Annotated in this window: 56 protein-coding genes and 1 pseudogene (2 of these 57 running past the window's edge); 15 read left to right on the top strand and 42 right to left on the bottom strand. The window is 65.8% G+C overall.

The features are described 5' to 3' along the window. Positions 1–183, top strand: partial view of an SDR family NAD(P)-dependent oxidoreductase gene (locus CBI38_RS01405; protein WP_109325759.1) — the end only. It extends 609 nt beyond the left edge of the window; 183 of the gene's 792 nt are visible here — the last part of the coding sequence; the start codon falls outside the window, past its left edge; the stop codon is at positions 181–183. A 27-nt stretch (positions 184–210) separates the two neighbouring features. Here the strand turns inward: CBI38_RS01405 and CBI38_RS01400 are convergent, their stop codons facing one another. The 5 genes from CBI38_RS01400 to CBI38_RS01380 form a co-directional block, all read right to left on the bottom strand. After that, positions 211–1,041 carry a mycofactocin-coupled SDR family oxidoreductase gene (locus CBI38_RS01400; RefSeq protein ID WP_109325758.1) on the bottom strand — a complete coding sequence of 277 codons (831 nt, stop codon included), beginning with the start codon at positions 1,039–1,041 and terminating at the stop codon, positions 211–213. After that, positions 1,041–1,850, bottom strand: a complete 810-nt coding sequence (locus CBI38_RS01395; protein WP_109325757.1) for a mycofactocin-coupled SDR family oxidoreductase — start codon at positions 1,848–1,850, stop codon at positions 1,041–1,043. Before CBI38_RS01395 ends, CBI38_RS01400 begins: the two co-directional genes overlap by 1 nt. 14 nt (positions 1,851–1,864) lie before the next feature. After that, positions 1,865–2,119 (bottom strand): hypothetical protein, encoded by a 255-nt coding sequence (locus CBI38_RS01390; RefSeq protein WP_109325756.1) that lies wholly within the window; start codon positions 2,117–2,119, stop codon positions 1,865–1,867. Further along, the gene (locus tag CBI38_RS01385) at positions 2,120–3,787 is read right to left on the bottom strand and encodes an FAD-binding protein (protein WP_109325755.1); all 1,668 of its coding nucleotides are present in this window, start codon (positions 3,785–3,787) and stop codon (positions 2,120–2,122) included. A gap of 93 nt (positions 3,788–3,880) precedes the next feature. Then, on the bottom strand, positions 3,881–4,393 hold the full coding sequence (locus CBI38_RS01380) for a flavin reductase family protein (protein ID WP_109325754.1): 513 nt from the start codon (positions 4,391–4,393) through the stop codon (positions 3,881–3,883). A gap of 133 nt (positions 4,394–4,526) precedes the next feature. On the opposite strand from CBI38_RS01380, the gene CBI38_RS01375 reads away from it, so the two are divergent. Further along, positions 4,527–5,255, top strand: coding sequence for a PadR family transcriptional regulator (locus CBI38_RS01375; RefSeq protein WP_109325753.1), 729 nt, complete (start codon positions 4,527–4,529; stop codon positions 5,253–5,255). A gap of 6 nt (positions 5,256–5,261) precedes the next feature. Here CBI38_RS01375 and CBI38_RS01370 read toward each other — a convergent pair whose 3' ends face one another. The 4 genes from CBI38_RS01370 to CBI38_RS01355 are packed head-to-tail and all read right to left on the bottom strand — an operon-like array spanning position 5,262 to position 8,479. Further along, the gene (locus CBI38_RS01370; protein WP_109325752.1) at positions 5,262–5,990 is read right to left on the bottom strand and encodes a tyrosine-protein phosphatase; all 729 of its coding nucleotides are present in this window, start codon (positions 5,988–5,990) and stop codon (positions 5,262–5,264) included. Beyond that, positions 5,987–6,808, bottom strand: a complete 822-nt coding sequence (gene phnE / locus CBI38_RS01365; RefSeq protein WP_109325744.1) for a phosphonate ABC transporter, permease protein PhnE — start codon at positions 6,806–6,808, stop codon at positions 5,987–5,989. Before phnE ends, CBI38_RS01370 begins: the two co-directional genes overlap by 4 nt. 1 nt (position 6,809) lies before the next feature. Continuing rightward, a complete protein-coding gene (phnC, locus tag CBI38_RS01360) occupies positions 6,810–7,595 on the bottom strand; it encodes a phosphonate ABC transporter ATP-binding protein (RefSeq protein ID WP_109325740.1) in 786 nt (261 codons plus the stop codon). Then, complete coding sequence (locus CBI38_RS01355) at positions 7,592–8,479, bottom strand: phosphate/phosphite/phosphonate ABC transporter substrate-binding protein (RefSeq protein ID WP_109325738.1); 888 nt, start codon at positions 8,477–8,479, stop codon at positions 7,592–7,594. The genes phnC and CBI38_RS01355 overlap by 4 nt, the downstream gene beginning before the upstream one ends. Before the next feature lie 160 nt (positions 8,480–8,639). Here CBI38_RS01355 and CBI38_RS01350 point away from each other — a divergent pair, with 160 nt between their 5' ends. Next, positions 8,640–9,395 carry a GntR family transcriptional regulator gene (locus CBI38_RS01350; protein ID WP_109325737.1) on the top strand — a complete coding sequence of 252 codons (756 nt, stop codon included), beginning with the start codon at positions 8,640–8,642 and terminating at the stop codon, positions 9,393–9,395. 32 nt (positions 9,396–9,427) lie between these two features. Here the strand turns inward: CBI38_RS01350 and CBI38_RS01345 are convergent, their stop codons facing one another. From CBI38_RS01345 to CBI38_RS01330, 4 genes are all read right to left on the bottom strand, one after another. After that, positions 9,428–10,222: an IclR family transcriptional regulator gene (locus CBI38_RS01345; RefSeq protein ID WP_109325736.1), complete on the bottom strand. Its 795-nt coding sequence runs from the start codon at positions 10,220–10,222 to the stop codon at positions 9,428–9,430. 163 nt (positions 10,223–10,385) lie between these two features. Then, the gene (bphC, locus tag CBI38_RS01340) at positions 10,386–11,291 is read right to left on the bottom strand and encodes a biphenyl-2,3-diol 1,2-dioxygenase (RefSeq protein ID WP_109325735.1); all 906 of its coding nucleotides are present in this window, start codon (positions 11,289–11,291) and stop codon (positions 10,386–10,388) included. 35 nt (positions 11,292–11,326) lie between these two features. Beyond that, entirely contained in the window at positions 11,327–12,508 is a 1,182-nt protein-coding gene (locus tag CBI38_RS01335) for an acyl-CoA dehydrogenase family protein (RefSeq protein WP_109325734.1), read from the bottom strand. 28 nt (positions 12,509–12,536) lie between these two features. Next, positions 12,537–13,697, bottom strand: a complete 1,161-nt coding sequence (locus CBI38_RS01330; RefSeq protein WP_109334787.1) for a Rieske 2Fe-2S domain-containing protein — start codon at positions 13,695–13,697, stop codon at positions 12,537–12,539. Positions 13,698–13,914: 217 nt separating this feature from the next. On the opposite strand from CBI38_RS01330, the gene CBI38_RS01325 reads away from it, so the two are divergent. Then, on the top strand, positions 13,915–14,400 hold the full coding sequence (locus CBI38_RS01325) for a hypothetical protein (protein ID WP_109325733.1): 486 nt from the start codon (positions 13,915–13,917) through the stop codon (positions 14,398–14,400). A gap of 73 nt (positions 14,401–14,473) precedes the next feature. Here CBI38_RS01325 and CBI38_RS01320 read toward each other — a convergent pair whose 3' ends face one another. The 3 genes from CBI38_RS01320 to CBI38_RS01310 form a co-directional block, all read right to left on the bottom strand. Beyond that, on the bottom strand, positions 14,474–16,135 hold the full coding sequence (locus tag CBI38_RS01320) for a flavin-containing monooxygenase (protein ID WP_109325732.1): 1,662 nt from the start codon (positions 16,133–16,135) through the stop codon (positions 14,474–14,476). Between the two features lie 132 nt (positions 16,136–16,267). Beyond that, a complete protein-coding gene (locus CBI38_RS01315; RefSeq protein WP_109325731.1) occupies positions 16,268–17,320 on the bottom strand; it encodes a ferredoxin--NADP reductase in 1,053 nt (350 codons plus the stop codon). A gap of 98 nt (positions 17,321–17,418) precedes the next feature. Continuing rightward, positions 17,419–18,180: an SDR family NAD(P)-dependent oxidoreductase gene (locus CBI38_RS01310; protein ID WP_109325730.1), complete on the bottom strand. Its 762-nt coding sequence runs from the start codon at positions 18,178–18,180 to the stop codon at positions 17,419–17,421. 116 nt (positions 18,181–18,296) lie between these two features. Between CBI38_RS01310 and CBI38_RS01305 the strand changes: the two genes are divergently transcribed. Then, on the top strand, positions 18,297–19,079 hold the full coding sequence (locus tag CBI38_RS01305) for an SDR family oxidoreductase (RefSeq protein ID WP_109325729.1): 783 nt from the start codon (positions 18,297–18,299) through the stop codon (positions 19,077–19,079). A gap of 5 nt (positions 19,080–19,084) precedes the next feature. Here the strand turns inward: CBI38_RS01305 and CBI38_RS01300 are convergent, their stop codons facing one another. From CBI38_RS01300 to CBI38_RS01255, 10 genes are all read right to left on the bottom strand, one after another. Further along, complete coding sequence (locus CBI38_RS01300) at positions 19,085–19,897, bottom strand: MaoC/PaaZ C-terminal domain-containing protein (protein WP_109325728.1); 813 nt, start codon at positions 19,895–19,897, stop codon at positions 19,085–19,087. Between the two features lie 2 nt (positions 19,898–19,899). Then, positions 19,900–21,078, bottom strand: coding sequence for a lipid-transfer protein (locus CBI38_RS01295; protein ID WP_109325727.1), 1,179 nt, complete (start codon positions 21,076–21,078; stop codon positions 19,900–19,902). Further along, entirely contained in the window at positions 21,075–21,509 is a 435-nt protein-coding gene (locus tag CBI38_RS01290; RefSeq protein ID WP_109325726.1) for a MaoC family dehydratase, read from the bottom strand. The genes CBI38_RS01295 and CBI38_RS01290 overlap by 4 nt, the downstream gene beginning before the upstream one ends. Beyond that, on the bottom strand, positions 21,506–22,618 hold the full coding sequence (locus CBI38_RS01285) for an acyl-CoA dehydrogenase family protein (RefSeq protein ID WP_109325725.1): 1,113 nt from the start codon (positions 22,616–22,618) through the stop codon (positions 21,506–21,508). The genes CBI38_RS01290 and CBI38_RS01285 overlap by 4 nt, the downstream gene beginning before the upstream one ends. Next, on the bottom strand, positions 22,618–23,556 hold the full coding sequence (locus tag CBI38_RS01280) for an OB-fold domain-containing protein (protein ID WP_109325724.1): 939 nt from the start codon (positions 23,554–23,556) through the stop codon (positions 22,618–22,620). Before CBI38_RS01280 ends, CBI38_RS01285 begins: the two co-directional genes overlap by 1 nt. Continuing rightward, on the bottom strand, positions 23,553–24,719 hold the full coding sequence (locus CBI38_RS01275) for an acyl-CoA dehydrogenase family protein (RefSeq protein WP_109325722.1): 1,167 nt from the start codon (positions 24,717–24,719) through the stop codon (positions 23,553–23,555). The genes CBI38_RS01280 and CBI38_RS01275 overlap by 4 nt, the downstream gene beginning before the upstream one ends. Positions 24,720–24,910: 191 nt before the next feature. After that, on the bottom strand, positions 24,911–25,561 hold the full coding sequence (locus tag CBI38_RS01270) for a GntR family transcriptional regulator (protein WP_109325721.1): 651 nt from the start codon (positions 25,559–25,561) through the stop codon (positions 24,911–24,913). Positions 25,562–25,677: 116 nt separating this feature from the next. After that, the gene (locus CBI38_RS01265; RefSeq protein ID WP_109325720.1) at positions 25,678–26,670 is read right to left on the bottom strand and encodes a transketolase family protein; all 993 of its coding nucleotides are present in this window, start codon (positions 26,668–26,670) and stop codon (positions 25,678–25,680) included. A gap of 1 nt (position 26,671) precedes the next feature. Further along, a complete protein-coding gene (locus CBI38_RS01260; protein ID WP_109325719.1) occupies positions 26,672–27,559 on the bottom strand; it encodes a transketolase in 888 nt (295 codons plus the stop codon). Continuing rightward, positions 27,556–28,956 (bottom strand): MFS transporter, encoded by a 1,401-nt coding sequence (locus CBI38_RS01255; protein WP_109325718.1) that lies wholly within the window; start codon positions 28,954–28,956, stop codon positions 27,556–27,558. Before CBI38_RS01255 ends, CBI38_RS01260 begins: the two co-directional genes overlap by 4 nt. Positions 28,957–29,197: 241 nt before the next feature. Between CBI38_RS01255 and CBI38_RS01250 the strand changes: the two genes are divergently transcribed. Beyond that, positions 29,198–29,971 carry an SDR family NAD(P)-dependent oxidoreductase gene (locus tag CBI38_RS01250; RefSeq protein ID WP_109325717.1) on the top strand — a complete coding sequence of 258 codons (774 nt, stop codon included), beginning with the start codon at positions 29,198–29,200 and terminating at the stop codon, positions 29,969–29,971. Between the two features lie 402 nt (positions 29,972–30,373). Here CBI38_RS01250 and CBI38_RS01240 read toward each other — a convergent pair whose 3' ends face one another. From CBI38_RS01240 to CBI38_RS01185, 12 genes are all read right to left on the bottom strand, one after another. Beyond that, positions 30,374–30,751, bottom strand: coding sequence for a nuclear transport factor 2 family protein (locus tag CBI38_RS01240; protein ID WP_109325716.1), 378 nt, complete (start codon positions 30,749–30,751; stop codon positions 30,374–30,376). 99 nt (positions 30,752–30,850) lie between these two features. Beyond that, positions 30,851–31,462: a malonic semialdehyde reductase gene (locus tag CBI38_RS01235; protein WP_109334786.1), complete on the bottom strand. Its 612-nt coding sequence runs from the start codon at positions 31,460–31,462 to the stop codon at positions 30,851–30,853. Positions 31,463–31,602: 140 nt separating this feature from the next. Then, positions 31,603–32,733: an acyl-CoA dehydrogenase family protein gene (locus CBI38_RS01230; RefSeq protein ID WP_230990296.1), complete on the bottom strand. Its 1,131-nt coding sequence runs from the start codon at positions 32,731–32,733 to the stop codon at positions 31,603–31,605. Then, complete coding sequence (locus tag CBI38_RS01225; protein WP_230990047.1) at positions 32,619–33,506, bottom strand: 3,4-dihydroxy-2-butanone-4-phosphate synthase; 888 nt, start codon at positions 33,504–33,506, stop codon at positions 32,619–32,621. Before CBI38_RS01225 ends, CBI38_RS01230 begins: the two co-directional genes overlap by 115 nt. Before the next feature lie 77 nt (positions 33,507–33,583). Further along, the gene (locus CBI38_RS01220; protein ID WP_109325712.1) at positions 33,584–34,081 is read right to left on the bottom strand and encodes a flavin reductase family protein; all 498 of its coding nucleotides are present in this window, start codon (positions 34,079–34,081) and stop codon (positions 33,584–33,586) included. Positions 34,082–34,382: 301 nt separating this feature from the next. Next, positions 34,383–34,487 (bottom strand): helix-turn-helix domain-containing protein, encoded by a 105-nt coding sequence (locus CBI38_RS38755; protein WP_230990295.1) that lies wholly within the window; start codon positions 34,485–34,487, stop codon positions 34,383–34,385. A 515-nt stretch (positions 34,488–35,002) separates the two neighbouring features. Continuing rightward, entirely contained in the window at positions 35,003–35,758 is a 756-nt protein-coding gene (locus CBI38_RS01210) for an SDR family NAD(P)-dependent oxidoreductase (RefSeq protein ID WP_109325711.1), read from the bottom strand. Between the two features lie 81 nt (positions 35,759–35,839). Further along, positions 35,840–36,808 (bottom strand): zinc-binding dehydrogenase, encoded by a 969-nt coding sequence (locus CBI38_RS01205; protein WP_109325710.1) that lies wholly within the window; start codon positions 36,806–36,808, stop codon positions 35,840–35,842. A 47-nt stretch (positions 36,809–36,855) separates the two neighbouring features. Beyond that, a complete protein-coding gene (locus CBI38_RS01200) occupies positions 36,856–37,695 on the bottom strand; it encodes a mycofactocin-coupled SDR family oxidoreductase (RefSeq protein WP_109325709.1) in 840 nt (279 codons plus the stop codon). Positions 37,696–37,749: 54 nt separating this feature from the next. After that, positions 37,750–38,127, bottom strand: coding sequence for a nuclear transport factor 2 family protein (locus tag CBI38_RS01195; protein WP_162603172.1), 378 nt, complete (start codon positions 38,125–38,127; stop codon positions 37,750–37,752). A 23-nt stretch (positions 38,128–38,150) separates the two neighbouring features. Continuing rightward, positions 38,151–39,743, bottom strand: a complete 1,593-nt coding sequence (locus CBI38_RS01190) for an FAD-dependent oxidoreductase (protein WP_109325707.1) — start codon at positions 39,741–39,743, stop codon at positions 38,151–38,153. A gap of 564 nt (positions 39,744–40,307) precedes the next feature. After that, on the bottom strand, positions 40,308–41,528 hold the full coding sequence (locus tag CBI38_RS01185; RefSeq protein ID WP_335743612.1) for a PucR family transcriptional regulator: 1,221 nt from the start codon (positions 41,526–41,528) through the stop codon (positions 40,308–40,310). A gap of 265 nt (positions 41,529–41,793) precedes the next feature. Here CBI38_RS01185 and CBI38_RS01180 point away from each other — a divergent pair, with 265 nt between their 5' ends. The 4 genes from CBI38_RS01180 to CBI38_RS01165 all read left to right on the top strand — a co-directional run bounded on the left by CBI38_RS01180 (position 41,794) and on the right by CBI38_RS01165 (position 47,163). Next, a complete protein-coding gene (locus tag CBI38_RS01180) occupies positions 41,794–42,366 on the top strand; it encodes a VOC family protein (protein ID WP_109325701.1) in 573 nt (190 codons plus the stop codon). A 58-nt stretch (positions 42,367–42,424) separates the two neighbouring features. Next, complete coding sequence (locus tag CBI38_RS01175) at positions 42,425–43,315, top strand: fumarylacetoacetate hydrolase family protein (protein ID WP_109325698.1); 891 nt, start codon at positions 42,425–42,427, stop codon at positions 43,313–43,315. Continuing rightward, positions 43,308–45,074 (top strand): FAD-dependent oxidoreductase, encoded by a 1,767-nt coding sequence (locus CBI38_RS01170; protein ID WP_109325697.1) that lies wholly within the window; start codon positions 43,308–43,310, stop codon positions 45,072–45,074. Before CBI38_RS01175 ends, CBI38_RS01170 begins: the two co-directional genes overlap by 8 nt. 88 nt (positions 45,075–45,162) lie before the next feature. Continuing rightward, a complete protein-coding gene (locus CBI38_RS01165; protein ID WP_109325696.1) occupies positions 45,163–47,163 on the top strand; it encodes an acetoacetate--CoA ligase in 2,001 nt (666 codons plus the stop codon). 33 nt (positions 47,164–47,196) lie between these two features. Here the strand turns inward: CBI38_RS01165 and CBI38_RS01160 are convergent, their stop codons facing one another. Both CBI38_RS01160 and CBI38_RS01155 read right to left on the bottom strand, forming a co-directional pair. Continuing rightward, a complete protein-coding gene (locus CBI38_RS01160; protein ID WP_109325681.1) occupies positions 47,197–47,901 on the bottom strand; it encodes a GntR family transcriptional regulator in 705 nt (234 codons plus the stop codon). Between the two features lie 84 nt (positions 47,902–47,985). Further along, positions 47,986–48,462: an Lrp/AsnC family transcriptional regulator gene (locus CBI38_RS01155; protein WP_109325680.1), complete on the bottom strand. Its 477-nt coding sequence runs from the start codon at positions 48,460–48,462 to the stop codon at positions 47,986–47,988. Positions 48,463–48,733: 271 nt separating this feature from the next. Between CBI38_RS01155 and CBI38_RS01145 the strand changes: the two genes are divergently transcribed. From CBI38_RS01145 to CBI38_RS01130, 4 genes are all read left to right on the top strand, one after another. Then, positions 48,734–51,085: a transketolase-like TK C-terminal-containing protein gene (locus CBI38_RS01145; protein ID WP_109325676.1), complete on the top strand. Its 2,352-nt coding sequence runs from the start codon at positions 48,734–48,736 to the stop codon at positions 51,083–51,085. A 43-nt stretch (positions 51,086–51,128) separates the two neighbouring features. After that, positions 51,129–52,286, top strand: a complete 1,158-nt coding sequence (locus CBI38_RS01140; protein ID WP_109325675.1) for a 2-oxo acid dehydrogenase subunit E2 — start codon at positions 51,129–51,131, stop codon at positions 52,284–52,286. Positions 52,287–52,323: 37 nt separating this feature from the next. After that, a complete protein-coding gene (locus tag CBI38_RS38750) occupies positions 52,324–52,734 on the top strand; it encodes a hypothetical protein (protein ID WP_230990046.1) in 411 nt (136 codons plus the stop codon). 318 nt (positions 52,735–53,052) lie between these two features. Then, positions 53,053–54,915, top strand: coding sequence for an acetolactate synthase large subunit (locus CBI38_RS01130; RefSeq protein ID WP_109325674.1), 1,863 nt, complete (start codon positions 53,053–53,055; stop codon positions 54,913–54,915). Between the two features lie 188 nt (positions 54,916–55,103). Here the strand turns inward: CBI38_RS01130 and CBI38_RS38745 are convergent, their stop codons facing one another. Both CBI38_RS38745 and CBI38_RS38740 read right to left on the bottom strand, forming a co-directional pair. Further along, positions 55,104–55,364: a hypothetical protein gene (locus CBI38_RS38745; RefSeq protein ID WP_230990045.1), complete on the bottom strand. Its 261-nt coding sequence runs from the start codon at positions 55,362–55,364 to the stop codon at positions 55,104–55,106. 5 nt (positions 55,365–55,369) lie between these two features. After that, positions 55,370–55,540 carry a hypothetical protein gene (locus tag CBI38_RS38740; RefSeq protein WP_230990305.1) on the bottom strand — a complete coding sequence of 57 codons (171 nt, stop codon included), beginning with the start codon at positions 55,538–55,540 and terminating at the stop codon, positions 55,370–55,372. Here CBI38_RS38740 and CBI38_RS01125 point away from each other — a divergent pair. Next, a pseudogene (locus tag CBI38_RS01125) lies at positions 55,496–55,634 on the top strand (SDR family oxidoreductase) (it continues 539 nt past the right edge of the window). The gene CBI38_RS38740 and the pseudogene CBI38_RS01125 sit on opposite strands and share 45 nt — an antisense overlap.

Below are 55,634 nucleotides of genomic sequence, written 5' to 3'. Positions count from 1 at the left end.
GCAGATGCCGATTGGGCTCTGTTCGCCAAGCTCTCCCCCATCCTGCCCACCACCCTCGAATCCGGCGGCGCCGCGATGGGGGGACCAGAACAGGTCGCCGGGGTCGTCGCCATGCTCGCCTCCGACGACGGCGCCTTCATCACCGGCACGGAGATCCGCATCGACGGGGGCACGCACGCCTGAGTGCCGACCTCGGCGCGGGCAGCTCAGTTATCGACTGACGCTTCCCGCGTCGACCGGCAGGGCCACGGACGTGATGTACCGCGCCTCGTCCGAGGCCAGGAACAGAGCGGCGTTGGCGACGTCGACGGGTTCGATCCACGGGATCGGCAGCATGTTCATCGTCGCTGCGGCCGCGGCGAACTCCTCACGAGTGGGGTGCTCGAGGTCGGGCCGGAACGCCCGCCGCACCATGTCGTTCTGGATCATGTCCGTATCGACGTTGGTGGGGTGCACGCTGTTGACCCGAACCCGATGCGGTGCGAGCTCCTTGGCCAGCGAACGCATCAATCCTACGACACCGTGCTTTGCGGCGGTGTAGTGCGCGACTCCGACCAGCCCCCGCAGGCCCGCAATGGAACTGGTGAGAATCATCGCACCACCGCCGCGCTCGATCAGATGCGGCGCCGCAGCCTTGCAGGTTTGCCAGACGCCGGTCAGGTTGACGTCCAGCATGGTCTGCCAGGTTTCTGTGGTGAGGTCCAGCGCGGCACCCGACGACGTGATACCTGCCGTGGCGCAGACGAAGTCAAGCCCGCCCAGCTCGAAGGTGGCCGCAGCGACAGTCTCGGTGAGAGTCGCTCCGTCGCGCACGTCCACCCTCGCGGTCACGATTCTGCGGCCGGTGTCCCGGACCAGCTTTGCGGTGACCTCGAGGTCCTCGGGACTCGCCGGGGGTGTCACCACCGTGTCGACCGGTCCGCACAGGTCGACGGCGATGACGTCGGCGCCCTCCTGGGCGAACCGCAGTGCCTGCGCCCGCCCGATTCCCCGGGCGGCCCCGGTCACCAGAACGACGGTGTCTTCTACACGACCTGTCATCACGACACTTTCTGGGTGAGTCCGGCATCGACCACGAGTTGGGTGCCGGTGATGTATCGGGATTCGTCCGACGCGAGGAACAGCAGCGCATTGCTGACGTCGCGTGAGTCCAGCCACGGCACCGGAAGCAGGTGGTTGCGGGTGAGCACTGGAATCACGTCGTCCTCGGTGGGGTTCTCGAGGTCGGGCCGAAGCCGGGACATCGTCGCCGGGTTCAGTGTCATGCGGGTGCCGACCGCGCCGGGGTGCAGCACGTTCACGCGGATGAACCGGGGGCCCAGTTCGTTGGCGAGGGTCCGCGCCAACCCGACCAGGGCGGTCTTGGACGCCGAGTAGTGTGCGGCGCCGGCGACGGCCTTGATACCGGCCGTGGAACTGACCACGACGACGGAACCGCCGTCCTCGGGCATCGCCGGGACCGCGGCCTTGACGGTGTTCCACACTCCGGTGAGGTTGACGTCGAGGGACCGATTCCAGACGTCGTCCGCGATGGTCCACGCTGGTCCCGGATTGTCGGCGATGCCGGCGTTCGCGACCACGACGTCGATGACACCCAGGTCGGCGACACCGGCGTCGACCGCTTCCTGCAGGGCCGCCGGGTCGCGCACGTCGGCGGGTGCGACAACCACGCGGCGCCCGAGTTCGCCGACCAGTCGGGCAGTCTCCGCCAGACTCGCGGCCGGCTCGTCTCCGGGAAGGTCGACGGCGATGATGTCGGCGCCTTCCTCGGCGAGCCGGACCGCATGACTGCGTCCCATGCCGTTGCCGGCTCCGGTGATGAAGGCGGTCTTTCCTGCCATCCGCGCCATTCGTCCGCTTCCTCCTAGTCCAGGCGTCCGGGCGTCGGATAGCTGCGCAGCGACAGCCCTACCCGCCCGTCGTCCACGGCGTCGTCGATCGAGCCGCGCAGGGCCCCACAAGTGGGGATGAACATCGAGTGCTCCCCTGCCGCAGCGAGTTGCGCGAACTCCGGGCAGGACCGTTCGGCGTCACCGAGCCATTGCACACTGGTGTGCGCTTCGCTGTACTTTTCGACGAGTACCGAATTTCCGCAGCGACGGCATTCGACGGGCAGCATTCAGCTCACCGCCCCGGCGGCGTGACGCGCCCCGATCCAGCCGAACACCATTGCGGGCCCGATCGTCGCACCCGCGCCGGCATAGTCGTTGCCCATCACCGATGCCGACGTGTTGCCGGTGGCATAGAGTCCCGGAATCGGGTCGCCGCCCCGGTTGAGTACCTGGCTGTGCTCGTTGCACGCCAGACCGCCCTTGGTTCCGAGGTCACCCGCCTCCATCCGCACCGCGTAGTACGGGGCCTTCTCCACCTCGTCGAGCGTCGGATTGGGCAGTCGCGGGTCTCCGTAGTAACGGTCGTACGCGCTGTCGCCGCGTCCGAAGTCGGAATCGACTCCCGCGCGGGCGAACCCGTTGAACCTGTCGATCTCGGCCGCGAAGGCGCCGGCCGGAACACCCATCTTCTCCGCGAGCGCCGCGATTGAATCGGCCCGCAGCATCAGCCCCGTGTCGAACCACTCGGCTGAGAACTTCTGGCCGGGCATCACACCGCCGAACTGGTAGCGGCTCTTGGCTTTCGAGTCGAAGACGAACCAGACCGGGTCGTGCCTTCCGGCGATCTGGTCGTGGACGAACGACACGTACGGCGACGCCTCGTTGGTGAAGCGTCGACCGTTCTGATCGACGATCAGGGACGGGGGAATCGAACGCTCCGACACCAGGACGTGCATGATGCCGTCGGGACGCCGGAACGACGGCATCCACCAGGCGTCGTCCATCAGGTCGAGTGCGGCGCCCACCTGCTCACCGGCCATGATCCCGTCACCGGTGTTGTCGGGTGAGCCTGCGCTGTAGTTGTCCTTGCCGCCTTCACGCAGATATTTCTTCCGCAATTGCTCGTTCTGCTCGAATCCTCCGGTCGCCAGCAGCACGCCGCGGCGCGCCCGGATTTTCAGCTCACGCTTCCCGGCGTCGACCACCGCACCGGTGACGGCACCGGAGGCGTCCGTGACGAGGCTCTTCAGTGGGGAGTTGAGCCAGAGCGGAACGCCCGCCTCCTTCAGCGCGAGCCGTAAGCGGCCCACGAGCGCCTGCCCCAGTGTTTCCATTCGCCTGCGCCGCACCATGGCGACGACCGAGCGCCAACCGACACCGAGTGCGGTTCTGCGTCCGGCCCACGTCCGGAAGAACATGTTGAGGTGCCGGAACTCCGTCGACGTCATGTACAGGCCACCGGGCATCGCCAACGCGTTGGGACGTTGCAACTCGCGGTCGGAACCGAGCAGGTTCATGTCGAACGGCAGAGGCTCGACGGTACGACCCTCGGCGCGCCCACCCACGTTCTCGGGGTGGTAGTCGGAATAGTCCTTACACCAGGAGAACCGGAGATGAGAACTCGCCTGTTCCAGGAACCGCATCATCGCCGGGCCCTGTTCGATGTAGGCCTCGAGGCGTTCGGGCGGGACGCTGTCGCCGACGATCGAGTCCAGGTACCGCCGGACCTCGCCCGGATCATCGGTCATACCCTCGCGGAGCAGAACCGGCGAGTTGGGAATCCACAGGGCTCCGCCCGAGAGGGCCGTCGAACCGCCGTACACCGAGGCCTTTTCGACGACGAGAGTGTCGAGTCCCCGCCCGGCACCTGCGAGCGCGGCAGTCATGCCACCCGCGCCGCTGCCGATCACCAGAAGATCGACTTCCCGGTCCCATTCCTGCTCGTCTACGCTCATCGTGCACACCTTCCGAAGTGGTCTCGATCACACTCTGCCGGTGTCGATTCCGCTTTCCCACAACTCTTCCCGCGGAGCGGGAGACGCATCCGACTATCCGGCGAAGAGTCCGAGTCCGCCGCGGTAGACCAGCAGCGGCGGTGCATCACGCAACGCGCGCAGGCCGGTGACACGCGCGACGGCGATCGTGTGATCGCCCGCATCGTGTTCGACTTCGACGGTGGCCTCCACCTGGGCGAGAGCGCCGTCCAGCGCGGGTGCACCGTTGTCGGCATACGACCACCCGACGTCGGCGAACTTGTCTCCCCCGCTGGTCGCGAAGGTTCGGCACACGTCGCGCTGGTCGTGGGCGAGCACATTGATGCAGATGCGTTCACTCGCTCGCAGGTGAGGCCAGCTCGTCGACGTGCGGGCCGGGCAGAACGACACGTACGGCGGTTCGAGCGACAACGAGACGAACGACTGGCACGTGAAACCGTGCGGGCTCGTGCCGTCGTGGGCAGTGACGACGGTGACGCCGGTGCAGAAGTGCCCGAGCACGGACTTGAAATCGGACGGTGCGAAGCCGCGGACGACCGGTGGTGCCGGTTCCTCGGTTCGTGTCATCGTGCCTCCTACCAGTACGAGTCGACAGAGTTCGACGGGTTGCCTCCAGCTTGGACGGCGCCGCCCTCCGCCGGAACGGTCCGTCCCGCCCAGCGGCAGGCTTTCGTAGGTCGGTGGTTGATAGGCTCCGGACATGCCTTCGTCCGACCCGCCACAGAGCTCTGGTTTCGCCGGCCTTCGGTCGACGAGTTGGCCGGTGCTCGGCATCTTGTCGTTCGGCGAGGAGCTGTCCGGATACGACCTCAAGAAGTGGGCGTCGTACAGCGTGCGCTTCTTCTACTGGAGCCCGTCGTTCAGTCAGGTGTACTCGGAACTCAAGAAGCTCGAGGAGCTGGGATACGTCACGTCGCGGACCGTCGTCGACGACGAGTCGCGCGTGAAACCCAAGCGGCTGTACAAGATCACGGACACCGGTATGGCCGTTATCCGCAGCTGGGCGCGCGAGGCCCCCATCGATCCGCCGGTGCTCAAGCACGGTGTGATGCTGCGGATGTGGCTCGGCCATCTCACCGAACCCGATCATCTCAAAGAAGCTCTCCGCGAGCACATCTCGTACGTGGAGGGCATGAGCAGACAGGCCGGGCTCGACGCCCGCGACTCCGAAGTCGAACCGACGTGGGCCTTCGCGCACATGGTCAACAAGTGGTCGGAGCGTTATTACGCAGCCGAGGGCGAACTCGCGAAACAGATGCTCGCCGACATCGACGAGGCCACCCGAAGGATCCGGGGCGAGGACACCCCGGAGCACCCCGGTGTTCCCAAACCCACTGAAACACATGCCATCCGCAGATCCCGCGCCGCCCTGCAGGAGTACCAGGCTGCCATGAAGGCGGCGCGGGACGCAGAAGAGGCGGAGGGCTGACCCGACTCAGCCTCGAGTGTCGCCGTTTTCGGTGAAACGGGCAGTCCAGCGTTCGAGGGCGTCCTCGGTGGCTCCCCGTTGCAGGAGCCAGGTCCGCACTCCACCGGGTTCCGCGTCCCACGTGTCGAGAACACCCTGGATCGCCTCCGGAGGGGCGCCGACCAGGTCCCGGTTGGTGGGATGAACCCGCCCGAGTTCCGGCGCGAATCGGGTGATCCTCGCGAGCACCGCGTCCATGTGGTCGTTGGTCGCCGTGTAGTCGTCCACCACCTCCGCTGCGCCGACACCCGCAACACGCAGAAGCATTGCGACCGCGATGCCGGTCCGGTCCTTCCCGGCGGCACAGTGGAGGAGAATCGGGCCGGGTGCGGTGGCCGCCACGTCGAGGATCTCCGCCAGTTGTGCGCCGGCCCGGTCGAGCACCCTCAGGTAGAGATCGGCCAGACGGAAATTCGGGTCCGGCCGGGCGACCTCCCTGTCCGACATCAGCGCGATTCGGTGGACCACGGTGTCGGCCGAGTCGAACGGATGCGCGCGTGTCGCCTGTTCCCGGGGACTGCGCAAATCGACGACGGTCTGCACGGGCCACTCCGCCACGCCGGTCGGCGTTGCGTCGCCGTCGACCGGAAGTGCGCTGCGGTAGAGCACCCCGCTGCGGGTCTGCAGCCCGTCGTGGAGCGGCAAGCCACCGAGGTCACGCAGATTCGGTAGGGCGTCGGTCTCGGCGACGGTCATGTGAGCTTCTTCCGTAGATGGGAGGCGACGCGATCGAGGGTAACCACCACCACGAGAACGACGAGAACGATGGTGAGGACACTGCCGTATTCGAAGAGGCGGAGCTGCTGCGTCAGTTCCATTCCGATACCGCCCGCACCGACGATACCGAGAAGGGAGGCAGCGCGGACATTCCCGTCGAGCATGAGCAGCGTGTAGCTCGCGACGGTCGGTGTGCTCTGCGGCAGGAGGACCCAGCTGATGCGCTGCGCCCGGCTCGCCCCGGACGCCGCGGCAGCTTCCCACGCGCGCATGTCGGTCGTTTCGAAAATGTCGGCGAACAGACGTGCCATCCCGGCGGCCGAACCGATGATGATCGCCAGCGTGCCCGCGAGTGGGCCGAGCCCGACGGCCGAGACGAACAGCAACGCCCACATCAGCTCGGGAATAGCGCGCGTGAGGTTGATCGAGCTGCGGGCGGCGTGGTGAAGCCAGGCCTGGTCGAACACCGAGCGCGCCGCGAGCAGCGCCCACGGTATGGCGAAGAGCACTCCGACCGCGGTTCCGATGACGGCGATCGCCAGGGTCTCCCCCATCAGGGCAATCGCCGTGGGGAGGATGGCGAGGTCGGGCGGAAACATCCGTCCGACGAAATCGGCGATGTTGGGGATGCCGTCGAGCAGAGCGGCCACCGAGAATTCGGTGGCACCTGCCGCCCAGAGAAGGACGGTCAACACGATGACCACCCCGGCCGCGGTCTGCGAGGACGGTCTCCGCAGAGCCGCCAGGTCGGCCGTGCTTTCGACTGCCTCCGGCTTCGGTTCGGTATCGAGTGTCATCTCACTGCACCCCTACGGGAGAACGGGCCGGATCGGCGTAGAGGAGATCGAGGTCGGACGAGGACACGTCACACACCGGTCGGTCGAACACGAGGCGGCCCGCACGAAGCCCGATCAGGCGGTCGGCGACGTGCCTGGCCAGGTCGACGTCGTGCAGGTTCAGGACCGCGGTGAGCTGTTCGACGCGCGCGAGACGGACGATGTCGTCGACCACCCCGCGCGCGAGCACGGGATCGAGGTTCGCGACCGGTTCGTCCGCCAACAGCATGTCCGGCTGCTGGGCGAGGGCTCGCGCAATGGCGACCCGCTGCCGCTGTCCGCCCGACAGTGCATCGGCGCGTTTACGCAACTGCTCGCCGAGGCCGAGTCGCCGCACGCTCTCGACGGCGATCTCCCGGTCGCTCCGCCGAACGAAGTGCAGGAGGCTGGGCAACACCGGCTGATACGCGAGGCGCCCGATCAACGCGTTGGACAGCACTGTCGCGCGCTCGACGAGCTGAAACTCCTGGAACACCACACCGACCCGGGCATGTGCGCGACGTCTGGCTCGACCGCGCAGCGCGCTGCGGTCCTCGCCGTCGCGCAGAACACGGCCGTCCGTCGGAATCTCGAGCCCCGCCAGGCAACGCATCAGCGTCGACTTCCCGGCGCCGCTGCGGCCGAGGACCGCCACGATCTCACCGGCGTGAACCTGCAGCGACACGGAGTGGAGGGCAGTCGTACCGTCCGGATACCGGTAGCTCACAGCGTCCGCCTCGAGTCGCGGAGGCATAACGACGTCGCTCATTTCCGCGACAACTCCTCGAGATCCACGCCGAGCTCGCTGGCGGCGTCCCGGAAGAGGTCGAAATCGGCGGCGGTCGCTTTTTCGAAGCTGGTGGCCTTCACCACGCCGAGCGCCGCCGCATTGTCGCCGTCGACGAAGGAGTCGACGATGCCCTGTTCGAGGGCCGGATCGAGGTCCTTGCGGGCGATGATGACCAGCGACACCGGGATCGGGTCGGATTCGGCGACCACCCGTTGCGTCGAACCGTCGATGACGCCCTTGTCCACCATCGTCTGATACGACGTTCGAGCGTCGGCGGCGCAGTCGACCGAGCCCTGCTTTACCGCGAGTTGGGCGGTGTCGTGGCCACCCGCATAACTGCCCTCGATATCGGTGTCCGGGTTGATGCCGGCCCGCTTCAGCAGGAGCTTCGGGATGTAGTTGCCGCTGGTCGATCCGGCGTCGACGAACGCGATCTTGCGTCCACGGAGATCGTCGATCGAGTCGATGCCGGTGTCCGTACGACACACGAACACCGAGCTGTACGCGGCGCCCTTGGCGACCACGAGAGGCGTGACACCGGCAACAGCCTCGGCGAGCGGTGTCGGGAACGGGCTGAATGCGGCCACATCGATCAGTCCCGAACGCATCGCCTCCACGATCGACAGGTAGTCACTGGTGGGCTTGACCTCGACGGGCTTACCCGAACCGGTGGCGATCAAGTCGGTGATCGGCGCGAACTTCGCCTGCAGGTCGGCGTTGGCCTCGGAGGGCGGTAGGCCCACCTTCAGAACCGCGTGTGCGCCGCCGTTCGCGGCCGAATCGCCGCACGCGGCGGCGCCACAAACGGTCAGAGCGCAGGTCGCTGCCGCCAGGGCTCGGCGCAGTCTCGGGCTGTTACTCACGGGAGGCCTCTCGAATCTGTCAATGGGGTAATCGAAGATTCATCTAGACAAGTAGACGTTCGCACCCAATGAGGTTTCGAGCAGATGAACCGTTTCACAACAGATAAATCGAGCGTCACACCGATCCCCTCGGCATCCCGAACTCATCTAGACTTCCGGCATGCCGAGCACTCTTCGTCGCAGCAAGGTCCCCCTCTACCGGCAGGTGCAGGAGGTGCTGGAGCGCCGGCTCGACGGCGGATCGCTTCGCCCGGGAGACAAGTTGCCACCTGAAACCGAACTTGCGGCTGAGCTCGGCGTCAACAGACTCACGGTGCGCCAGGCCATCGGTGAACTCACCAGGGCAGGCCGCGTCGTCGCACGGCAGGGCGCCGGAACATTCGTCGCTCAGCCGCCGCAACATTTTCCGATCGAGCTGACGCCCAGCTACATCAATGATCCGGATGGCATGAGCCACGCCTTCGCCGCGGTCGGGCGGCACGTCACCGAGTTCCTCGTCTCGAGTGAGGTGGTCCTCGGCGGCACCGCCCCCGAAGCCGAGGAGAATCTGCCCGGCTGCAGGCTCCGCCGCATCGACACTGTCCTCGCGGTGGACGGTGATCCCTGGTTCGTCAACGCTTACTGGTTGGACGACAAGCGCTTTCGCGGTATCACTCGCCTCCTCGGCGAGGGAACACCGATCTACTCGGTGTGGAACGACGCTTACAGAGTGCGCCTTCGGGCCGCGTGGCGTTCGTTCGGAGCCGGCTCGGCCACGCCGCGGGTCGCGGAGCTGCTCGACATTCCCACCGGCGCCGCCGTCGTCCTACGCGATGGGCTGAATCTCGACGAGGACGGCAAGGCCACCGTCTACATCAACCGGTCGTGCCGCAGCGACCGAGTGCGGTTCGTGGCCAATTACGTCGCGGAGACATAAATCTATTGCCGACAAAGGCCCCCGACTCGAGTTCAGGCGGAATGCCGGTCGGCGCGGCCTGCGCTCGGCGTCGCGGTCGCCATGTAGTTGCGCCAGGTTCCTTTGGCCGCCATGCGGATCGGAGCGGTCAGCCGGTGGTCGAGCTTGATCTGGCTGCTGGGTCCGCAGACGGAAATTGCCGCCACCACGTTGCCCTCGGTGCCCACGGGCACGGCAACACAGCTGACGCCCACGAGGTCCTCTTCCCGGTCGTACGCCGCTCCCCGTTCGCGCGTCTTCTGCAGCTCCGCGCGGAAGGCCGCAGGTGAGTCGATGCTGAACCGCGTGCTACGCGGCAACCCGGCGTCGACGACGCGGTCGACCACGTCCTCGGACGAATGGGCCAGCAGCACTTTGCCCACGCTCGTACAGTGCGCGGGCTGGCGGCCGCCCACCCGCGACGGAAGTCCGACCCCGAAGCGTCCGGCGATCTTCTCGAGATACACGACGTCGATGCCCTCGAGGATGGCGAAATGGACGGCATGGCCGGTGAGGCGGTGCAGTTCGTGCAGGAAGGGAAGCGCGGCACGGTGCAGTCGGTCCTGGTGCACGGCGAGCGAACCGAGCTCGAACAGTCGCATACCGAGTTCGTAGTCGCGACCTTCACGTCTCAGCCACCTCAGCTGCACCAGCCGCTCGAGCATCCTGTGCGCGGAGGAACGCGGCAGTCCCGTGCGGCGCACGATCTGGGCGAGGGTGAGCCGTCCCGGACCGTCGAAGGCGTCGAGGAGAAGAGCGGCTCGATCGAGGCCGGCGGTGGGGGTTGCGGGGCTGAGTGTCGTAGTCATGGGGACCTCCGTTGCGCCGCTGTGCTGGAGAACGACGCGTTGTGTGACTGGCGACACTTACTATAAATAGGCATATACCTATTTGCAATACGTCAGCCTGCCCGAACAGGCAAAAGGCCCGGTACCGCGTCAATCGACGCAGGTACCGGGCCTCGAACAGCCGCTACATGGCGGCCAGCGGTTCGCTTCCGGACCAGTCATGGCCCCAGTAGCTGTCGGCGGTGATCTCTTCGGCCGAGTAGTACTTCTCGTCCACCTTCATGCCCTCGGTGCCGAACTCGATGTCCCAGCCACCGGGGGCACGCACGTAGAACGACACCATCTTGTCGTTGGTGTGCCGGCCCAGCGTGGAAGAGACGGAGAACCCGTCCTTCACGACCCGGTCGAGGGCTTGTCCGACGGCGTCGAGTGTGTCGACCTCCACCATGATGTGCACCAGTCCCGGGGCGCCGCCGTGGGGTGCGGGGCACAGCGCCAGGCTGTGGTGCCGCTCGTTGACACCCATGAAGCGAACCCGCATCGGGCCGAACTCCGGCGGCGCCGGGATCCGGAAGGCGCCGCGGGGCAGGAACCCCAGCACGTCGGTGTAGAAGTCGAAGGCCCCATTGATGTCCATCACCGGCAGCACCACATGTCCGAGTCCCTGCGCGCCGGTCACGAACTTCGCGCCGAACGGGGTGACCACCGGAGAGTGATCGAGGACGGCGCCGTGGAAGATCTCGATCGTCGCCCCGGTCGGGTCCTGGAAGGTGACCACCTCTTCGACGCGGCGGGCGTCCGCTTCTTCCACCGACAGCGGCTTCACCGCGATCCCGGCGCCTTCGACCGCTTCCTGCACGCGCACCAGGCCCGCATGATCGCGGACCTCCCACCCGATGGTGACCACCTCGTCGGTGTCTCCCGGAACGATGACGATGCGGGCGGCACGCTCGTCCATGCGGAGATAGAGGGCATCCGTGTCCGGGCCCTTGCCCTCGGCGAAGCCGAGGACGTCGAACGCGAACGTGCGCCATCGTTCGAGGTCGTTGGTCTGGATCTTGACGTAACCCAGTCCCTTGATATCGGTCATAGTGTCTGTCCTTCTTCGTGTTTCGGTAACGCCGGTCAGATCATCGACTTGAGGTTGTCGGCGGGGTCGAGGCCGAGCGAGCTGAGCGCCGATGCGTGGTACACGGTGCTGGGGACATGAATGGCGTGAGCCAGCCCGGCGTGCGCGTCCCGCCAATACCGCTGCAGCGGCTTGTCCATGCGCAGAGCGTTACCGCCGGACCGCGCGAAGATCTGATCGACGGCGGTGACCGCCCGCCATGCGGCCCGGACCTGCGTTCGGCGACCGGCAGCTCGGTCCTCGAAGCTGACCTCCTTACCGGATTCGACCAGGTCCCAGATCTTGTCGACGTTCGCCAGGAGCTCCTGCCGCGCCGCATTGATGTCGGCCGCGGCCTCGCCGACGGCGAACAGCACGTAAGGGTCGTCCTTGATCGCGGTGCCCTGGGCCCCGACGCGGTCGCGCTGATAGTCGAGGTGCGCGGCGAGGGCGCCCTCCGCTATTCCCACGACGGCCGAGGAGATGCCGAGCGGGAACATCGTCGACCACGGCATGTTGTACAGCGTCTCGGTGCGGCCGAACTTCTGCACCGCCGTGCCGTTCATGACCTCGTCGGCGTCCATGACGCGGTAATCGGGGACGAAGGCGTTCCGGACGATGATGTCCTTGGAACCGGTACCCTTCAGCCCGACGACATTCCACGAATCCTCGACGATCTCGTAGTCACTGCGCGGAAGAATCATGTGCAGCATCTTCGGCGGCAACGCCATCGCGCCGTCCTTGTCGCCCAGCATGGCGCCCAAAAAAATCCAGTCGCAATGATCGGTGCCGGACGAGAACTGCCAGCGCCCGTTGAAGAGGTAGCCACCGTCGACCGGCGTCGCGATGCCGGTGGGCGCGTATGGCGAGGCCATCCACGTGTCGGTGTCCCGACCCCACACCTCCTCCTGCACTCTCGGGTCGGCGAACGCCAGTTGCCACGGGTGGACGCCGACGATGCCGCACACCCAGCCCGTGGCGGGGTCGAGGGCGGCAGCGGCCATCACTGTTTCCGCGAATGCGCGTGGATGTGCCTCGAATCCGCCGTAATTCGCCGGTTGCAGAAGCTTGATCGGCCCGGCTTCGCGGAGCTTCTTCGCGGTGTCGTCGGGCAGCCGGCCGATACGCTCGGCCTCGGGAGCCTGGTCGCGGAGCTCATCCGCGATGGCCATGATGTTGTCGAGAACCTCGTAGGTCATCGTTCGTGTCCTTTGTCTGTGAGCCCGCTCAGGCGTGGGTGTCGAGCGGTACGACGCCGTTGGCGAGGTTGTCGGCAACCTCCGCCTCCCAGCTCTGCACCGCCCGGGTGGTGTCGATCTCGAACTCGAAGCGCTTGGTCATGTCTTCGGTGATGTCCTCGACATCCACGTAGAACTGCTGGTACCAGCGGCGCAGCTGATACACCGGCCCGTCTTCCTCCGACAGCAGCGGGTTGTCGATACGCGACTTGTTGAGCCAGATGTCGACGTCCTGCTTGAACCCGAGCTCGACGCCCTCGGCGAATTGGGCCGCCATGCCGTTGGCCATCTCGTCCGACAGGCCCTCGGGCTTCTTGACCATGGCGCCCCACTGCAGCACGAACGAGTTGGACGTCACCGGATAGTGGCAGTTGATGAGCACCGTCTCGATCATCATGCCGTTCGCCTCACTCCACAGCTTGTCGATCATGTAGGACGGGCCGAAGTACGACGCGTCCGAGCGCAGCGTGGAGTTGGGGTCGTCGTAGCTGGTGCCCACCGAGATGTCGTGGCGTGGCGTCGACCGCATGTACTGGGTGGCGACGTGCCCCTCGAACACATTCTTGAAGTAGCGCGGGAACGAGAAGTGGACGTAGTAGAAGTGCGCCATGTCGACCACGTTGTCGACGATCTCGCGACAGTGCGAACCCTCCACCAGCAACGAGTTCCAGGTCCAGTCGGTCCACTCCGAAGACCCGACGCCGTCGATCTCGGGGATCGTCACGTCGGCCGGCGGCGGGTTGCCCTGCGGGTCGTTCCAGACGTAGAGCTGCCCGTTGCGCTCGAGCGTGGTCCAGGCCCGGGTGCGTGCGAGAGGGGGAACGCGTCGTGCGTAGGGAATTCCCGTGCACTTGCCATTGCTGCCCCAGCGCCAGTCGTGGAACGGGCAGGCGATGGAGTCACCCTTGACGGTGCCCTGCGCGAGGTTGCCGCCCATGTGCCGGCAATACGCGTCCAGCACACTGAGGGTGCCGTCGGAGGTCTCGAACACCACCAGGGACGTGCCGAACGCATCGACCTGATGCGGGGCGCCGTCCCGGAACGTCTTGGCCAAACCCAGGCAATGCCACCCGCGCGCGAATCGCGTGGGGGCAGAACCTACCTCGATCATCCGAACTTCGTCACCGTCTACGGCACCATTGCGCACCATGTCTACCTCCGCCTCGCTGTACGTCAAGAACACCCTCGGGGTGTGGTGCAGCTCATAGTCGGCTCGTCGAGTCCGGTGCGGTACCCAGCTCTCCCACTGAGCGAGAATCTTTCGCAAAGAACCCGGTTCCCCTCCCGTTGACAGGGAACGCGGCCGTCGTGCGAGCCCAGCACGATTAGCGTGCACTTCACGCACACCCTCGACATCGGGAGGACCGATGGCCGCCGCCACCACGACACACACCCGCACAGCCTGGATTCGGCACCTCTGCGACGGCTCTCGCACCCCCGGCACAGCTCTTCCGCCGAGGGCCGTCGAGCAGGACTATGTCTTTCTGCACCCGGATCAGATGCGCGAGGACCTTCGCGTGCAGTCCCGGACGGACGGCACCGAGGTGCTGGTGCAGGGCCGGGATTCCGACGAGAGGCTCGTCGTCGAATTCTGGTCCAATGTCGTCGGTTCAGGGCCCGCCGACGCCGCAGCCGACCTACTCGAGCAACACTGTGCCGATCGGCATTTCGGAACCTTGCGCCGGTTCCGTACCCGTATTCGGCGAGAGATCACCACCGGCGCCCGGTATTCCGCTGCCGTGCAGCAGACCTACGTCCAGGACGGCACCCGAATGGTGGACGTCACCGTCACGTGCACGCTCGGCGGTGACGTGCTCGCTCAGGCCTGGGCCACCTACGCTCTTCCCGACTAACTTTGGTGCTTTCTCTCACGAAACAGTCAGCCGCGCAGGCAATTGCCTGCGCGGCTGACCATTGTCTCGGGAACTATCCCACCCGGTCGGCCAACCGAGTGCGAGACCGGCAGAAGTCGAAACCCCGAAATCCCTCGTCCGCGACTTCGGCCAAGATCTTGCCGTACGCACCGAAGCCGCCGATATACGGCATGAAGACGCGAGGCTTCCCCGGAATGTTCGCACCCATGTACCACGAATTGGCCAGGGGGAAGAGAGTGGTGGACGCCAGCTCCCGGCAATGCTCCACCCAACGGTCCGTAGCCGGGACGGTCGCCTCGATCGCGTCGTAGTCGTTCTCCCACAGGTGCTCGATGCAGGCCGCGATCCAGTCGATGTGCTGTTCGGCACCCAGCACCATGTTGGCCAGCACCGACGGGCTACCCGGGCCGGTCACGACGAACATGTTGGGGAACCCCGGAACACCGACTCCGAGATACGTCTTGGGCCCTTCGCTCCAGCACTCGGCGAGGGACACACCCGCCCGTCCCACAATGCGCATTCGATCGAGGGCGCCGGTCATGGCGTCGAAGCCGGTGGCGAACACCAGCGTGTCGAGGGTGTACTCGGTGTCGGTGGTGGTGATGCCCGACCTGGTGATGGACTCGATCGGTGTCTCTTTCAGATCGACCAGCGTCACATTCGGTCGGTTGTAGGTTTCGAAGTAGTGGGTGTCGGTGACGATGCGCTTGGTACCGATGGGGTGATCGTTCGGGATCAGCTTCTCGGCAATCGCCGGGTCGTCGACCAACCGGCGAATCTTCTGCTCGGCGAATTCGCGTGCGGTGGCGTTGGCGGCATCCGTCCTGGTTTGATCGGGAAAGGTTTTCGCGAACAGGACCCCACCCAGCTTCCAGCGCTCCTCGTAGGCGGCGCGGCGTTCCTCCTCGGACACCTCCAGCGCAGACTTCGGATGCGCGTTGTACGGCGAGCCGCCGCCACTCTCGCGGGAGAGCCTGCGACGTTCGGCGTAACCGGCCTTGATCGCGCGCCGCATCTCGTCGTCCCACGACATATTGCCCGCGGGAACGCTGTAGTTCGCGCTGCGCTGGAACACGTAGAGGTGGTCCGCCTGCTCGGCGATGAGCGGGATCGATTGGATCCCCGACGACCCGGTGCCGATCACCCCGACCTTCTTACCGGTGAAATCGACCCCCTCGTGCGGCCAGTGACCGGTGTGATGGGTGTCGCCCGAGAATGATTCGCGCCCGGGAATGTTCGGCATATTGGCGGTGGACAAGGCACCCGTCGCGAAGATGCAGTACTGGGCCGTCAGGACGTCGCCGCGGTCGGTACGCACCTCCCACCGCAACGATTCCTCGTCCAGCTCGGCCGATGTCACCCGGGTCTCGAACAGGAAATGGTCCCTGAGGTCGAAACGGTCGGCGACGTGGTTGATGTACGCCAGGATTTCGGGTTGCGTGGCGTACTTCTCGCTCCAGTTCCACTCCTGCTCGAGCTCAGGGGAAAACGAGTACGAGTAGTCGACGCTCTCGACGTCGCAGCGGGCTCCGGGGTAGCGATTCCAGTACCAGGTTCCGCCCACACCCGCAGCTGTTTCGATACCCCGGACGGTCAGGCCGAGGCTCCGCAGTTTGTACACGGCGTACAGTCCGGCGAATCCGGCGCCGACGACCACCGCATCCACGGTGTCGATCCGGTTCGCACGAGCAGCATCTTCGGTGCGTGCACTCACGGGCGCGCTCCTCTCCCAGTCGATGGACATAGCCGGCAAAACGCCTGACTGGGACGGTAGGTGGAGACGGGCAGGGCGCCCCAGACCCGTTCCCGGTGAGCGGTCCCCACTCCTGGCCGACGCTGGGTGTACTCAGAATTCGATTCGGAGATGTTCGCTGACGGGTCGTGCCTGGCAGGCGAGAATGTAACCGTTCGCGATGTCTTCGGGATCGAGTATCGCGGCACTGTCCATCGAGACCTCTCCCTCGATCACGGTGCACGCGCACGAACCACATTCGCCCTCACGGCACGAATACGGGACTTCGAGCCCCTTGGACAGCATGACGTCGACCAGGGTGGCTGCGCGTGGCCAGCTGAGGTTATGGGTGTCGCCGTCGAGCTGCACCTCGACCGTGGCCGTCGACCCCTCGTCACCGACCGGAATCTGCTCGACCTCGGGCGCGAACGGATCACCCGACAGCGAGGTGAACACCTCGGCGTGCACCTTGTTCCGCGGCATGCCGACGAGCGCGAGCGCCTCGTGAATTGCGCCCATGAACGGTCGTGGTCCGCACACATACGCCCGGCGGTCGTGCCACCGATCCGACAGACTCGCCAACTGCCGCGCAGTGGGCAGGCCCTGCACACTCTCGAGCCAGTGCACGACGGTGAGCCGATCGTCGTGGCGGGAGGCAAGCTCTCGCAGCTCCGCCGCGAAGATGATCGACCTCTCGTCCCGGTTCGCGTAGAAAAGCATGACCTTGCCGCTGCCCTGGCTCAACGCGGACTTCAGGATCGACATCACCGGGGTGATCCCACTGCCCGCGGCGAACAGGAGCACGTCCTCGTCGAGATCGACCGGCGTGAACGCTCCTGCCGGCGGGAGAACCTCGATTCGGTCACCGACGTCGACGTGATCGCACAGCCAGTGCGAACCGTAGCCGTCCGCGGTGCGCTTGATCGTGACCTTCGGGAGGTCGTCGGTGAACGGCGAGCTGGCCAGCGAGTAACACCTCGCCACCGAGCCGGATCGATCACTCGGAATACGCAGCGTCAGAAACTGGCCGGGTTTGTAGGCGAATTCGTCTCGCCGTTCGGGCGGAACGTCGAATACCAACGATCGCGCCTCGGACGTCTCCTCCACCACAGCGGCGACGGTCACCACTACTGATCGTGAATTGCGCGGTGTTGTAACGGTCGTCATCGCGACGGTGCCCTCTCGGTATGGGTGTTCGATCCTGCCGAAACTAGTGGAGACCGGCGGCTACGGCCGTGGGCTTTCCCGGTGGGCGGGATCAGCCGTCAACCCCACCGGGACTGGCCACCGTCCAGCGGGATCGTCGCCCCCGTCAAGTAGCCGGCGTCCTCACCGACCAGGAAGACGACGGCGCGTCCGATGTCGGTTTCGGCGTCACCGACCCGACCGAGCGGAATACCCGCCACGAACTCGGCCGCCTCCTCCGGATTGTCGTTCATCCAGCGTTCGAGGGCCGGGGTCTTCGCGTGCGGCGCGACGGAGAGCACCCGGATGCCGTCGGTGCCCCATTCGCAGGCAGCCGACCGGGTCAGTGAGCGCATTCCCTCCTTGATCGAACCGTAGGCGCCGTAATTGCTCGCGTCCCAGCGCACCGCCGCCGAGGTCACCAGATTGACGATCACGCCGCCACCGCGGACCTTCATGTGTGGATGGCACGACTGCATCATGCGGAGCGTCGCGAGCGGTCCCGTCGCGAACGACCGCTCGTACTCGTCGTCCACGACCGACAGGATCGGGCCCGGCTTGCAGTCGTTGGCGTTGTTCACCAGGATGTCCACGCCACCGAAAGCGTCCACGGTGCGTTCGACGGCGGCCACGATGTCGTCCCGTCTGCTGACATCGCAGACGACGGGCACGCTGCGTGCCCCCAGCGCCGTGAGGCGCTCGCAGGTGCCGACCAGTTTCGATTCGGTTCGGCCCGCGACGGCGATCGCCGCTCCTTCCTTGGCCAGGGCGAGGGCGATCCCCTGTCCGATTCCCTGCCCCGCGCCGGTAATCAACGCGACCTTGCCGTCCAGCTTGCCCATACCCACTCCTGTTCGCCTACTATCGGTTCCGATATCTCCGGCCGTCGGTCGACGACTGGTCCCACTTCCGCTGAGCGTCAGTGTTTCTCGCGCTCTCCCCATCTCAGAGGACTACCGTGACTCTCCCCAACCCCCTCGACTTCCGGAACCGCGCCGTGGTCGTCACCGGCGGCACCAAGGGCATCGGATTCGTCATCGCCCAGTCGTTCCTCGAGGCGGGCGCCGACGTCCTCGTCTGCGCGCGCACTCGCCCGGATGTGCTTCCGGCACACGGCGACCGCACCGCGTCTTTCCGCGCGACCGATGTGCGCGACGCCGACGACGCCGCTGCGCTGATCGACGACGCCGTCACCCGGTTCGGCCGCCTCGACGTACTCGTCAACAACGCCGGCGGCTCCCCCGACGCCGACGCGGCCACCGTCTCGCCGCGCTTCGTCGAGAAGATCATCGCCCTGAACCTGTTGGCGCCCTTCACTGTCGCCCAGTCGGCCAATGCCGTGATGCAGCAGCAGCCCGAGGGCGGTGCCATCATCAACATCGGAAGCGTCTCCGCTCACGACCCCCAGCCCGGCACCGCCGCGTACAGCGCCGCGAAAGCCGGTCTGCTCGTCCTGACCAAGGCGCTTGCGCTCGAATGGGCCCCGAAGGTGCGGATCAATCACGTCACCACCGGACTCATCCGCACGGACAGCGCCGCGACGGTCTACGGCGACGACGGCGGCGCCGCCGTCACCCGTACCCTGCCCATGGGCCGGATGGCGGTGCCGTCGGACATCGCGGGCGCCTGCCTGTTCCTGGCGAGTCCGCTGGCGTCGTACGTCAACGGTGCCGATCTCGCCGTTCACGGTGGTGGCGAGTACCCGGCCCGCTTCCTCGCCACCCACCCCGACCGCTCGTGACGCTGCTAGCCGAACGCCGCGCGGGCCCCGGCGATCACCGGGTGCCCGCCGTGGACGAGCTCGAACGACGCGGCAGCCGCGTCACCCCACGCCCGCAGAACCGGTGAGTCGCCAGGGAACACCGGGGCGGCGAACCGGCCCTCCACTTCCACCAGATCCGCGGGGTGTACGCCGAGTTGGCGCGCCAATTCGAGGGTGCTCGCCGCCAGTGTGCACAACCCGTGCATGATCGGCCGGGGCTGGCCGATCCGGGCGGCCGCAGCCGGGTCGAGGTGTATGTGGTGCCGGTCCCCGGTCAGCCGGTACAGCGCCGCCTGATTGTCCGCAGTGTTCACCACCGCCTCCACGGTCGGCTCACCCTCTGGCCGAGCCGGTTTCGACGGACCACGCTCCCCGCCGAATCCACCCGCCCCCGGCGCGAACAGCGACCAGGTGGCCACGAAGAAGTCGGACTCGACGCGCACCTCGAAAACCGCCGCCGACCCCTTGTCCCACACCTCACCCACCGATGCCGACAGGGCGATCTCACCACGGCGTGGGAGCGGCGCGCGCACCGTCAGGTTCTGCGAGCCGTGCAGCGCGGTCTTCGTGTCGAAGGCACCACGTGATCCCAGCTCGTCCGGTGCCCACTGCGCGAGAGTCAACGCGAAAGTGGGCAGCACCCGCAGCCGGTCCTCGAAGACGAGGTCCAGTTCGGTGGCGCGGGCGCCCACCGCCAGCGCATACAGAATCGCGTCCCGCTCGTCGTAGGCCACGGTACGAGTGCCGAGGTCCTCGCCTCGCCACGCCGCCGCGGACCTTTTGTGTGTGCTCGTCATGTTCAGTCCTCACTGCTCAGGATCAGGCCGCTGGTCGGTACTGCCGTGCCGGCGGTCACCAGCACGTTGCGCATGTCGTCCGGCTGTGTGGTCGAGGTTCCGCGGATCAGCCGGACTGCCTCCGCGATCCCGTTCACCCCGTGCAGGTACGCCTCGCCGATCTGCCCACCGTGGGTGTTGGCCGGCAGACGCCCGCCCACCTCGAGGTTGCCCTCGCGGATGAAGTCCTTGGCCTCGCCGGGTTTACAGAAACCGAGCTCTTCGAGTTGTGGCAACACCAGGGGGGTGAAGTGGTCGTAGAGGATCGCGGCCGAAATATCCTCTGGTCTCAGACCACTCTGCCCGTACAACTGCCGGGCCACCAGTCCCATCTCGGGGATTCCGGTGATGTCGGGCCGGTAGTAGCTCGACATCATGTGCTGGTCCTTGCCGGAGCCTTGAGCGGCGCCCGCGACGAAAGCGGGTTTGTGCGCCAGGTCGCGAGCGCGTTCGGCCGACACGATGACGAGCGCCTGACCGCCATCGGTTTCCTGGCAGCAGTCCAGTAGATGCAGGGGTTCGGCGATCCACCGCGAGCTCTGATGGTCCTCGAGCGTGATGGGCCGTCCGTAAAACCAGGCCGCAGGATTGTCGGCGGCATGCTTGCGTGCGACGACCGCGACTCGCCCGAAATCCTCACTGGTGGCGCCGTACTGGTGCATGTAGCGGCGCGCGAACATGGCCACCCACTGCGCCGGCGTCGACAGTCCCTGTGGTGTCAGCCAGGCATACGCGGCCCGGTCGGCGGTGCTGTCCATGGGCCGGTCGTGCTGGCCGAGTCCGTAACGCACCCCCGATCGTTCGTTGAAAGCGCGGTAGCAGACCACGACGTCGGCGATTCCCGTGGCGACGGCCATCGCCGCCTGCTGCACGGTTGCGCAGGCGGCGCCGCCGCCGTACCCGATCCGGGAGAAGAATTTCAACTCTCCGATGCCCGTGTTGCGGGCGACGAGCACCTCGCCGTTGGTTTCCGCGGTGTAGGTGGACAGTCCGTCCACCTCTGCGGGGTCGATGCCGGCGTCGGCGAGAGCCGCGACGACCGCCTCACATGCGAGTTGGAGTTCGCTGCGTCCGGAGTTCTTGGAAAACTCGGTGGCGCCGATGCCGACGATGGCGGCCGCGCCCGACAATGGGCTGATCACTGAGGTCCTCCTGCGGCCCGGGCGACAGTGACGGTGCCGGTCACGTGATCACCGATGCTGTTGACGCCGCGCACCTTCACGGTGACCACCCCGGCCTCGTTCGAGATCACCTCGCCGGTCAACGTCAGTACGTCACCGGGATAGTTCGGGGCGCCCAGGCGAATCGCGATGCGTCGCAACGACGCCTGCGGTCCGGCCCAGTCGGTCACGAACCGCCCCACCAGGCCGTTGGTGGTGAGGATGTTCATGAACACGTCCTTCGAGCCACGCTCGACGGCCAGTGCGGGATCGTGGTGGACGTCCTGGAAGTCCCTGGTGGCCAGCGCGGTGGCCACGATGAGGGTGCGGGTCAGCGGAATTGCCAGTTCGGGCAGGCTCGACCCCACCTCGACCCCGGTGAACGGGCGGAGGGCACCGGTCGCGGTGCTCATGCGACCACCTCGACACCGGATGCAAGCAGGGCTCCGAGCCGCGCCAGGTCAGAGGCGGAGCCGCCGAGGGTGGCCGCGAGTTGTTTACCCCACAGCAGGTGGCGGTGCACCGGGTAGTCCGTGTCCACGCCGATGCCGCCGTGCACGTGCTGGGTTCGGTGCACCACCCGCTGACCGGCGTCGGTAGCCCACCACTTGGCCACCAGCACCGCAGTTCCCGGGTTTACACCGTTCGCGAGGAGCCAGACGGCTTGCCACAACGTCACCCGCATCGCCTCGAGATCGATGTAGCAGTCCGCGAGTTGATGAGTGACGGCCTGGAAGGTGGCGAGTGGGCGACCGAACTGGTTGCGTTCGTTGAGGTAGGTCACGGACTGACGCACCGCCTCCTCTCCGACACCCAGTTGCAGTGCAGCAAGGGCTAATTCGACCCGCTCCTGAAGCCAGGCGGGTGTGGCGCCGTCCGCCGGACCGAGCAGCTCCGCGGGTGTCGCGTCGAACGTGACGTTCGCGCAGATCTCGTGGGTAGTCGATGCACCCCGTTCGGTGGTCACTCCTTCCGACCGCGGGTCGACCAGGAACAGCGCCGCACCGGACGGGGTCGTGGCCGACACGACGACCCGTTCGGCAGCGTGCATCACCGGCACCGCGGCTTTCGCACCGGTCAGCCGCCACCCGCCGTCGACCTCGGTGGCCGTCGTCGACGGGACCCCGTCTCCGTAGGGCCCGAATTCTTCGATTCCGATGGTGAGGAACAGGCTGCCGTCGGCCGCAGAGGACACAAGGGCGTCCCGTTGGTCCGGTGTCCCGAACTCGCAGATCGCGAGCGCGCCGAGCACGTGCGGCCACAACGGAACCGGGGCCACGTGCCTGCCCTGCTCCTCGAGGAGGACGTAGAACTCGGGCAGACCCATGCCGCCGCCGCCGAGATTCTCCGGCAGGGCGATTCCGAGGAGACCGGTGCCGGCCAGTTCACGCCAGAGGTCTCCGTCGATGCGCTCCGCCGAGGATTCGACCTGCTTGATCCGCTCGGGGGTTGCCTTCGCGGCAAACACATCGGAGGCAAGTCCACGGACCGCCTGCTGTTCCTCGCTGAAGGTGAAATCCATCAGTGCTCCCTCGATCGTTGGGGCCGGAAGGCGGGGAGCGTGAGTTCGGGATCGGCGTCGATCCAGTCGAGCTCCACCGGCATTCCGATAAAGACGTGTTCGGGTTCGACGTCCGTCATGTTCGCGATCAGGCGTGTGCCCTCTTCGAGTTCGACCACCGCCACGATCAGGGGGTAGTCGAAGGCATCGATCTTCGGGTGGTGATTGACGACGAATGTGTAGACGGTGCCGCGACCGCACGCGTCGACGGTGTTCCACTCCGTGGAGCGGCACTGCCCGCACATGGGTCCGGTCGGATGCCGCAACACACCGCACCGAGCGCAGCGCTGGATCACGAGGCGGTGCTCGCGGGCGGCCTCGAACCAGAACGCGTTGTCGGCGTTGAGGGCCGGGCGCGGGCGAAGCGGGCGCGAGGCCGCTTTCGGGGTGGGCCGGAAGCGGAGGGTCCGCCACCGCTGAGTCCCCACGACGACACCGTCACCGTTTCGGTACGTCTTGAGGGTGGTGACGAAATGCCCCGCTCCGAGACCCGTCTGCTTTTCCTCGGAGACGCCTTCGACCACCTCCGTCGCGCTCACCCGCTCCCCGGGACGCAGTTCGACGAAGAACTCCTGATCGGAATCTGTCGCCACCACCGAGGTGAACCCCGCACTGTCGAAGGTCTCGATCAGCTCGGTCCAGACATCGGACGGATCGGCACCGGACATCTTGTCGGCGTACGTGCGCATCGTCCACACCTGCAACATCGGCGCCGGGGCGATGGCGCCCTCACGTCCGGTGTCGCGTGCGGCGTCGTCGTCGAGGTAAATGGGGTTGGTGTCGCCCATCGCCTCGACCCAGTGCCGGATCATCGGAGTGTTCACCGGGTCGGGTCCCCACGTGGCCGGGACGATCGTCCGGCCTTCGAAGGCGCGTAACCGGGCGAGTAGGTCACTCACTTCGCCCTCTTCTCGCGCACCAGGCCGAGACCTCGAGTGCCCACCATGTCCCGCAGCACTTCGTTGACTCCACCACCGAACGTGTTGACGACGCTCTGCCGGGAGATCTGTTCGATCTGCCCCGCCAGGACGGCCCCCGGCGACCCGGGGCGCAACCGGCCGGCGGCACCGAGAATTCCGAGTAGCGCCCGGTACACGTCGACGTGCGTTTCGGTGCCGTAGGTCTTGGTGGCGCCGGCGTCGGCGCCCGACAGCGTGTCGTTCGCGACGGCTGCCGTCATCTTCCAGTTCAGCAGGCGCATGGCCTCGAGCTTGGCGTGGGTGCGAGCGAATTCGGATTGCACCCAAGGGATCTCGAGAGCGCCGTTTGCCTTGGCCCAGTCGAGTACCTGATGCCACAACCCGAGTGTGCGGCCACCGAGGGCCGCGAGGCCGATGCGCTCGTGATTGAGTTGGGCGGTGATCAGCTGCCACCCGCCGTCGACGGCTCCGACCACGTCCTGATCGCTGACGCGGATTCCGCTGTAGTAGGTGGAGGTGACCGTCAGACCGCCCACCGTGGAGATCGGTGACCAGCTGAATCCGGGATCGTCCGTCGGCACGATCAGAATCGAAATACCCCGGTGTTTGGGCGCTGTCGTATCGGTGCGGCACGCGAGCCACACATAGTCGGCCGTATTGGCCCCGCTGGTGAAGATCTTGTTGCCGTCCACCACCCAGGAGTCGCCGTCGCGGACCGCCCGCGTCTGCAACGACGCGAGGTCCGTGCCGGCGCCGGGCTCGGTGTAGCCGATGGCGAAGACGATTTCACCGGCCAGGATGCCGGGGAGGAACCGGGCCTTCTGTTCCTCGGTGCCGTACTTCATCAAGGTGGGGCCGACGGTGTTGACGGTGACGAAGGGAAACGGCAGCCCGGCCCGTTGCACCTCGTCGAAGAACACGAACTGCTCCTCGACCGACCGGCCCTGCCCGCCGAATTCGACGGGCCAGCCGATACCCAGCCAACCGTCCTTGCCGAGCAGTCGCACGATCTCGCGGAAATGCTCCCCGCCGACGCCCTTCTCACCCGCGATACGCCGCTTCTCCTCGGGCAGCAGTGCCGCGAAGTAGGCGCGCAACTCCCTCCGGAGTTCCCGCTGCGCGGGCGATTCCCTCGAGTCCATCAGCGTTCTCCTCATGCCTGTCGCTACGTTCGTTCGCGTGGCTGCAGCGAACGTCGTTCTGGACGCTAACCAGCACTCCGGCGCCTCGGTGGCGATGTCTCGGTCACCGGGAGGTGGGCATCGTAGATGTCGGCGACTCGCCGGGAATGGCGGGTCAGGCTGCGTGGTGGAGAGGAAGTTTCGTCGGGGGTTCAGGCGACGAGGTTCGATGCCGCCCAATCCATGTGGGTCTGGATCGCGCGGGCGGCCTCATCGGCATCACCGGTTTCGATGGCGTCGACGATGGCGCTGTGGCGGCCGACGTCCATGTTCCCGACGGCGCGATCGAGGCCGGCGAACATGATCGACATTCGGATGGACCCTTCGAGGGAGATCCACGAGTGCACAAGTGTGTCGTTGCCGGTGAGAGCGCACATGGTGCGGTGGAAATTCAGATCGGCCTCGATGCGGGCTTCGAGGACGGCGGTGTCCATGACCTCGAGGGCAGCGCGCAGTTCCGCGATGACGGTGGTGCGGTCGGGCAGGCCGGCGAGTTCCCGGACCGCCAGCGCCTCGAGTGCGGCGCGGACGGCGAAGATGTCGCGGATCTCCTTGTAATCGAGATGCCGGACATAAAGGCGACCGCGCGCGCCTGCCGTAATCAATCCTTCTTGCTGGAGTTGCCGCATCGCCTCGCGGAGCGTGCCGCGGCTGATCTGCAGCTTCTCGGACAGTTCGGTTTCCACGAGGGGGCTGCTCGGCGCGAGTTCCCCGCTGGTGATCGCGACCCGCAAGGCAGCGACGGCTTGCTGACGGAGACTGGTCTTCTCCAGCCCGAGCAGTGCGGCGGGTTGTCCGGCCATGGGTGCCTCCGTGGTATCAGCGATCAACTGTCGACAAAGGTCTGTTGACAGCAACCTGTTGACAGCCATCGTACGGCCCCCACCGCCGGGCCTGCGGCGAGGGCCGTACGAGCTGGTCATGCCAGTTCGCCCAGAACCTTGGCGACGATACGGTCCGTGCTGAGGCCGTACCGTTCGTGCAGGGTGGGCAGGGCCCCCGCGTCGAGGAACTGGTCGGGCAGGGCGATCGGCACGATGCGTTTACCGAGTCCGGCAGAGACGACGGCGGCGGCCACGGTTTCGAAGAGACCGCCGATCACGGTGTGGTTTTCCAGGGTGACCACCAGCCGGTCGGTGTTCACCTCGGCGAGGACGGTCGCGGCGTCGAACGGTTTGATCGTGGGCGTGTGCACGACCGCCACGTCGACGTTGTGCTCGGCGAGCCGGTCGGCGGCCTGCAGCGCGCGCATCGTCATCAGCCCGCTGGTGACGAAGACGACGTCGTTGCCGCCGCGGAGCACCTTCGCCTTGCCGAGCTCGAAGGTGTAGTCGTACTCGTCGAGCACAGTCGCGACCTTCCCGCGCAGCAGCCGCAGGTAGGTGGGGCCGTCGGAGGCGGCGAGTTGCGGGACGGCCTGTTCGATGTCCACCGAGTCGCACGGGTCGACGATGGTGAGGTTGGGGATGCCCCGGAAAATGGCCATGTCCTCGGTCGCCTGGTGGCTGGGACCGTAGCCGGTGGTCAGGCCGGGTAGGCCGCCGATGATGTTGACGTTGAGATTCGGTTCGGCGATGTCGAGGCACAGGAAGTCGTAGGCGCGGCGCGCGGCGAACACCGAATACGTGGATGCGAACGGAACCAGCCCGGTCTCGGCCATCCCGGCGGCGGCGCCGAACAACAGCTGCTCGGCCATCCCCATCTGGAAGAACCGGTCGGGGAACTCCTGCGCGAAGATGTGCATGTCGGTGTACTTGGCGAGGTCGGCGGAGAGGCCGACGATCTTGTCGTTCTCCCGGGCGGCTTTCACGAGGGCGTGTCCGAACGGCGCCGTGGTGGTCTTCTGGTCGTCGTCGACGAACGAGGCGATCATCGCCGACGTCTTGAGCTTCGGCTTACTGGCGGTGGTCATCTCAGGCGTCCTTGTCGTTGAAGCCGGCGGTCAGTTGGTCGCGGCAGATCTGCCACTCGTGTTCCTCGATGCGCATAAAGTGCGCCTTCTCCCGGGTCTCGAGCAGGGGCACACCTTTGCCGACCTTGGTGTCGCAGAGGATGATCGACGGCTTTCCGCCGGATTCGGCGGCGGCGTTGTCGAACGCACGCACGAGGGCGGTGACGTCGTTGCCGTCGACGCGCTCGACGTGCCAGCCGCACGCCGCCCACTTCTCGTGTATCGGTTCGGTACTCAGCACGGTCGAGGTTGCCCCGTCCGCCTGCAGGGCGTTGATGTCGACCATCGCGGTGAGATTGCCCAGCCGGTGGTGGTGGGCGCCCATCGCCGCTTCCCACGTCGAGCCCTCGTCGAGTTCGCCGTCGGAGAGAAAATTGAAGATGCGGGCGGTGGAGTGCTGGTGCCGCAACCCGAGCGCCATGCCGACCGCGATGGTCAGTCCGTGCCCGAGGGAGCCACCCGAAATTTCCATGCCGGGGGTGTAGGTGGACATCGCCGACATCGGTAGGCGCGAGTCGTCGGAACCGTAGGTTTCCAGTTCGCTGCGTGGGATGATGCCCGCTTCGGCGAGGGCGGCGTAGTGGCCGATGGCGTAGTGGCCGGTGGAGAGCAGGAAGCGATCCCGGCCTTCCCAGTGCGGGTCGTCGGCGCGGTAGCGGAGTTGGTCGGCGTAGACGGTGGCGAAGATGTCGGCGGCCCCAAGCCCTTGCCCGACGTACCCCTGGCCCTGCTCCTCACCCATGTCGATGATGTTGTGTCGCATCCGGTAGGCGAACTGCTCGATGCTGGCGATCCGCGATGCTTCACGGGTGGTGGCGTCGGCCGCGGCGGTGGCGGTTGTGGTGGTCACAGGAGTTCCTTTTCCTTGCGAATCGTGTTCGTCGTGCCGGTATTCGTGGTTGTGGTGGGTGCGCCGGCGCTTTTGGAATCGGCGCTCGCCACCGCCTCGTCAGCGAGGCGTCGCTCGGTGGGCCCCCAGGTTTCCTTGGTGATCAGCGCTGCCCAGAGTCCGATCAGGGCGTATGTGCTGAACAACAGCGCCGGCCCCCACCAGCCGAAGGAGACGAACAGCAACGTGGTGACGAAAGGCGTGAAGCCGGAGACCATCGCGGAGATCTGGTAAGCGAGTGAGGCTCCCGACGATCGGCGGGCGGCGTCGAACAGTTCGGGAAACCAGGCACCCTGCGCACCCGCCAGCGAGTTCTGGCAGACGGCGTAGGAGATCACGATGGTGGCGATGATGAGAATGAACACGCCCGTGTTGACAAGCAGGAACATCGGGGCACCGAAGAGTGCCGCGAACGCGCAGGACCCGATGTAGAGGGGTCGGCGTCCGATGCGGTCGGTGAGTCGGGCCCAGGCCATGGTGGCGAAGATGCCCATCGCGGACGCAATGCACAGGGCGACAAGCGTTTCGGATTTTCCGGCGAGACCCTCATTGTGCAGGTAGGAAATCATGTAGGTGATCGACACCGCGTAGCCCGCGGTCTCGGCAACACGGAGTGCGATGCCGCGCAGGATGTTGCGCCAGTCGTACTTGATGGAGTCGAGCACCGGCGACTTGACGATCTCGCCCTCGTTCTTCACGTCCTCGAAGACCGGTGACTCGGGAACCTTCGACCGAATGACCAACCCGACCATCACCAGGACAATGCTCGCGAGGAAGGGCACGCGCCACGCCCAGTCGCCGCCGAGGTGCACGCTGAACAGGAACACCAGATTCGCGAGTAGCAGCCCGACGGGGAAGCCGGCCTGCACGATGCCGGTGTATTTCCCCTTCGACTTCCATGGGGCGTGTTCGTAGCTCATCAAGATCGCACCGCCCCACTCGGCGCCGAAGGCGAGACCCTGGACGATACGAACCAGAACCAGCAGCACCGGCGCAATCAGCCCCACCTGCGAATAGGTCGGCAACAGTCCGATCGCGAAGGTCGCCAGACCCATCGCGATCAACGACGCCACCAGAACCGGTTTACGGCCCAGCTTGTCTCCGAGGTGCCCGCCGAGTACGCCGCCGAGCGGGCGCGCAGCGAAACCGACACCCAGCGTCGCGAAGGCCGCGAGTGTGCCGGTGACCGGATCCGCACCCGGAAAGAAAGCCGTACCGAAGTACAGCGCCGCGGCCGTGCCGAACCCGATGAAGTCGTAGGTCTCGATGACCGCCCCCACCGAGGAGCCGATTGCGACGCGCTTGGCGTCCTTCGTGCCGTGGACAGGACCTCTCATCCTGAGTGTTTCGGTACTCATGGGTGACTCCTCTTCGGGCTGCCGGTTTCTACGATTGCCGCCGACTTGTTGACTGTCAACAGTGACGTCTCAACAGTGTGATCCGAGCCACGTCGATCTGTCAACCGTCATCCGATGACGGTTGACTGTTAACAGTTAATCGGCTTACTGTGGTGGCAGTCACTTACCGCATCGTCGACCGGTTCCGTCTTTCCATCGCATCACCCGGGAACGGTCAGATTTCCAACAACGAGGAGCGATCATGTCGTCCATCCAGCGCACCGCCGTCGTCACTGGCGCCACTTCCGAGCGTGGCATCGGTCTCGCCACCGCCCGCCGCTACGCCGAAGAGGGCTGGGCGATCGTCGTTCTCGACCTCGACGGCGAGAAGTCCGCGAAGGTCGCGGCCGAGATCGGCAACGAGTTCGGTGTCCCGGTCTTCGGTCACGACATCGACGTCGCAGACGAGAACTCGGTCCAGCGGGCGCACGACGCGGTCGCCACCGAAGTTGCGGCCGGGAACCTCCCCGCTGTGGGTGCGCTCGCCAACATCGCGGGCATCACCTCACCGGTACCGTTCCTCGAGACGACGCTGGAACTGTGGAACAAGGTGATGGCGGTCAACGCCACCGGCACCTACCTCGTCACCCGCGCATTCTTGCCGGCCATGATCGACAACGGCTGGGGACGGGTCGTGAACATGTCGTCGGTCTCCGCCCAGCGCGGTGGCGGAGTTTTCGGCAAGGTGCCCTACTCGTCCGCGAAAGCCGCGATCCTCGGTTTCACCAAGTCCCTCGCACGCGAACTCGGCGACAGTGGAGTCACCGTCAACGCCGTCACCCCCGGTGCAGTCGACACCAGCATCCGCGTCGGCAACACCCCCGAAACGGAAGCGGCACTGTGCCGCGACATCCCCCTCGGCCGGGTCGCCACCACCACCGAAGTCGCCGCGGTGATCACCTTCCTGTCCTCGCAGGACGCCGCCTACCTCACCGGCACCACCGTCGACATCAACGGCGGCAGCCACCTGCACTGAGTAGGGGATAACACCTCGACCGCGTGTCGCGGATGGTCCTGATGGGTTACCCAGGGGTGGGTATGCACGCCACCGACGGACTCACAGTGCTGCGAAGATTCGAGCCCCCCACTCGGCGCACGCCTGCGCGCAGCGTAGCGCAATGTGTGCGTATGCGATGTGCCGAAGTGCTCTCCGCGCTCCCGCGCCCGTCTCCATGGAGGAGGCCGAACAGTGCGACCACAATGTAGAGGACCAGCGCTGCCATCGGTTGCCCCTTCGGAAAGTAGACGTCACGGCCGCGTTGGGACACCGCGGCCGCAGGCCTGGCCGAGTTGTGCTGAGCTCGTCGGGTTGCCGCAGAATCCGAGTCGCGGTGTAGTTTTCAGGATTCCGGCCCCCGGCCAGCAGGCACCGGACGCCCTATTTGCTGCCCGAGACAACGGGGCTGGGGTCCATGAAGATCAGGTACTCGGTCACCTTGTTGTTCTCGACGCGGGTGCGCGTGACGGCCGGGAGTGTGAAAGATTCACCGTTCTGCAAGGTGTAGGTGACCTCCACCCGGAGCGCGGCGACGTTGCCTTCCGACCATTCTTCGATGATCTCGTGGCGCATCGACACCACAGAGGTCAGGTATTGCGCTACCCAAGCTTGGATCGCGCTCTTCCCGATGACGGGGGCGTTGTTGCCCATCCGGAAAACGCAGTCGTCGGAGAAGAAGTCGAAGAACGCTGCGATGTCGGTGTCGGCAGCTTCGAGAAGTTTACGGGTGGTCTCGACCTCGGAAGTGGCTGTGGTCATCGCGAACTCTCTTTCTCTGGTGATGTGAAGGGATGGCCCCGCACTTTGTCGGGTCGATCTGGACTCGAGATGGCACGATCGGAGAGCGGTCTACAGCCCTCAGGCCCAGCGCACGGTCTCTGCGGGGTCGAGTCTGGGGAGACGCTCGAACCACGGATTCTCGCCGGGGTACCCGATGTTGACGACCAGGATGGACCTCCAGGAGGTTCCGGAGAAGAATTCCGCGTCTATTCCTGCGGGATCGAAGCCGGCCATCGGCCCAGCCGCCAGACCGGCGGCACGGATGGCGAGGATGAAGTACCCCGCCTGCAGGGCGGCGTTGAAGTTGCCGGTGCGCTCGCGCAGCGCGTCGTTGTCGGCGAAGACGTCACGGATCTGTGGCCGGATGGGCAGCAGCCGGGGCAGGTGCTCGTGAAATTCGCTGTCGACGGCGAGAATTGCGGTGACGGGCGTTGACGCCGTCTTCTCACAGTTACCCTCGTCGAGATGGTCGAGCAGTCGGCGGCGGGCGGCGTCGGTGCGGATGAAGTGCACGCGCATCGGCTGGGAGTTCGCTGCCGTGGGCGCCCAGCGGGTCATTTCCCAGATTTGTGTGAGCTCGTCATCGTTGACCGGGGTCGGGGCGAAGTTGTTCACTGTTCGTGCGCCCGCGAACAGCAGGTTTCTGGCTGCGTCATCGAGGCATTCAATCGTCGAGTTACTATTCACCAGTGCTCTTTTCCTCATTCTTTGCAGACGGTGGTGCGGGAACGCGGATCGGGTCCTGTGCGGTTACTCGATTGCCCCTCCCGAGCTTCGGCCGCGGTTCCAGCTGACGGCCGAGACTCGGAATGAGAGGGAGCAGCATCCGGTCAGAGGAGCGGATCGGCGACGGGAAGGTCGAGGGTGAACCGGCCGATGGTTTCCGAGGCCGTATCGATGTCGAGGAATGCGTGCACCGACAGAACGGACAGGTCACGGAAGAACCGCTGGATCGGTGCGGAGGTCCGGTACCCATCCCCACCGATGCCGCGAACCATGTCGTTGAGGGCGTTACGGGCCAGGTCCGCCAAATATGCTGCCTTGAGCTTCATTTCGGCACGATCGCGGGGGTCGGACTGCTCAGGTCGCTGCGCGATGAGGCGCTCGAAGAAGGCGTCGAGAAGGGTTTCGGCGGCGTCCGCCGCGGCGAGCGCCCGGCCGAGACGCATCTGGGCGGCCTGCTTGCCGGAGGCCTTCTCCTGGCTGATTGTTCCCTGCCGGTCCTTGGTGCGCTGGACGAACGCGTCCGCCGCACCGCATAGCGCACCGACGACGACCGGGGTGACCTCGGCCATAGCGAACGGCAGGAAGGGCAGGTGGTACATGGGATTGGGGTGGATCAGCTGCCCGGGTGCGGTACCGGCGAGGGCGAGGGCGAACGGCCCGGTGCGGTACTCCGGGACGAACACGTCCTCGACGCTGATGTCATTGCTGCCGGTTCCTGACATGCCGGCGATGTACCAGGTGTCGAGAATCTTGACGTCCTCGCGGGGCACGAGGAACCACAACGGGGTGGGGGCGCTGCCCTCCTCGAACACCACACCGGCGAAGGTGAACCACTCCGCGTGCACCGACCCGGAGTTCCATGCCGTCTGCCCGGTGATGCGGTAGCCGCCGTCAACCTTCTGCACCTGCCCGAGCGGGGCCGCGGTACCCGCGGTGAGGGTGTAGGGCTTGTCGGCGAACACTTCTCGTTGGGCCTGTTCGGTGAAAATGTTTACCCGCCAGGCCGCTCCGATGTAGAAGGAGGTGACCCACCCGGTCGACGGGCAGACCGCGCTGATGGTTCGGACGATATCGGCGGCGACGTCGAGTCCGAGTTCGAGTCCGCCGTACTCCTTGGGGGTCAGCGTCGCCAGGATTCCCGAGTCGATGAGGTCGGTGATCGTCTCGTCGAGGGGAGCACGGTTCTCCTCGGTCTTCTGCGCGCGTTCGGCGAAGGCAGGTACCAGGGCGTGCACTCGGTCCATGAGTTCGGTGCGGGTGATGTCCATTGTTCCCTCCGATGTGTGGTGTGGTGTTTCTCAGCTGCTGGGGGCGATCGGCGTAGCTCTGGGCATGCCGGAACCGCGCCTGTGGTGTGGACGCCTTGGTCAGCGGAAGGTGTCCTCGGGTCCGGACCGGCGACGAGTGTGAGCCCGTACCGGTCGGCAAGGATCTCGGCATCGTCTCGATCGCCGACGTCTGTCGGGTCAGCGATGCCGTCGAGGTCGGCGAACACCGCGCCCGAGTAGTGGGATTCAGCGGTGTCGGTGAGCGCGCGGGCGACTGACGCGGTGGTCAGGCGCGTACGGAACTCTATGGGTGTCACGCGCACCGGGATCAGGTGCCCGGGCCTCGTGAGATCGCTCGGTTCGGTGGTCGGGTCGGCGAGGATGCGTGCAGTGCGCGCTCGGTCGGTGCCAGAGATCCCGGTGGTGATGCCGGCGGCGGCGTCGACGGTGACACATTGGCCGTGGCCGAGCGTGGAGATGGCCCGAACCGTGGGGGTCGCTTCCGGCAGAACGAGACGGTCACAGGTCCGTTCGTGCAACGCCACCTGCAGGAATCCTGTGGTGTGGCGGATCAGGAAGGCCATCTGCTCGGTGGTCGCGGCGCCGGCGCACCCGACGAGCACGACGCGACGGTGATGGCTCAGGATGATCAGCTCGCCGGCGGCGAGGGCGCGACTACCGGCTGCGATTGCCGACCATGACCGATAGTGCGCGGCGCGGGGCGCTAACGAGGTCGTCATGGCGTGCCATCCTTTGCAGATTATTCCGGTGGTGCTATCGAAGTGCTCTGGCAGCGGCGTTATCGAGGCCGGTAGTGTTATGCGGATTCGAGCGCCGAGTGCGTGCCGAATACGCGGCGGTGATAGGTGAGCGGGTCGCTGTAATTGGTCTCTGCCGCAACGACGTTGCCGAGCACAATCACATGATCTCCGCCCTCGACGAACTGCTCGACGTGACAGGCGATCCAGCCGGCGGCGCCGGCGATTCGGGGAAGGTCGTGGTCGACGTCCCACCGCACACCATGGAACTTGCCAACTCCGCCCTTCTTCGCGAACTTCAACGCGGTTCCATGCTGGTCGCGGCCCAACACGTTCAATCCGAATTTCTTCGATGCCGTGATCAGTTCGAGCGTCTCCGATCCGCGGTCCAAGGAGACCAGGACCATCGGCGGTGTCATCGACAAAGAGGTGAAAGCGCTGACGGTGGTGCCGAAGGGCAGGCCGCCGTCCATGGAGGTCACGACCGCGACCGGAGTGGCCACGTGTGCCATCACGTCCTTGAACGCTTCCTGGACAGGACTCGACGGGGTATGCATGGTAAATCTTCCTTCTGTCGACTGCGGCTCTCAGCGCAACGAACCGTGGAATACGAACGGGACAGGACGGGTGCCGCTGGCCTTCGGGCTTTCACCACCCGCTGTGTTCTACACCACAAGTAGACCGCAAAAGTTGCCCAGATCGCACTACTGCAGAGCCCAGGGTTGTCGCCGACTTTTGGTTTCTGGACCAGTCGCGTGGCGGGTTCGGCCTATCGACCTACGATCGCTCCCACTGAGCGATGGGGCGCCTCGGAGCCACTCATAAATGCGGAGCGCGGCACGCAGGTCCGTGGTCGATTCACCGGGGGGCGCTGAAAAGGCTCAAGGCCTTCTGCACTCGATAGGTTACCGTGTTCTTGGAAATGTGCTCTGCCGAAGCAACTTTGGCCAGGCTGTGGTCCATGTCGAGATAGAGGCTCACAGTCGACCGCAGATCGGCCATCCGAGGTCGTCGCCGGCGAGACCACAGCGAAGCCTTCGGCATAGGACGACACCCTGCGGGGGGGTTGCGGATCTGGTCGACGGACCGCTCGTCCACATACCCGTGGGTGCGGTCTCCGGCGAACTCTGCCTGGGTGATATGTACGCCAACGCCCACAGTCTGCTCCGCGCTGCCGGCACCGTTGCATCGTGGCCTGGTCAACGTCCCGTCCGGTTCGCCGGCCCGCATGCGTCCTGCACTTGCCCGCCCACTAGCCGTGGCAGAAGCAGTGGAATGCCTTGTGGGATCGGGTTGTCGGCTCGGGGATCAGATCACACCCCTGGCCTGGCCGCTCGGTCGCGCCATCCGGCGTGACCCCGACGATCCCGACAAACGTGGATGAGCTGATACCGGTCGGCGGCCACGCGCGCCCACCGACAGCCCGAGGAACAGAAACCGTCAGCAAGTCAGCCGAATCGCTCTCTCCAGGATGGAGTTTAGAGCGTCTCGATCAGCCCGCCGTCTACCGGCAACGTGACGGCGTGAATGAAATCGGCATCATCACTGACAAGGAACAATGCGGCATTCGCGATGTCTTCCGGCTTCCCGAGCCTTCCAGCAGGCTGCTGCCGCAACCCGGCGAGCGTGTCCTCGTCCTGGGAGAAGGACGCAACCATGGGCGTGTCGATCAACCCCGGCGCGATGGCGTTGACGCGAATGCCCTGCTTGCCATAGCCGGCCGAGAGCTGCCGCGTGTATCCGACCACTGCGTGCTTCGTACTGGTATATGCCGCGCCCCCTCCCCCACCGCGCAGGCCTGCTCCGGACGCGATGTTGACGATCACGCCCTTACCTGCAGCGATCATGTGCGGCAAGATCGCATTGGTGACGGTGTAGATCCCTGTCAGGTTGACCGCGAGCATTGTGTCCCATAGCTTGCGGTCGGTGTCCAGGGTCTGCGCAAAGTGGTCGAACATCCCAGCTGTGTTGCTGAGAATGTCGATCCGCCCATATCTGCTCATGGTGGCCGATACTGCCGCGGCAACGGAGTCTTCGTCCGTGACATCGAGTGCGACACCCAGCGCATTTCCGCCGTCGGCCGCGATCGCACCGGCGGTCTCTCGAGCGCCGGATTCGTCGCGGTCCGCGACGACGACGGTCGCTCCCTGCTTCTCGAAAAGTACCGCTTGTGCCTTCCCGATTCCCGAGGCACCTCCTGTTACCAGCGCGACACGTCCGTCAAGTTTGCCCACTTCTATCCTCCTGAATTCCCGACACCCGCCGGTGTCGCGCAGCGCCGGCTCGAATGTTTCCTCGGCCGCACCCGCAATCGGTCAATCGAACAGCGCGACGAGTCGCTTTCCACCGACGTCGCCGCGAGCCAACTGCTCGAGTCCCGAGCGAATTTCGGTGAAACCGATCGACTGCGTCGAGATAGCCAGATCTCCAGACGAGATGAACTTCAACACTTCGACGGTGTCGGCGGGCGTGCCTCCGATCGACCCACGCAGTTCCACCTCTTTCATGGTCAGAAGGTGGGTATTGATGGTTGCTTCGGCCCGGCCAAGACCGACCTGGACAACGCGGCCACCGCTGTTGACTACTTCGATGGCACCGGCGGTCGTCGTCCCGAATCCTGCAAAGTCGACGATCAGGTCGAGTTCAAAGGCCGCGAGCTCCTTGACGTCGTCGACAACCTGTTTGACACCGCGTTCGATTCCGGCGGCGTGCACCCGAGGATTGATCTCCGCTGCGTACACTTCGCCGCCGCCAAGTACCGCCAGCCGTGCGGCGGTCATTCCGAGGCCGCCGAGACCGATGATGCCCACTCGCGTCCCAGGTTTCAGGCCGCCGCGCACGAAGACCGCATGATACGAGGTCATGCCGGCATCGGTTGCGGCAGCGGCCTGCTCGAACGGCACGGTTTCTGGGAGGGGGATGATCTCGCTGGCCGGCGCCAGAGTCTTCTCCGCGTACGCCCCGTGGCGCCCAACTCCGATGTTCTTCTGTCCGAGAACTCCGCTTTTGCCGTCTCCCATGGCGCTGACTGCGACCCGGTCTCCGATCGAGACGTTCTCGACTCCGTCGCCGACGGCGGAGACGATTCCGGCGGCTTCGTGCCCGAGGATGATCGGGGTGAAGCCGAGGATCTCAGCCATCGTCCCGTCTGTGATGCCTACGTCCGTGTGGCACAGGCCGGCTGCTTTGAGGTCGACGACGACTTCACCGGGGCCCGGGGTGGGATCGGGGACCTCGGCGAGGTCGATCGGTGACCCGACTCCGTTGAACATCCACGCCTTCATGTTGAACTCCTTGACTTGTGACGCCGCCGATTGAGCGGTGTGCGCGTCTACTTGATGAGGAAACCTGCATCGACCGGCAGGGCAATCCCCGTGACGTAACGGGACTCGTCGGAGGCCAGGTAGAGGACTGCATTGCTGATGTCGACCGGATCGACCCACGGGATCGGCAACACATTTGCTGCACGATAGTTGGAATCCGGCTTTTCGGCGTCGGCGCGACTGGGGTGCTCGAGATGTGGCATGAACAGCTTCATGACCGTCTCGTTCTGAATCATCGGGGTGTCGACGTTGGTCGGAAGAACCGAGTTGACTCGGATGAATTGCGGTCCGAGTTCAAGGGCGAGCGATTTCATCAGACCAAGGACACCGTGTTTCGCGGCGACATAGTGACCCAGATTCTGCACGCCGGCCGCTCCGGCCGCAGAACTCGTCAAGACAATCGATCCACCGCGTCCACCCGCGACGATGTGGGGCACCGCGGCGTTCACCGTATGGAATACGCCGGTCAGGTCGATATCGATCACGTCTTGCCATGTGTGTTCTGGGAGTCCGATGATCGGCCCGGTCGATGCGATCCCGGCATTGGCGGAGACGATATCGAGACGCCCGAGTTCGGCAACACCCTCGGCCACTGCACTTTCGAGCGCAGCACGATCGCGCACGTCGGCTTTGATCGCCACGATCCTCCGGTCGAGTTTCTCGACGAGAACGACGGTCTCCTGCAGCTCTTCCTCGGTGCCCATTGTGTGATCAGCGCTGGCGACCTGATCGCAGATGTCGAGGGCGATGATGTCGGCGCCCTCTTCGGCGAGTCGGATCGCGTGACTTCGGCCCTGGCCTCGTGCCGCTCCCGTGATCAGTGCGACCTTGCCCTCTACTCGTCCCATGGATGCGCTCTCCTGTCGATGATGCGGGTGTGTGGTGAGGTAGTGACGAGTCGGTCAGCTCAACCGGCTGGTATCGACATAGACCCGCCAGCTCACAATGTCACCGTTGGCGAATTCGACGAACGACGAACCCTTGACCTTGGTCTCGTTGCCGTCGGAAAAGACGTAGGACACGGTGATCTCGATGGCGACGGTGTTTTTCGCCGTGTCGACGACCAGGTTGTCGAGTTGATGGAGGACGGCCTTGAAGTTGCCCTTCCAGGCGGACACGAAGGCATCAATTGCCTCGAATCCCGTGACCGGATCGACGTCGTTGAAGGCGAAGACGGCGGTGTCGGCGAGATGGCGGCGGAAGACTTCGGGGTCGTTGGCGTCGACCTCACGGTAGAACGCGCGGGTGGTCGATTCCAGGTCGGTCGTCGTCTGAGTCATGATTGTTCCTTTGCTTTGAGGTGTTAGTTCTGGGTGACGTGTCGTGCGGCGAGGTACGCGGAGCATTGAATGAATCCGATGGTGTGTCCCCCGGCCCAGTAGGCCTCGCCGGACGGTGTTGCCGCGCAGTTGCCGACCGCGTAGAGGCCCGGGATGGGTGTGCTGTCGGGTCGCACGACCTGGCAGTTCTTGTCAACACGCGGCCCGCCGGCGGTGTCGATGAGCGCCGGCCCCAGGATCGTGGCGTAGTACGGTCCGTGGTCGGCGAGCGGAGCCATCATCGGATTTGGACCGTCGCCTACACCGAAGTAAGCGCTCAGAGCCTGCTCGATCGGTGTGGATCCGCGACCGAAATCGCGGTCGACACCGTCGGTGGCCATCTGGGTCCACCGATTCACCGTCTCGGTGAGAGTGGTACCGAAGTCGTTGTCCAACTCGACCGGGCCGGTGTACTCACGCAGCGTCTCGAGCCGTTCCGCGATCTTCTTTTCCAGGTCGGTCAACGAGTCGGCTTTGATGACCCAGTAGTCGTCCTCGCCCTGGGGTGGGATGGGGTTGCCGAAGCCCTCGCCGCCGAATCGCCGGGCGGGTTCGTCCCAGATGGCGATCAGCGGGTTATTCGGGTAGGTCCCGCGCTGGCTGTCCCAGTCGAAGAACACCCGAGCGAAGTCGTGGTACGGCATCTTTTCGCTGATGACCCGCTTGCCGAACCGGTTGACGATGATCATCGAGTCGCCCGGAATCATGAATGATCCGCGGACTGCCGCCGGGTCCTTCTTGAGGCGCTCGAGGACCATCGGCGCCCGCATGCCCACGTTCAGGTTCGCCAGATCGGCGCCGACGTCGCGGGCGATGGCGAGAAGGTCACCGGTGTTCGTCCGGGCCGCACAACCGCCGACGTAGGAATGATCCAGGAACCGCAGTCGCAATTCGGGGTCCTGGGTGAAACCGCCGGTGGCGCAGATGACTCCGCGCCGTGTTCGGATGCGAGCGGTTCGCCCGGCCGAATTGACGACGGCTCCGATGATCGCTCCGGTCGCATCCTGGATGAGCTCCACCACACGGGAATCGGTACGGATGGGCACGTTGGCGCGTTCACATGCTCGAGCCAGGGTCTCGATCAAGATCGATCCCCCGGAAGGCCCACCTTCGCTTTCTTCCGGGAACAACACGCGACCTGTCGGAGCCGCATCCTCGGGAAGGTGCGCGTAGTAGTCCGGGAAGTCTGCGGCATGCCCGAACTTCAGTCCGGCGAGGCTTTCATAAGCTTCGGCGGCATCCGAGGCATTGTCGTAGAAGGCCGTCAGACCGTCGTACTCCCAGTCGGGCAAGCCCAGTGTCGGATGGTCAGGGTTGTACAGGCGTGGGCGCGACAGCTTTGCCATATACCGAAGGGCGTCGTCGCGCGGATCGGTGCGACCGGTGGCGCGCAGATACTTGTTGTTGGGAATCCACATGTACGCAGCAGACTTCGCAGTGGTTCCGCCTAGCGTCGCGGCCTTCTCGACGACGAGAACGTCGGCGCCGTTCGCCGCGGCGATCACGGCAGAACCCAGGCCTCCGATTCCACTTCCGGCGACCAGAATATCCACGGTCTCGTCCCACTCTTGATTCATGACCAGCCTTTCACAGCATCAGCTCCGGAACGCGCATCCCCCGGGCCACCCTCAGCCAACATGGCGCACCGACGGAAGACATACCGGGATTCTCAAACTTTGATCAACGAAAGTTGCTTCACAGCACGAAAATTCGAAGTTTATCGGCATTGCTGGGCGCAGCGAGTCAGCGACACAAGGATGCCGAGAGGAATCCGCCGGGGTGGGGAATGTACCCGCCTCTCTGCAGGAGCGTTCCATGGAGAGAACTCAACGGATTACGCATCGCCCATCCTCCCTTCTGCCGACCGCGACACTCGCGAACCTCGTCGTATGGAACCCGGGTCACCGACATGTCAGCCCGCTCAGGTTTCGCCCGACCACGCACTGTGTGGCGTGTGCCACAATTACAGCCCAAGGATGGCGTGGTTCGCATTGGGATAGAGCCCAGGGTTATCGCCCCGCGTTGGTCTAGAGACCAACATTGGCGAGAACATCCGGGCTCCCGGCCCGCCGGTTCAGGCGTCCGGCCGAGAGGTCGGTGCACCTCGGAGCCACTCGTGGACCCTGAGTGCGGCCCGCAGGTTAGTGGTCGACCCCCCCCAGAGGATGGTCACACAGGCTCAGCGCCTTGTGGACTCGATACGTCACTGTGTTCTTGGAAATATGTTCTGCAGCAGCGACTTTAGCGAGGCTGTGATCCATGTCGAGGTAGCGACTGAGCGTGGATCGCAGGTCGGCAGTCCGGGCGTCGTCGCCTGCGAGGGCGCCGAGCAGGCGACTGGCGAAACCGGCAGCGGCGTCCGGTTCGGCGAGGAGAAGCGCTTCGAGGGCGACATCTTCGTGCGCGCACGTGGTGTGTGGCTGATCCGCGCGAAGGCGCACTAGTCGCTCTACTGTCCGGGCCTCCATGTGGCTACGCCGGAAGCCTTCCACTCCGGAGCCCAGTTGGCCGACGACGACGGAAGTGTCAGCGTATTCCGGCAAGGGCGCTCGGCGGAGGTGCCCTTGATCTGGGGAGACCGCCCCCCACGCCCATATCGTCTGGAGTCCCACGGGAATCACCAGCGTTGCACCAGGGCTGCCCCAGTGTCGCAGTACCGGGTCTACGATGCTCCGCAGGTCATGACTCGAATGCGGCCCGCTCCACGCGATGATCGCCAGATGGTGTCCGCCGAGCGGGTATCCCAGCACCTCGTCAGCGTGAGAAAGGTCGACGGGCTCGTTCTCGACGACCTTCTTGACGAAATCGAAGCGAGCGGCAGAGACACCGGCCGCCCAGGCACTTCGCTCTTCGAGGAAAGTAGTGGCAGCGACGCCGGTGAACCGGTCCAGAACCTCAAAAAGCAGCACCGAGACCCGCCGCAGCTCGGCGCTGCTCTCGGCGGGCGGAACCAACCGGAGGGCGGCGTCGAGGATGGCAGCTGCGAGAACGGCATACCCTACGCGGATTGAGCCGAGAAGATCATTGAGCTCGAGGCCGCGGCGGGCGAAGTCCACCGCGACTTCCTCGACCTCGGCACTCGCGAGGGAGGTATCGGGTTCACCGAGGCCCGCGACCAATGTCAAGGCACGCAGTACCGTCGAGGTCGTCGCCCGCCGCACGGCACTGGTCTGGGATGCTCCCTCTCGAAGAACCGGCATTTCCCGCGAAATCGTGGTCGCGATATCCTCGCCTACCTCGACGGCCCAGGTCACAGCCCCATCGCCGAGGTTGACGCGGATGCGATCCGCATCGGGACTGAGCCACTCGTGCTCGGGTTGCGGGGCGCGGGTCCCCGCGAGTTCGTGAGTCCAGTGCGGCACTCTACCTCCCTTCCACTCGGCCCGCCGAGCCCTACGATTCGCCTGAGTTGGGCTGAAAACCAAACTTCCCGCGTGTTCCTGGTCTTCAGCCAGTAGCGGCACACGTGCAGATCGAATGAAATTGTGTCATCGATTAGTGACGGGCACCACAGCACCGGGTCTTCGGATATGGCGTCCCCCGTGGTCGAAATATGTTTCGCGTACACGACGACGTAACACGCCACCCCGGTCCACTGTGCGACCCGTATACACAAAGGAGTCAACGATGACCGCTACCCCCAAGTTCGCGCACGTCGTCTTGCAGACGAGCCGATTCGAGGAGATGCGCGACTGGTATTGCACCGTGCTGGATGCGCACGTGGTTTACGAGGGGCACGGACTCTGCTTCATCACCTTCGACGAGGAGCACCACCGGGTCGCGCTGCTCGGCGCCCCGGTGCAGCTCGAGCCCCGCAATCCGGGTGCGGCGGGCATGCACCACACTGCGTACACCTTCGACACGCTCGACGATCTTCTCGATCGGTACGACTCGCTGAAGGAGAAGGGCATCGAGCCGAAGGTACCGATCCAGCACGGAGTGACGACGTCCCTGTACTACCAGGATCCGGACGGCAACTTCGTCGAGCTGCAGATCGACAACTTCACCACCCCCGACGAGGCGACGGCTTACATGAACGGCCCCGAGTACGGCAGCAACCCGGTCGGCGTGTCGTTCGTCCCGGAGCGGATGCGCGAAGCACTCGCCCAGGGCACCCCGGTTTCGGAGATCACCACCCACTCCTGGGCCCTGCAGACCAGCCCGGACCTGCCCGACCCGATGGCGGCACTGACCAGCTGAGCTGCTCGCGTTCCTCCCGACCCAGCGGCACTCCACTCTTATCTAAGGACTTTTTCTCATGCGCGTGGCAAACCAAGCCGGCCGACTCCAGGTCGTGGCGGACGGGATCGCCGTCGACGTCGAGACGGCCAGCGGGGGTCGTTTTTCCGCCGAACCCCAGCAGATTTTCGACCGGTGGGACGAGTTCACCTCGTGGGCAGCCACGGTGGACTTCACTGACGGAACACCGTTGGTCGAGTCCGAGCTGGGTGCTCCGGTTCCCCGGCCCGGTCAGATCTTCGCCGTCGGCGTGAACTATGCCGATCACGTCGAGGAGTCCGGGCTGACCCTGCCCGACGCTCCGTTCGTGTTCACCAAGTTTCCCGCCTCGATCGCCGGCCCCTATGACACCATCGAACACCCCGGCGGCTCGGTCGATTTCGAGGTCGAACTGGTAGCGGTCATCGGCAAGGAAGCCCGACACGTCCCCGTCTCCGAGGGCTGGAATTATGTAGCCGGGCTGACCCTCGGCCAGGACCTGTCCGAGCGGGACCTTCAGCTGTCCGGTCCCCCACCGCAGCAGTTCGGCCTCGGCAAGTCGTTCGCCGGATTCGCCCCGATCGGGCCGGTGCTGGTCACCCCCGACGAATTCGAGAACGCCGACGACATCGAGGTCAGCACGGTCCTGTCGGGCGAGCTGATGCAGAAGTCGCGCACCCGGCACCTGATTTTCCCGATCCCGGTCCTCGTGTCCTACCTGTCGTCGATTCTGCCGCTGCGCCCCGGCGACCTCATCTTCACCGGCACCCCGTCGGGTATCGGCTTCACCCGTGACCCGAAACGGCTCATCGGTGTCGACGACGAACTCGTCAGCCGTGCCGACACCATCGGCGAGATGCGGCACCGCTTCGCCGCCACCGGCCGCCCGCACCCACTCACCACTGTTTCCAGGAGCACCAGCCATGTCTGAGATCACCGTTCCCGTCCTCATCGTCGGCGGAGGCGGGTGTGGATTGACCACCTCGATCCTGCTGTCCGAGCACGGCATCGACCACCACCTCGTCGAGCGGCACACCAGCACCTCGCACCTGCCCAAGGCGCACTACCTCAACCAGCGGACGATGGAGGTGCTGCGTCAGGTCGGGGTCGCGGACTCGATCTACGACGTGGGCACCCCGCCGAAGAACATGGGCAAGACCCGGTGGGTCACCTCGCTCGGCGGCGACGGTGAACTGGACGGCCGCACCCTGTACACCCTCGAGTCGTTCGGCGGTGGACGACTCGAGAGCGCATACGCCGTCGACAGCCCGTGCCCGTCCACCAACTACCCGCAGATCCGGCTCGAACCCCTCCTGCGTGAGCACACGGAGAAGAGGGCACCGGACTCGATCCACTTCGGCCGCGAACTCGTCTCGTTCGAGCAGGATGAGAACGGAATCCACGCGGTCGTCCTCAACCGCGACACGCAAGAGACCTACACCGTCCACGCCCAGTACATGGTCGCCGCGGACGGTGGCAAGACCGTCGGCCCCGAACTCGGTGTCAAGATGGAGGGCCCGACCGGGATCCTCGACATGGTCAGCACCCACTTCACTGCCGACCTGTCGGAGTGGTGGGAGGACGACGTTCTGATCACCTGGCTGCTCAACCCTGAGGGCGCCGGGTCCTGGAACAGCGGCGCCATGGCAGCGATGGGCCCCACGTGGGGCAAGCATTCCGAAGAATTCGTCCTGCACTTCACCTTCCGCCCGGACGATCCGGCCCGGTTCGACGAAGAGGCGATCGTTCCGCGGCTGCGCGAGCTCCTCAAGCTGCCCGACCTCGAGTTGAAGGTGCACAAGGTCAGCCACTGGATCCTCGAGGGCGTGCTCGCCGACAAGTACCAGGTCGGCCGAATCTTCCTTGCCGGTGACGCCGCCCACCGGCACCCGCCGACCACTGGTTTGGGTCTGAACACCGCTATCCAGGACGCGCACAACCTGGTCTGGAAGCTGGCCGCGGTGATCAAGGGTGACGCCGCCCCCGCACTGCTCGACACCTACGAGCCCGAACGCCGGCTCGTCGGCATGCGCAACGTCGACTGGGCCATGTTCACCTTCCTCAACCACATGGTCGTCGACGCCGGCCTCGGCCTGATCCCCGGCCAACCGCTCGAGGCCCAGGTCCAGGTGTTTCGGGACTACTTCTCCGACACCCCGATGGGCGAAACCCGCCGCGCCCGTGCGGCCGAGGTGATCAGCACCCAGCGCACCGAATTCCAGGCCCACGACCTCGAAATCGGCTTCGCCTACCGCGACGGGGCCCTCGTCCCGGACGGCACCGAGGCACCGCCGCGCGACCCGATGGGGCACACCTACCACCCCACCACCCGCCCCGGGCACCGCCTGCCTCACGCGTGGCTCGAGCACGACGGCCGGCAGATTTCCACCCACGACCTCACCGGAAACAACGCGCACTTCGTGCTCATCACCGCCGCCGACGGTGCCGCCTGGTCCGACGCCGCCCGGCTGGCCAACGACAAGTTCGGTATCCAGATCAAGGTCGCCCAGATCGGCGCCGGCACCGACTACACCGACCCCACCGGCCGCTGGAGTGAACTCCGCCAGACCGACGACACCGGGGCAATCCTGGTCCGTCCGGACAACCACGTCGCCTGGCGCAGCACCGGCGGCGCCGACGACCCCGCCGATGAGCTCACCCGGGCCCTCGGCACCGTGCTCGCACGCTGACACCACCGCACGAAAACCCCTCCGCCACGGGCAGTTCACGACACGCCATCTGCCCGTGGCGGCGGGAGCCGGAAAGGACGCACCAATAATGACCGCGCCAGGACGTGAAGTGTTGTGGACCCCGCCGCCCGAGCGGGTCTTCGCCTCGAATATGAGCCGGTACCAACGATGGCTCGCGGCGGAGAAGAACGTCTCCACCACCGACTTCGACTCGCTGTGGTGTTGGTCGATCAGCGACCTCGAGAAGTTCTGGCTCTCGATCTGGGAGTACTTCGACGTGATCGCCTCGGCACCACCGCAGACGGTGCTCGCCGACCCCAAGATGCCCGGGGCGCGGTGGTTCCCCGGCACCCGGCTGAACTGGGCCGAAAACCTGCTTCGCCATACCGATCAGGCCGGGCCCGCGATCATCTCGGTCGACGAAACCTGGACGACCGGGGAACTCTCGCGGGCCGAGCTGGTCGCACAGGTCGCCAACCTCGCCGCGCACTTCCGGAAGATCGGGGTGCGCCCCGGCGACCGGATCGCCGCGATGCTGCCGAACATCGCGCCCACCGTCGTCGCGGTGCTCGCCGCGGCCAGCGTCGGTGCGGTGTGGTCTTGTTGCGCACCGGATTTCGGTGTGAAAGGGCTGGTCGACCGGTTCTCGCAGATCGAGCCGACCGTGCTGATCGGGGTGGACGGCTACCAGTTCAACGGCAAACGCATCGACCGCCGGGACGTCTTCTCCGCCCTGTTGGACCAACTCCCGACCGTGCGGCACGCCATCATGGTCGACAACATCGGGCTGCCCTACGAGGGGAAGCACCGGCAGAGTGTCGCCGACTACGCGGACGTGGTCGTCGGGAACGCCCAACCCGAGTACGAGCAGGTGGCGTTCGATCATCCGCTGTGGATTTTGTACAGCTCCGGCACCACCGGCCTACCCAAGGGCATCGTGCACTCGCACGGCGGAATCCTCCTCGAAGCCCTCAAAGCCAATGCGCTGCACTACGACCTCGGCCCCACCGATCGGGTATTCATCGCCGCCAGCACCGCCTGGGTGGTGTGGAACATGCTCGTCGACGCGATGGTTACCGGCGCGACGATCGTCACCTACGACGGCAGCCCCACGTTCGGGCGACCCGACCACCAATTCGAGATCTGCGCCCGCTACGGGGCCACGCGATTCGGCACCGGTGCCGCCTATCTGACATTGTGTGAGAAGGCCGGCACCCAGCCCGGGACCGACTTCGACCTGTCGGGGTTGCGGTCGATCATGTCGACCGGTTCGCCGCTGCCGGACACCACCTGGCGGTGGATCTACGACGCGGTCAGTCCGAATGTGCACCTGGGATCGGACAGCGGCGGCACCGACGTGGCCACCGGTTTCATCGGCGCCAACCCGCTCTCCCCTGTTCGGGTGGGGGAGTTGCAAGGCCCCTACCTGGGGGTCGATGTGCAGGCCTGGACCGAAGCCGGTGAAGCGGTCGTCGGGGAGGTGGGGGAAATGGTGATCACCGCACCGATGCCGTCGATGCCGATCTACTTCTGGAACGACCCCGACGGAAACCGGTACCGGGACGCCTATTTCGAGGTATACCCCGGGGTGTGGCGGCACGGCGACTGGATCACCATCGAAGCCGACGGCGGCTGCGTCGTTCACGGTCGATCGGACTCGACCATCAACCGCGGTGGCGTCCGGATGGGATCGGCGGACATCTACCAGGCCGTCGAAGCGCTTCCCGAGATCGCCGAGGCCCTCGTGATCGGTGCCGAACTACCCAACGGCGGCTACCACATGCCGCTGTTCGTGGTACTGCGCGACGGATACGACCTCGACGACGCTCTCGTGGAAAAGATTCGCACCACGATCCGCCGGGAGGCCTCGCCCCGGCACGTACCGGACGAGATCACCGACGTCCCCGCTATTCCCACCACCCGCACCGGCAAGCGGCTCGAGATTCCCGTCAAGAAACTGATTCAGGGAATAGCCCCCGAGACCGCAATCAACCGCGCCACCGTCGCCAACACCGACGCCCTCGACTGGTACATCGACTACGCGGAGCGGTTTGCGCACCACCGCGCCGAAACCTCCACGCTCACCTGAGGGCCCTGTGAACATGCGCCGAGCCGGCAGTGTTCAGGGCGCGATCGGGTCGAGCGCCCGAAGCGCGATCTGTTCGTTGTCGTCGAGGTGCTGGCGGGTCGCCGCGGCGACCTTCCTCATATTGCGGGTGCGCACGACGGTCAGGATGTCGGCATGGACGTGTCCCCGCCGCCCGTGTTCGTTCGGTTTGGCCTCGAGACCCGAGAATGCCAGCCGGACATACCGTTCGGCGGCGTGCCACAGGCCGTCGAGTACGCGCAGGTCCCAGGCCGTGGCGGCGGGCCGGAGCAGCTCGTAGTGGAAGGCGTGGTGTGTCTGGTAGATGTCGTCGAGGTCGAGGCTTTCGTCGCCGAACATGGCCACGTAGCTGTCGAGGCGACGCAAGTCGGATTCGTCGAGCATTTTGCAGGCGCGGCCGGCGATTTCCGGTTCCAGCTGTCGTCGTAGCCGATAGATTCCGTGCAGGTCGTCGTGCGAAAGCGGGGCGACCATCGCGCTTTTCCCGGGGCGGGTCACCACCAAACCCTGCGCTTCGAGCTCTTTGAGTGCTTCCCGAACCGGGATGAAACTCACCCCGAGCTGTCCGGAGATTTCCCGCAGCGAGAATGTCTGCCGTGGACGGAGTTCACCGGCGAGGATCGAGCGCCGGATTTCCTTGGCGACCTGTTCGGGAACGGAGGTCGGAGTCAGCGACCGCACCAGCGGTTGCGGGGTTCTCGTGCTCGTTGTCACGACCATCTCCGTCTATTCGACATCGTGTCACCCTTCAATGGCATGTTATGACACCGGGTCGGCGCAGGTCCGGGCGTGGATCGACCGGTGTCAGTCGATGAGCTTTTCGACCAACGGCGCGATCCGGTAGTCGACCATCTCGCGCATGACCAAGGCGGTGGTAGTGCGTTTGACCCCCTTGATTCCGAGGATGTCCCCCGCCACCCGATACAGGTCGTCGGCGTCCCGGACGGCGACGTGGATGAGGAGATCCGCGACACCGCTGAGGCCGAGGACCTCGAGCACCTCGGGAATGCCGTCGAGCGCCGCCCCGACCCGGGCCAGTTTGCGCTGGGTGACGTTGGTCAGGATGTACGCCTGCAACGGATAGCCGAGGATTGCCGGGTCGATGCGACGCTCGAATGTGCGCAGCGCGTGCGAGTCGTCGAGCTTGCCCATTCGGGCCTGAACGGTGTTGCGTGAGAGCCCTATCCGGTCTGCCAGGGCAATGGTCGTGGCCCGCGGCGACTCGGCGAGCGCGAGCAGTAGCCGGGCATCGATCTGGTCCGCTTTGTGCGTGCTTGGCATTGTGCCAATTCCACCTTCCCTGGAGTGTCCTGCCGGTGTGCATTCTGCTCATTCTCGGCACCGACTATTGCGCAGGCCGCAACTTCCTGATCCACTGTTATAACAGGTGGGCGGCGGTCAGACCAGACCAGCACCGCCGCATTCCGAAACCGCATCCGACCGCACGCACCCGTCACCGGTCGAGCGGATTGCTCCTCGGCCACCCCGTCGGAGCCGTTCTTGTAGTTGCGCTCGTCCGCAGCGATTCGCACATGTGAGGAAAGAGAATCCGATGCACAACACCCTGCCCGTCGCCCCCGGAACAGCGACCCCCGTCGCAGAAGCGGGCGGTTCAGTGGACCTGGAGACACTCGAAGCGATCCAGCAGCGGGTGTTGTGGCTTTCCACCTCGATGATCCATCACGCCAACCGGATCCGGCCCAATCCCACCGGCCTGAAGGTCGGTGGTCACCAGGCGTCCTGTGCGTCGATGATCTCGATCATGACCTCACTGTGGTTCGAACAGCTCCAACCGGGTGACCGGGTGTCAGTCAAGCCGCACGCCTCCCCGGTGCTGCACGGCATCAATTACCTGCTCGGTGAACTCGATGAGAGGTACCTGACCACCCTGCGCGAATTCGGCGGCCTGCAGTCCTACCCCAGCCGGTCCAAGGACCCCGACACCGTCGACTACTCCACCGGCTCGGTCGGTATCGGCGCCACCGCCCCGATCTGGGGTGCCATGGCCCGCCGCTACGTGCAGACCACCACCGGCGGGGCCGGGACCGGTCGCCAGTACTCCCTCGTCGGAGACGCCGAACTCGACGAGGGCGCCGTCTGGGAGGCAATCCTCGATCCCGGTATCGCCGACCTCGGCGAGGTGGTGTGGATCGTCGACCTGAACCGGCAGTCCCTGGACCGGGTGATTCCGAAGATTGCTGCGAACCGGTTGGAGAAGATGTTCGACGCCGCCGGGTGGCAGGTGATCACCGTCAAATTCGGCAAGCTGCTCGAAGAGTTGTTCACCCGCCCCGGTGGGCAGGCGCTGCGCACCCGGATCCTGGACATGCCCAACCCGGAGTACCAGCGGTTGCTGCGGTGCAGCGCCGACGAGGTCCGCACCCGCTTGCCCGGCGACGGCCCCGGTAGCACCGAGATCAGCGGCCTGATCACCGGCCTCGATGACGCCACCCTGACCGCGGCCATCCGCAACCTCGGCGGTCACGACCTGTCCGCGCTGACCACCGCATACCGGCAGATCGACGACACCCGGCCCACGGTGATCATCGCTTACACCATCAAGGGATACGGGCTGCCCACCCAGGGACACCCGCAGAACCACTCCTCGCTGCTGTCGATCGAGGAATACGCTTCGCTCGCCGCCGATCTGGGTATGGACCCGGCAAATCCGTGGGGCCGGTTCGCCGCCGACTCCGCGGCGGGGAGGCGGTGCGCGAGTAACGCGGAGCGGCTGCGCCGGGACCCGGTCCAGAATGCGCCCGCGCTGACGATCCCCACCGACATCGGCCGCACCCCCAAGGGCACCGCGACCACCCAGGCCGCGCTCGGCCGGGTGTTGCTGGACCTGACCCGCGAGGCCCCCGAGGCCGCCAAGCGGGTGGTGACGGTCAGTCCCGACGTGAGTTCGACGACCAACCTCGGCGGGTGGGTCAACAAGGTCGGCGTGTGGTCCGCGGCCGAGCGCCGCAACTGGTTCGACGACGACCGCGAGACCATCATGCACTGGAATGAGCGGCCCACCGGGCAGCACATGGAACTCGGCATCGCCGAAACCAACCTGGTCGGGTTGATGGGTGAGCTCGGCGCCACCTGGAGCCGGTGGGGACAACCGCTGTTCCCGATCGGGGTGATGTACGACCCGTTCGTCGAACGGGCGCTGGAACCCTGGTCGTACGGCATCTACGCGGGCGGACAGTCGATCCTGGTCGGCACCCCCTCCGGCGTCACGTTGGCCGCCGAAGGCGGTGCGCACCAGTCGATCAAGACCCCGTCGATCGGGCTGGAACAGCCCGGGTGCATCAGCTACGAACCGGCCTTCGCGATCGACACCGAGTGGACGTTGCTGGCCAGCATCGGCCGGCTCGGCCGCCCCGACGGCACCTCCGCATACCTGCGGCTGTCCACCCGCCCCGTCGATCAAACCCTCGCCGCGGTGCCCACCGACCCGGCGGCCCGCGAACGCCGCCGCCGGCAGGTGGTGGCCGGCGGATATCCGCTGATCCGCCGCGACGGTGCCCAGGTCACCATCGTCGCCATGGGCGCGATGATCACCGAAGCCCTCGCCGCCGCCGACCGTCTCGCCGAACAGGGCATCCCCGCCGACGTCGTCTGCGTCACCAGCCCCGGCTTGTTGTTCGAGGCCGTCCAGGCACGGCAGGGCCGCGGGCCCGGTGAGAGCTGGATCCTCGACCAACTCTTCCCCGCCGATCGCGCCACCCCGATCGTCACCGTCCTCGACGGGCATCCGCACACCCTGGCATTCCTCGCCGGCATCAACCACGTGCGCAGCACCTGCCTCGGGGTCAGCAAGTTCGGGCAGGTCGGCTCCCTGGACGACGTCTACCGCTACCACGGCATCGACACCGACAGCATCGTCCGCGCCTCACTCGACATCCTCCCCTGATCACCGAGACCCGCACGCCCACAGGCCAGGAGCACACCACACCATGACAACCGAACAACTCGAAGACACCACGGTGCGGATGCCGGCACTCGGGGAAAACGTCGACGAGGGCACCATCACCCGGTGGCTCAAGCAGCCCGGCGACCGCATCGAAGCCGAGGAACCACTGCTCGAGGTTGCCACCGACAAGGTCGACACCGAAATACCGTCCCCCGTCGGCGGAATTCTCCAGCGCATCCTCGCCGACGAGGATGACGTAGTGACAGTCGGCGCCGAACTCGCTGTCATCACCGACTCGTCGGACGGTGCGGCCGCCGCACCGACACACGCTTCGCCGGTGCCCCCAGTTCAGGCACCTCCTGCGGTTTCGGCACCCACCGCAGCTGCGGTGCCTCCGGTTTCGGCGCCGACCGTTCCCCCGACGCCGAAACCGGAACCCACCCCGGAACCGACGGCACCACCCGCGCCGCGGGAGCAGTCCGCTGCGGCTGGCTCTGTCACCGAGAAGCTGCCGCGGATTCGGCGCACCATCGCTCAGCGGATGGTCGAGTCACTACAGACCTCGGCGCAGCTGACCACGGTGCTCGAGGTCGACGTCACCGCGATCGCCCGGCTGCGTGCCGCCCACAAGGACGACTTCCTCGCTCGCACCGGACTCAAGCTCTCGTTCCTGCCGTTCTTCGCCAAAGCGGCCGTCGACGCACTCACCGAGCACCGGGTCCTCAACGCCTCACTGAACCCCAACGTCACCGAGGTGACCTACTACGACCACTGCCACCTCGGCATGGCGGTGGACAGCGAAAAGGGGTTGATGGTGCCGGTGATCCGCGATGCCCAGAATCTCGGGATCGAGGGGCTGGCCCGGGCGATCGCGGACAAGGCCGAGAAAGTGCGCACCGGAAAGATCACCGCAGACGAATTATCCGGCGGCACCTTCACCCTCACCAACACCGGCAGCCGGGGTGCACTGTTCGACACCCCGATCATCAACCAACCCCAAACCGGCATCCTCGGTGTCGGTGCAGTGGTCGAGCGACTGATCCCGACCCGCCACGACGGCGAGCTCCGCATCGACGTGCGCTCGATGGCCTACCTGTCGATTTCTTATGATCACCGCATCGTCGACGGCGCCGACGCCGCCCGCTTCCTCACCACCGTCAAGAACCGACTCGAAAACGGCTTCACCCCAAACGATCTCTGACAGGACACAGCACACCCTCGGGGGACGACAAGGATTCATGACTACCCGAGACGATAAGGCCATGCTGGCGTTCGCCACCAAATGGTCCCGATTCGGCGGAGGAGACGAATACATCCTCCCCGAGTTCGGCATCACCCCAGTCGTGTTCTACAAACGCCTTCTCACGATGGTGACGCCCACCCTGATCAACGACGTCGACTTCGCGACCCGGACATACTCGAGGGACTTCTGCTCCAGCAAACTCGCCCGCCCCGGCTTCAGGCACTGCCGCGATGACACGCGTAGCCGTGTGATCCACACCGGTGGCCGCCCCACAATGGCGCCCACCGGTTGCCGGGTTGCATCGCGACGAGAGAGTCTCTCCACGAACATCTTCGGTGGATCACTCGTTCCGGCTGGCAGGGCGACGAGCGATTTCGTCCGACAGCGTCGACGGTGTGCAGGATGACCACCAGATTCTGCTCTAGCATCAGCGCCGGCGTGCAGATTGCTCACCCTCATAGGTGCTGGTTGCCGGATCTGCCGGTCGCTGCTTGACTGAGATCACGCAGGCACGAGAAAGACACGCCGTTTCTCGATCGCCTACCGGGAGAGCCCACGAGGCCGGAGACCCGGACAACGACACCGCCGCACGGTTTTCGACGCATCGTAAACGGCGGGGTCCGACCCGTTACCGCAAACCGCGCGCACCATGTGCAGCACGGATCCGACTCGAGGACTTCTTGTGCAATCTCCTGTCTCCGCTCCGCAGCGAACCCTCCCGGCGATGTGCGACAGCGAGCCGCCCAGCCGGATTGCCGCAGCAGCCACCGCTCTCCCCGAACACCACCCGATCCGGGTGACCGGCGCCCAAGCGGTGGTGCGCTCACTCGAAGCGCTCGCCGTCGAGGTGGTCTTCGGTATCCCGGGCGGGGCGATCCTGCCGGTGTACGACCCGCTGATCGATTCCCAGCGGCTGCCTCACGTGCTGGTGCGACACGAGCAGGGCGCTGGACATGCGGCCACCGGCTACGCCCAAGCCACCGGCAAGGTCGGGGTGTGCATGGCAACATCCGGCCCGGGCGCGACGAACCTGGTCACCCCGCTCGCCGACGCGCAGATGGACTCGGTGCCGGTCGTGGCGATCACCGGGCAAGTCGGACGCGGCATGATCGGCACCGACGCCTTCCAGGAAGCCGACATCTGCGGTATCACCATGCCGATCACCAAGCACAACTTCCTGGTCACCGACCCCAAAGACATCCCCCGCACCCTTGCGGAGGCGTTCCGCATCGCCGCCACCGGGCGCCCCGGCGCGGTGCTCGTCGACATCCCCAAGGATGTCCTGCAGGCCACCACCACCTTTGCCTGGCCACCGGCGACTCACCTTCCCGGCTACCGGCCGGTCAGCAAACCACACGGCAAGCAGATCCGTGCGGCCGCCGACCTCATCGCCGCCGCGAAGGCGCCTGTCCTCTACGTCGGTGGGGGTGTGATCAAGGCCGAGGCGTCGGTCGAGCTGGCGCTGCTCGCGGAGCTGACCGGGATTCCCGTCGTGACGACGCTGATGGCCCGCGGAGCGTTCCCCGACAGCCACCGCCTGCACTACGGGATGCCCGGCATGCACGGCACCGTCGCCGCCGTCGCCGCGCTCCAGAAGAGCGACCTGCTGATCGCGCTCGGTGCCCGGTTCGACGACCGCGTCACCGGCGAAGCGGCCTCGTTCGCGCCCGGCGCCCAGGTCATCCACGCCGACATCGACCCCGCCGAGATCGGCAAGAACCGATTCGCCGACGTGCCGATCGTCGGTGACTGCAAGCAGACCATCACAGCACTGATCGACACGATACGTTCCCGCCGCAACCAAGGCCGACCAATCGACCTGACCGGCTGGCGCGACTACCTCGACGGGATTCGCCGGACCTACCCGGTCAGCTACGACCGCCCACGTGATGGAGCCCTGTCACCGGAGTTCGTCATCGAAGCTCTCGGCAAGGCTGCCGGTCCCCATGCGATCTATTGCTCCGGCGTCGGCCAGCACCAGATGTGGGCCGCCCACTACATCAGCTACCAAAAGCCGCGCACCTGGCTCAATTCGGGCGGCCTCGGCACGATGGGTTATGCGGTGCCCGCGGCGCTGGGCGCGAAACTCGGTGCACCCGACCGTGAGGTATGGGCGATCGACGGCGACGGCTGCTTCCAGATGACCAACCAGGAACTGGCCACCGCCGCGATCGAGGGCGTCCCGATCAAGGTCGCCGTGATCAACAACGGAAACCTCGGCATGGTCAAACAACTCCAGGAAATTCACTACGGCGGCCGCTACTCGAACGTCGACCTGGCCACCCATTCGCGCCGCATCCCCGACTTCGTGCAGCTCTCCGAGGCACTCGGGTGTGTCGCACTGCGCTGCGAACGCGAGGATGACGTCGACGCAGTGATCGCTCGAGCCCGCGCTATCAACGACCGCCCCGTCGTCATCGACTTCATCGTCGGCGACGACGCCCTGGTCTGGCCCATGATCGCCGCCGGCGCCGGCAACGACCAGATCATGGCCGCTCGAGGAATCCGACCATTGTTCGACGACACCGAAGAAGCCGCCGAGACAGCCACCATCCACGAACTGCTCGAGGGGATCGACGGCCACTAGAAGGCGGGACCTGCTGGGCAGTCGGCAGCCGCGCTACCGTGGTGACGACCGTTTCGGAAACGACGTTGCAGGTCAACCAGATTGGTTCCTGGGCGTTATGCGGAACACGACCCGATCGATTTCAGACGTGGCGCCACATTCGGACTGATGGGAATTCCGCAGTTCGCCGTTTCCGCCGGTAATCGCGCCTAATCGGTGCGCAGCAAGCCGTGGAGCAGGAGGTCGCCGAGCTCTCCGAAGGCATCGGCGGCGGATAGTCCGGTGCGTTCGAGGAGTAGCCCCGACTGGACGGCGTCGATCGCCAATGCCACCAGCTGGGCGGCGAATGCGGCGTCGGTGGCGCGGAAGCGCCCGGCTTCGACGCCCTCGTCGATCAATTCGTGCACCGGCTGCGCGGCCTGCGCGGTATTGCGGCCGCATATCTCCGCCGTCGGTGCGTACGAAACCATGTCGCCTAGAACGCCCGCGAGTTGCGGCGCATCGCCGATGCGACACCACCGAGGTACGTCGTAATCCGCTTACGAGGATCGGACTCGTCGGCAACGGCGGCTTCGATCTCGTCCGCGGCGGCGCCGAAGAAGTGTTTGGTGGCGGCGATGACAAGTTGTTCTTTTGTCGACGCCACGGCGCCACCGTCGCGATCGCCGAGAACAACGACACCGCCGGACAAGCATTGGCTGCCGAGCTGACCGACCGCTACGGCCGCCCCGCCACCAGCC

The sequence above is a fragment of the Rhodococcus oxybenzonivorans genome, from assembly GCF_003130705.1.
GTDB classification, from domain to species: Bacteria; Actinomycetota; Actinomycetes; order Mycobacteriales; family Mycobacteriaceae; genus Rhodococcus_F; species Rhodococcus_F oxybenzonivorans.
This window is presented reverse-complemented; position numbering and strand designations above follow the sequence as displayed.

Excerpts from the sequence above, each read along its gene's own strand:
- CBI38_RS01400 (WP_109325758.1), bottom strand. The coding sequence starts at position 1,041 with ATGACAGGTCGTGTAGAAGACACCGTCGTTCTGGTGACCGGGGCCGCC.
- CBI38_RS01395 (WP_109325757.1), bottom strand. The coding sequence starts at position 1,850 with ATGGCGCGGATGGCAGGAAAGACCGCCTTCATCACCGGAGCCGGCAAC.
- CBI38_RS01390 (WP_109325756.1), bottom strand. The coding sequence starts at position 2,119 with ATGCTGCCCGTCGAATGCCGTCGCTGCGGAAATTCGGTACTCGTCGAA.
- CBI38_RS01385 (WP_109325755.1), bottom strand. The coding sequence starts at position 3,787 with ATGAGCGTAGACGAGCAGGAATGGGACCGGGAAGTCGATCTTCTGGTG.
- CBI38_RS01380 (WP_109325754.1), bottom strand. The coding sequence starts at position 4,393 with ATGACACGAACCGAGGAACCGGCACCACCGGTCGTCCGCGGCTTCGCA.
- CBI38_RS01375 (WP_109325753.1), top strand. The coding sequence starts at position 4,527 with ATGCCTTCGTCCGACCCGCCACAGAGCTCTGGTTTCGCCGGCCTTCGG.
- CBI38_RS01370 (WP_109325752.1), bottom strand. The coding sequence starts at position 5,990 with ATGACCGTCGCCGAGACCGACGCCCTACCGAATCTGCGTGACCTCGGT.
- phnE (WP_109325744.1), bottom strand. The coding sequence starts at position 6,808 with ATGACACTCGATACCGAACCGAAGCCGGAGGCAGTCGAAAGCACGGCC.
- phnC (WP_109325740.1), bottom strand. The coding sequence starts at position 7,595 with ATGAGCGACGTCGTTATGCCTCCGCGACTCGAGGCGGACGCTGTGAGC.
- CBI38_RS01350 (WP_109325737.1), top strand. The coding sequence starts at position 8,640 with ATGCCGAGCACTCTTCGTCGCAGCAAGGTCCCCCTCTACCGGCAGGTG.
- CBI38_RS01345 (WP_109325736.1), bottom strand. The coding sequence starts at position 10,222 with ATGACTACGACACTCAGCCCCGCAACCCCCACCGCCGGCCTCGATCGA.
- bphC (WP_109325735.1), bottom strand. The coding sequence starts at position 11,291 with ATGACCGATATCAAGGGACTGGGTTACGTCAAGATCCAGACCAACGAC.
- CBI38_RS01335 (WP_109325734.1), bottom strand. The coding sequence starts at position 12,508 with ATGACCTACGAGGTTCTCGACAACATCATGGCCATCGCGGATGAGCTC.
- CBI38_RS01330 (WP_109334787.1), bottom strand. The coding sequence starts at position 13,697 with ATGGTGCGCAATGGTGCCGTAGACGGTGACGAAGTTCGGATGATCGAG.
- CBI38_RS01325 (WP_109325733.1), top strand. The coding sequence starts at position 13,915 with ATGGCCGCCGCCACCACGACACACACCCGCACAGCCTGGATTCGGCAC.
- CBI38_RS01315 (WP_109325731.1), bottom strand. The coding sequence starts at position 17,320 with ATGACGACCGTTACAACACCGCGCAATTCACGATCAGTAGTGGTGACC.
- CBI38_RS01310 (WP_109325730.1), bottom strand. The coding sequence starts at position 18,180 with ATGGGCAAGCTGGACGGCAAGGTCGCGTTGATTACCGGCGCGGGGCAG.
- CBI38_RS01300 (WP_109325728.1), bottom strand. The coding sequence starts at position 19,897 with ATGACGAGCACACACAAAAGGTCCGCGGCGGCGTGGCGAGGCGAGGAC.
- CBI38_RS01290 (WP_109325726.1), bottom strand. The coding sequence starts at position 21,509 with ATGAGCACCGCGACCGGTGCCCTCCGCCCGTTCACCGGGGTCGAGGTG.
- CBI38_RS01285 (WP_109325725.1), bottom strand. The coding sequence starts at position 22,618 with ATGGATTTCACCTTCAGCGAGGAACAGCAGGCGGTCCGTGGACTTGCC.
- CBI38_RS01275 (WP_109325722.1), bottom strand. The coding sequence starts at position 24,719 with ATGGACTCGAGGGAATCGCCCGCGCAGCGGGAACTCCGGAGGGAGTTG.
- CBI38_RS01270 (WP_109325721.1), bottom strand. The coding sequence starts at position 25,561 with ATGGCCGGACAACCCGCCGCACTGCTCGGGCTGGAGAAGACCAGTCTC.
- CBI38_RS01265 (WP_109325720.1), bottom strand. The coding sequence starts at position 26,670 with ATGACCACCGCCAGTAAGCCGAAGCTCAAGACGTCGGCGATGATCGCC.
- CBI38_RS01255 (WP_109325718.1), bottom strand. The coding sequence starts at position 28,956 with ATGAGTACCGAAACACTCAGGATGAGAGGTCCTGTCCACGGCACGAAG.
- CBI38_RS01250 (WP_109325717.1), top strand. The coding sequence starts at position 29,198 with ATGTCGTCCATCCAGCGCACCGCCGTCGTCACTGGCGCCACTTCCGAG.
- CBI38_RS01240 (WP_109325716.1), bottom strand. The coding sequence starts at position 30,751 with ATGACCACAGCCACTTCCGAGGTCGAGACCACCCGTAAACTTCTCGAA.
- CBI38_RS01225 (WP_230990047.1), bottom strand. The coding sequence starts at position 33,506 with ATGACGACCTCGTTAGCGCCCCGCGCCGCGCACTATCGGTCATGGTCG.
- CBI38_RS01220 (WP_109325712.1), bottom strand. The coding sequence starts at position 34,081 with ATGCATACCCCGTCGAGTCCTGTCCAGGAAGCGTTCAAGGACGTGATG.
- CBI38_RS38755 (WP_230990295.1), bottom strand. The coding sequence starts at position 34,487 with ATGGACCACAGCCTGGCCAAAGTTGCTTCGGCAGAGCACATTTCCAAG.
- CBI38_RS01205 (WP_109325710.1), bottom strand. The coding sequence starts at position 36,808 with ATGAAGGCGTGGATGTTCAACGGAGTCGGGTCACCGATCGACCTCGCC.
- CBI38_RS01200 (WP_109325709.1), bottom strand. The coding sequence starts at position 37,695 with ATGGGACGAGTAGAGGGCAAGGTCGCACTGATCACGGGAGCGGCACGA.
- CBI38_RS01195 (WP_162603172.1), bottom strand. The coding sequence starts at position 38,127 with ATGACTCAGACGACGACCGACCTGGAATCGACCACCCGCGCGTTCTAC.
- CBI38_RS01190 (WP_109325707.1), bottom strand. The coding sequence starts at position 39,743 with ATGAATCAAGAGTGGGACGAGACCGTGGATATTCTGGTCGCCGGAAGT.
- CBI38_RS01180 (WP_109325701.1), top strand. The coding sequence starts at position 41,794 with ATGACCGCTACCCCCAAGTTCGCGCACGTCGTCTTGCAGACGAGCCGA.
- CBI38_RS01175 (WP_109325698.1), top strand. The coding sequence starts at position 42,425 with ATGCGCGTGGCAAACCAAGCCGGCCGACTCCAGGTCGTGGCGGACGGG.
- CBI38_RS01170 (WP_109325697.1), top strand. The coding sequence starts at position 43,308 with ATGTCTGAGATCACCGTTCCCGTCCTCATCGTCGGCGGAGGCGGGTGT.
- CBI38_RS01165 (WP_109325696.1), top strand. The coding sequence starts at position 45,163 with ATGACCGCGCCAGGACGTGAAGTGTTGTGGACCCCGCCGCCCGAGCGG.
- CBI38_RS01160 (WP_109325681.1), bottom strand. The coding sequence starts at position 47,901 with ATGGTCGTGACAACGAGCACGAGAACCCCGCAACCGCTGGTGCGGTCG.
- CBI38_RS01155 (WP_109325680.1), bottom strand. The coding sequence starts at position 48,462 with ATGCCAAGCACGCACAAAGCGGACCAGATCGATGCCCGGCTACTGCTC.
- CBI38_RS01145 (WP_109325676.1), top strand. The coding sequence starts at position 48,734 with ATGCACAACACCCTGCCCGTCGCCCCCGGAACAGCGACCCCCGTCGCA.
- CBI38_RS01140 (WP_109325675.1), top strand. The coding sequence starts at position 51,129 with ATGACAACCGAACAACTCGAAGACACCACGGTGCGGATGCCGGCACTC.
- CBI38_RS38750 (WP_230990046.1), top strand. The coding sequence starts at position 52,324 with ATGACTACCCGAGACGATAAGGCCATGCTGGCGTTCGCCACCAAATGG.
- CBI38_RS01130 (WP_109325674.1), top strand. The coding sequence starts at position 53,053 with ATGTGCGACAGCGAGCCGCCCAGCCGGATTGCCGCAGCAGCCACCGCT.
- CBI38_RS38745 (WP_230990045.1), bottom strand. The coding sequence starts at position 55,364 with ATGGTTTCGTACGCACCGACGGCGGAGATATGCGGCCGCAATACCGCG.